Source organism: Planctomycetota bacterium, assembly GCA_039182125.1.
Lineage (GTDB): Bacteria > Planctomycetota > Phycisphaerae > Tepidisphaerales > Tepidisphaeraceae > JBCDCH01.
Genome location: JBCDCH010000017.1, coordinates 1 through 57,671, shown reverse-complemented (window position 1 = coordinate 57,671; position 57,671 = coordinate 1). Strand labels below are relative to the sequence as shown.

Below are 57,671 nucleotides of genomic sequence, written 5' to 3'. Positions count from 1 at the left end.
GGTATAGCCGCCGGCGTCGGTCGTGACGTTGGCCTGAATCTCAATGCGGACCCGGCCCGGCGGAAGGTTGTCGACGGTCACGGCTTGGTCCACACCACCGCGGATCGTCGCCAGCATCTGGGCCGGCCCGTCGTCGATGCGGTAGAGCACATTGAGCCGGTCGACATCGGTCAATGTCCCGAAACTCGCCAGGTCGATGCTCAGCCGCGTCAGGTCGTTGGTCCGCGTCAACGGCGAGGTGTACCAAGTGCGGAAACCGTCGGTGTCCGTGGCACGGAACACGCCGTCCTGCACACTGAAGTTCGGCCCGCCACGGAAGGTGTTCCACGTCCCGCCGATGAACAATCCGTTGTCGTTGTTCGTGCCGCTGATCTGCCCCTGCGTGCTTCCGTCGGGCTCGTCGAAGGTCTCGGTCAGGCTTCCCTGGGCGACGTCCTTGCTCGACTTGGTGACGCGCACATCGGTGAGCGTGATCGTGCCGACCTTGGCTTGGAGCTGCACCTCAAGGCGCAGCGTCTGTCCGACCAGGCCCTCGGCAACCGCGGTAAACGAGCCGTCACTGCTTCGGATAAACGCGAACTGCGTGGACGCCCCGCCGTCGACGCGATAGAGGAACCGCGCCAAATCGTCGGGACCGAGCCCGGTCGCGGTGAAGTCGATCTCAACCCGGGTCGCCGCGCTGAGCGTATCGGTCTCGGCGATCGAGATGTTGCCGCCCGTGTACCAGCTGACGAAGCCGGCGGTGTTGGAAGCGCGGAGCTTGCCGTTGTCGACGGCGAAGAAGCCGTCGCCGACACCGCCGCGGAAGGTCTGCCACGGGATGACCGGATCGCCGTTGATGTTGTTGAGCGAGCCGGCGGTGCTGCCGTCGGATTCGTTAAAGCTCTCGGAAGCGATGGTGACTTGCTCATCCCCGTCGGTGCTGGCGTTGAGGACGGTTTCAACGTCCGAGCCGATGTTGTCCCGCTCGCCGGTGACGCCGTCGTTGGCAAGGCCGTCGAAGGTCACCCGCGCGCCGGTCCGATCGCCGTAGTCGACGGTGTCGCTTCCCGCACCACCGGCAAACACGTCGGCACCCGGACCACTCAGTAGCGTGTCATTCCCGTCGCCGCCGTCGATCGTCGACTGACCGCTGGAGGTCGCGATCCGATCGTCGCCAGCGCCGAGGTCGACGACGAACTCACCGGCGCTCAGTTCGACCACATCATCGCCCCCGCCAGCGTTGATCGTGGCCCGGGTGAAAGGCACGTCCGGGTCGATCACGAAACGGTCATCACCACCGCCAAGATCGACGCTGAACCGCGTTCCACCCTCGAACCGGCCCACCTCGACCGAGTCAACCAGGACGCTGACCCGCTCGAACCCGTCGCCGGGCGCTTCGATGATGCGAATATCGTCGGCCTGATCGGTGCCCACGATCTGCACCACGCCATCGGAGTCGCGGAAGACCTGCACCCCGTCGCCGGCACCGGGGATGAACAAGCGGAGGTTGTCGAACGTGACTTCGCCGGCAGTGAGATTGAAGCTGAACTCGAACTTCGGATCCGACGTCCGGCCATCGAGGCGTAGCGTCCGCTGGCCAGGCAGGTCGCCAATGTTCCGCTCACGCAGCAACTCGCCCGCGCCACGCAGCCACACGAACCCTTCCGCATCGTCGGACACGTTGATGTCGACGCGCACGCTGTAGGGCTGGTCGTTATCAAGATCGATCGTCGGGGTGAACCAGGAGACGAAACCGTCCGAAGCGCGCACGCGGAACACGCCATCGGCAACGCTCGCATTCGGGCCGCCGTTGGACGTCCGCCACGTCACCATTGCGCCGTTCGCCTCGTTGACGAAGCTGCCGGTCGTCGCCCCGGTCGGCTCGTCGAACGTCTCCTCGGCAAGCACCACATCCCCGCTCGGCTCACCAACGACCGTCGCACCCAACGCAACCTCGACGTCATCGCGGATGTTGTCGCCCTCGCCCTCGGCACCGTCGTTGGCGACGTTGTCGAAGCTGACGGCGAACGGCCCGCCGGAACGGCCGCGGTAGTCGACGGTGTCGGTGCCTGACCCACCGGTGAAGTCCTGTGCACCGAAGCCCGAGACGAGTGTGTCAGCCCCATCGCCGCCGAGCACAAACGCCGGCCCTTGGATGTCGAGAAGGTCGTTGCCGCCCTCGCCGTCAACCGTGACACTGGTGGGCTCATCGAAACTACTGGCATTTGAGATGCGAATCTCGTCGTCATCGGAACCGCCGAACACGATCAGTCGATTGTCGGTACCCCCCGCAACGATCGTGTCTTGACCCGGGCCGCCGCGCACCACACCCACTCGCGGCCCCTCGATCGGGCTGAACGACATGCGGATGTTGTCGTTACCGGCTCCGCCGTCCGCCGTGGCGCCTCGAGCCACGAGTTCGTCGTCGCCGTCTCCGCCGAACAGGTTGGCACCGAACGTCCCGGCTCGGAGCGTGTCGTTGCCGTCACCTCCGAAAAAGCTCCCGGTGAACAAGGTCCCGCCGATCAACTCGTCGTCACCCGCATCCCCGTAGGCGTCGACGCCAGAAACGTTCAAGGTGTCGTTGCCTTCACCCCCGAAGACGCCGGGTTGACCTTCGTCTCCAAACAGGGCGAGTGCCGCGTTAACGGACAGGCGGTCGTCGCCGGCTCCGCCGAAGACGGTGATCGCGCTGGTGCCACCCGAGAGCGTGTCGGTGTTGAGACCGACACCGGCGGTCACGACATCGTCCCCGTCGAGCGCGTCGATGCGCACACCGTCGACGTCCGCCACCGGGAACTCGGCGATGACGTTGGTGCCCGAAGACACGCGGTAGACGCCCAGAAAGTTCTCGGTCGCGGCGACACTCAAGTTGTCGTCGCCGGAGGTGCCGGTCACGACGAGGGTCCGGTCGATGACTTGTGCCGTGGGACCGCCAGTTGATGGGGCGGACGTGATGACGATGTCGTCGAGGAAGTACGTCGCGTCACCCTCGGCACGGAACTGCACCTCCAGGCGGAGCGTGCCGCCACTCAGACCGTCGATGCTGGGCGTGAACACGCCGTCGGTGCCACGGGTGAAGAAGAACTCCTGGTTAGGTCCGTCGTCGATCCGGTAAAGAAACCGCACCAGGTCGCGGTCGGTCAGATCACGACCGCTCAGGAACATCTCTACTGCCACGTTCTCAGCACCGGCGATGTCCAACGGCGTGGTGTACCAACTGACGAAACCGCTGGGATTGTCCTCTGTACCGCTCACGCGCAGGATGCTGGTGTCGCGCCCGTCAGCCAAACGGATGCCGCCCGCCGGTCCGTAGGTGCGCCACTCGCCGCTGGGCGTCAGATTGCCGCTTGTAGCGAATGGGGCTTCGTCGAAGAACTCGGTGTAGAGCGTGACGGATCCCGGCTCACCGACGACGCTCGCGCCCAGCGCAACCTCGACATCGTCACGAATGTTGTCGCCCTCACCCTCTGCCCCGTCGTTGGCGACGTCGTCAAAGGACACCGTGAACGGGCCGTCGGTGCGTGGGCGGTAGTCGACGGTGTCGTTGCCGGGACCGCCGGTGAAGTCGTCGCCGCCGACACCCGTGACGAGCGTGTCGTCGCCGTTGCCGCCTTCGACGATGTAGCCGGTGCCGTTGGTAACGAGGGTATCGTTGCCGTCGCCGCCGTGGAGGGTGGCGGGGTCGCCGAAGTTGCTGACGGAGATGAAGTCGTCGCCGCCCTGGCCGTCGAGTACGCCACGCAATGCGCTGACCGTGCGGAACTCGAAGCGGTCCGCCCCGTCGCTGCCGAGTGCTTCGCTCAGCGGAAACTCGCCGTAAACGTCTTCGACGAACAGTCGATCGTCTCCGCCGGCGAGGTCGATGACGATGTCGTCGACGTCGCGCAGCTGGAAGAAGTCCGGCTCACCGGTGGGGCCGGTGATCTGCAGTTCATTGTCGCGGAAGCCGCCGGGGCCTTCAGAGGGATTCACGATCGTCCACGTCTCGGCCCCGTCGGTGACGACGATCCGAAGCGTCTGCCCGTCGAGAAATGCGCCGGTCGGCGGCGCGTCGGCCGCGGTAACGGTGACGTTGTCAAGCGTGTACGTCCCGACGACCGCTTTGAACTGCACCTCGAGCTTGAGCGCGTTGCCGACAATGCCGTTGGCCGTGGCGGTGAGGCTCCCGTCGGTGGCACGCGTGAACGCGAACTGTTGCAACGCCCCGCCGTCAACGCGATAGAGAAAGTTGGCTAGATCGTCGGGCCCGAGACCGGTCCCGGTCAGGTCGATGCTGACGTCGACCGGGCCTTGCCCGCCGATGTCCAGGTCGCTTGTGAACCAACTGACGAAATCGGTCGTGTCCTCGATGACGAGCACACCGTCCCGCACTGCGATGCCGCCGTTGGGCTGGAAGGTACGCCAGATGCCGGTCGGTGTGAGGTTGCCGGTGGTGGCACCGTCGGGTTCGTCGAACGGCTCGGCGAAAAGCTGCTGCCCGTCAGTTGGCGGCTGGTTAACGATCGTTGCGCCAACGACTTCTTCGACATCGGTGCCGATGTTGTCGCCTTCACCGGATGCACCGTCGTTGGGCAGGCCGTCGAAGCTAACGAAGAACTCGCCGCCGTCGGAATCGTTGTAGCCGACGGTGTCCTGTCCAGGCCCGCCGGTGAACACTTCGGGTGTGCCGGGTCCATTGAAGAGGTAATCGTCGCCGGGACCGCCATTGACGTTCAATGTCCGGCCACCGGCGACGCGCTGATTGAACTCGAAGCGATCGTTACCCGCCCCGTCCTCGACATCCGTTTCGGATTCGTCTCGTACGCGAATCTGGTCATCGCCGTCGCCGCCGAAGATAAGTCCGTCGGCGTCGAAACGGTGGACGATAAAATCATCGCCGTCACCGCCGTGGATTTCGTTGACACCTGCCGAGCCGACCATGCGATCGGGTCCGAGGCCACCAAATGCTGTCACATCCAGGCCGTCGCCAATGCCGGTGTTTTGCTGAAACTCGTCCGACCCACCCAACAAGTCGACCCACACGCGGGTCGTGTCGTAGATGTCGTCGCCTCCGGCGAAGTTGTTGATGAATACCTGTGTGCCCAAACTCCCATCAGTCAGTTGGATGCTGCGAACCGCGATGTCATCGGCGCCCTGTGTGCCAGTGATCCGTAGCACACCATCGACCAGTTCGACCTGACTGGCCTCCGGGCCGGGTATTTGCTGGATACTGAGGTTGTCGATGGCAAACTGCCCTTGTGTCGCCAGAAGTTGAACTTCGAGACGCACGCTCCCGGGCGTAATGGCACTTGCGGTCGCCGTGAATCGACCATCCTGGCCGCGGACCAGAGCGATCTCTTCTGCCGGGGCAAATCTCGGAAAGAGGACGACCCGTGCGTAGTCATTGGGGCCGACGCCGTTGGCGGCCAGGTCAAGACTGAAATCGACGGTCCTATTCAAAGAGAGCTCGGTGTACCAACTGACGATGCCCGAGGTTTCTTTGGCAACCAAGGCACCGTCTCGCACCTCAAACGTGCCGTCCCCGACGTTGTCTCGGAACGTTTGCCAACCCGGCCCGCCGGATGAACCGAAAACATCTAACCTGCCAGAGGTGCTGCCTTCCGGCTCGTCGAAGGTCTCGCTGTATATCTCCGGTGCGAAGTCGCCGTTAAGCAACCGCCTCGTTTCCAACTGTTCAACAACGGCGGCGGCGGAGTTCTTGATGTGGGTGTGGGCGGTGGTGGTCATGGGTCTTTCGGTGGGTACAACTCATGGTCCGGCACGGCGGTGCCGTGCGAGGCATGGTGGCCCGGCGGCGGGGTCCGGTCGGCTGGGTGGGTGCAATTTCGTGCGATGTCCCCGCGTCGGCCGGCGCATAGCCGGTAGCCCTGATCGAAACTAATCCCCGCCCCAGGGGCGTCAATCAGCCATCTTGCCGCATTCTCGGACATTCCGACGCGACAAATCCGACGCGTTCGGTTCGCAACGGCGGTGCGGGTCGTACATACTGACGCCATGACGTGAGGCTGGTTACGCGGGATGACCGGCTTTTCCTTCTTTTCTTCTTCCCGCCCCAACACCGAGGACATCGCCCATGTGCGGCATCATCGCTTACGTCGGACGCAAGATCGCTCAGCCCGTTTTGATCGAAGGCCTCAAACGTCTGGAGTACCGCGGCTACGACTCGGCCGGCGTGGCCGTGCTCGATGCCGAGGGCAAGCTGCACCTGCGTAAAGCCGTCGGTCGAATCAGCGTTCTCGAGGATTCGGTCCGCAAGGGCGAGCCGTTGCCGCACTCGACCATCGGCATCGCCCACACCCGCTGGGCCACCCACGGCGGCGTCACCCATGAAAATGCCCACCCCCACCCCTCCGACGACGCCGGGCTCACGCTGGTCCACAACGGCATCATCGAGAACTACTCGGCCCTGAAGAAGTATCTCATCGGCAAGGGCCACACCTTCTCCAGCGAGACCGACTCGGAAGTTCTCGCGGTGCTGATCCGGGACGTGTACCTCGAACTCGTCGAGCGCGGTGAGGACGGCGGGCCGAGTGATTCGCTACTGCAGAAGGCCGTGCGGATCGCACTGCGTGAAGTGACCGGCACCTATGGCATCGCGGTCCTCTGCGCCGAGGAACCCGACACGCTGGTCGTGGCACGCAAGGGCTCGCCGATGATCATCGGCATCGGCGACGACGAGTACATCTGCGCGTCCGACGCCAGCGCCATCGTCGAGCACACGTCCTCGGTCATCTACCTCAATGACAACGAGATGGCTGTTCTGCGGCCAGACGGGCTGCGCACCACCACGCTCGACGATGAAGTAACCTCGCCGGTGATGAGCGAGCTGGAGAACACGCTCGAGGAGTACGAGCTAGGCGGGTTTTCGCATTTCATGGAGAAGGAGATTTTCGAGCAGCCGCTGGCGGTGAGCAACTGCCTGCGCGGCCGGGCCGATCCGCGGGAGGGTCGCATCGTCCTCGGCGGCGTGTCGGGCATGTCGCGCGAGCTGACCACCGCCCGCCGCATCATCCTCACCGGCCAGGGCACCGCGTTCCACGCCGGGCTCGTCGGCGATTACCTGCTGGAAGACCTCGCCAAGATCCCCGCCGAATGCACCTTCGCCAGCGAGTTCCGCTATCGAAACCCGATCGTCGAAGAAGGAAGCGTCTGCCTCGCGATCAGCCAGTCCGGCGAAACCGCCGACACGTTGGCAGCACTACGCGAAGCGCAGACCAAAGGCGCTCACGCGATGGGCATCGTCAACGCGGTCGGCAGCACGATCGCCCGCGAGACCGACTGCGGCGTCTACCTCCACGCCGGCCCGGAGATCGGCGTCGCCTCGACCAAGGCGTTCACCTGTCAGTGCGTCGTGCTCACGATGCTCAGCATCTACCTCGGCCGTCGCCGCAACATGAGCCAGCAGCAGTGCGAACAGCTCATCGCCGGGCTCTGCCGCATCCCGGAGCAGATGGAGTCGGTGCTGCAGCAGTCCGACCACGTCCGCCAGATCACCGAGCAGTTCGTCGAGCGTGACAACTGGCTTTTCCTCGGCCGCGGCTATCACTACCCCGTCGCCCTCGAAGGCGCGCTCAAACTCAAGGAAATCAGCTACATCCACGCCGAGGGCATGCCCGCTGCCGAGATGAAGCACGGACCGATCGCGCTGATCAACGACGGCATGCCCGTTGTCTTCATCGCCAACCGGGGCAGCCAATACGAGAAGGTCATCAGCAACATCGAAGAGGTCAAGGCACGCGGCGGGCGGATCATCGCCGTCGCCACCGAGGGCGACGAACAGATCAAGGACTACTCCGACCACGTCATCTTCATCCCGCACACCGCCGAGCCGCTGCAGCCGTTGTTGAGCGTCGTGCCATTGCAGTTGCTGGCGTATCACGCGGCGGTTCTGCGTGGGTGCAACGTCGACAAGCCGCGCAACCTCGCGAAGAGCGTGACGGTGGAGTGACATGCCGATCGACCCGAAGACGCTCACGTTCCTGCGCAAGCTCAAGCGGAACAACGATCGTGCGTGGTTCAAGTCTCACGCCAGTGATTGGGAAGCGGCGCGGTCCGACTTCCTCGCGCTAATCGCGGACCTCAAACCCGGCATCGAGAAGATCAGCGACATGATGTTCGTCGACGAGGCGAAGTCGGGCGGGTCGATGCTGCGCATCCACCGCGACGTGCGCTTCTCGAAGGACAAGTCGCCGTACAAGACGAACCTTGCGGCAGTGTTCGCCCACCTCGGCGTCGAGGGGAAAATGGACGCGCCGTGCATGTACCTGCAGGTGATGCCCGGTGGCAAGAGCTTCGTCGCGGCCGGGCTGTATGGGCCTGACTCGGCCCAGCTCAAGCGCATCCGCGCCGCCATCGCCGACGACCCGGCCGCGTGGCGGAAAGCCACGTCTGGCAAGGCGTTTCGCGAGCGCCTGACCCTCGTCGACGGCTCGCTCAAACGCCCGCCCAAGGGATTCGACCCCGACCACCCGGCCATCGAAGAACTCAAACGCAAGCGCTTCGCCGCCGCGTCCGTTGAGTTCACCGACGCCGACGTCTGCGACCCGGCGTTCACCCGGACCGTCCTCGCCCACTACCGCGCCGCCGCCCCGCTGCTGCGGTTCATCTGCGACGCGCTCAAGCTTCCGTTCTGACGGGCATCACGCACTCATCGTCGGCTGATCGGTGTAGCCCTTAGCTCCGGCGGACGGGTCGTAGAACAGTGACGGGGCGGGCGGATCGTTGAGCGGCGCGTTCTCCGCGAAGCGTCGCGGCAGATCGGGGTTGCCGAGGAACGGTCGGCCGAAGGTCACCAGATCGCACTTGCCATCACCGATCACCGAGCGTGCCGACTCGGCATCGTAATCGCCGTTGAAGATCAACGTCCGCCCGAACTTCTCACGTGCGGCGGCATTGATCGCATCCTGGTCCGGGTGCGCCTCAGGCTGGTCGAAGAGCTGGCCGACAACTTCGAGGTGACCCACGCCGGTCTCGTTGATGGCTCCGAAGATACGCGTGTAGTGGTCGAGCGGGTCGGAGTCGGACATCTCGTTGAACGCCCCGGTGGGCGAGACGCGAATGCCGATGCGTTCGGGAGCGAAGACTTCGAGCAGGGCATGGAGGATTTGGAGCGGGAACCGGAGCCGGTTGTCGATAGAGCCGCCGAAGTCGTCGGTACGGTGGTTGGTGCCGTCACGCAGAAAGGAGTCGGGCAGGTAGCCGTTGGCCGCGTGGAGTTGCACGCCATCGAACCCCGCAGCCTTGGCGACGGTGGCCGCCCCGCGAAACTCGGACACGATCGCCGCGATCTCCGACTCGGTCAGCACGTGCGGCGTGGGTATGGCCTGCTTGCCGTTGGGCGTGTGGGCCTGGGTGTCTTTGAGGGCAACGGCCGAGGGTGCGACCGGACCCAGACCGTCGGGCAGCATGTCCGAATGCGTCACCCGGCCGGCGTGGTACAACTGCGCGAAGATCAGCCCGTCGGCTTCATGCACCGCATCGGTCACGAGCTTCCAACCGGCCTGTTGCTGCTCGGAGTAAATGCCCGGCATCGCGACGTAACCGAGACCGCCGGGGGCGACGTGCGTCGCTTCGGTGAAGATCAGCCCCGCCCCGGATCGCTGGCGGTAGTACTCGGCGTTCAATTCATGCGGCACCTCGCCGGGTAGCTTCGCCCGGCAACGCGTCATCGGACTCATCAGCACGCGATTCTTCAACGTCATCGGGCCGAGGTCGTGAGGCTTGAACAGCGGATCGTGGCTCATGCGGCGAAAGCTACATGCCTGCCGGCTTTCGACCAACGTCGAATCTCTACCCTTTCGTGAGGTTCCCCTGCTCACCCCAAACCAGACGGAGCAGAACCGTCCCAAGTGCGCAGCCGATCGGATACGACGGTACGTCCCACCAGCTGAAGGTCGTGCCGAGCATCATCCGCCCGACCCAGGTTGCGCGGATCGCCTGCAGCCAGCCTGGTTGCCAGAGTTGGCCGAACTCCAGCACGACCGTCATCGTGGCCACGCCGACCGCAACCGGGATGATCGTCGAGCGTCGCGGCACCAGCGCGAGTACGAGAGCCATCCACATCCACTCATACAAAATGCTCGTGCCCCAATTCTGAATCCACCACTCCGCGACCGGCATCGGCATATGCCGGACCAACGCCCCGACTCCGCCGGACACTGCAGCCAGCATGAGAAACGTCAGTCGCTTCGCGATTGCAAATTCGGTAGTCGGCCTATTCATCCCGCAGCGCCATTTACAATCATTGAACGAGTCGCACGATTGCAGCGCTCACGACCAACCGGTCGACCGATAGACTCGCTCGCCGTGCCAAACGAGATTCATAACACACGCATTCGCACGCTCAACGACAAGGATATCAACGCCGACGGGAAGTACGTCCTCTACTGGATGCATGCGTCGATGCGGACGCGGTACAACCATGCGTTGGAGTATGCGATTCGACAGGCCAATGAGATCGGCGTCGGTGTGGTCGTGTGCTTCGGGCTGATGGACGGGTACCCGGAGGCGAACCTTCGGCACTATCGCTTTCTGCTCGAAGGCTTGCGTGACGTCGAGGCGAACCTCAAGGAGCGCGACATCAAGTTCGTTTGCAAGCACGGCCAACCGCCGACGGTCGCGCTGCACTACGCCGAGGACGCGGCGTTGCTCGTCGGCGACATGGGGTACGTCCGCCCGGTCCGCACCTGGTACGACCACGTCGCGGATAAGGCGCAGGTGAAGTATGTGCAAGTCGAGAGCGAGATCGTCGTGCCGGTCGAGACGACCAGCGACAAGCAGGAGTACGCCGCCCGCACCATCCGCACGAAGATTCACAAGAAGTGGGGCGACTACATCGTCGAGCTCGAGCCGACAAAAGTGGACACGTCGTCAATCAGCTACGCGGTCACGGGCGACATCGACGTGAGCGACGTCGACCAGGCGCTCGAGCCCCTCGACATCAACCGGAACGTGACACCGGTCAAGCGTTTCGAGGGTGGAGAAAACGCGGCCCAGAAGCTGTTCGGCAACTTCGTCGAGACGCACCTGAAGGACTACGACGACGGGCGCAACGAGCCGAGTAAGCAGCACCATTCGACGATGAGCCCGTACCTGCACTTCGGGCACATCTCGCCGGTGCAGCTTGCGTACGAGGTGAAGCACAGCCGCTACGGCAAGCCCGACGACCGCGACGCCTACCTGGAGGAATTGATCGTTCGCCGAGAGCTTTCCAAGAACTTCGTCTGGTACTGCGGCGACTACGACTCGTTCGAGTGTTTGCCCGACTGGGCCAAGAAAACGCTCGACGAGCACAAGGACGACGAGCGAGAGAACGTCTACACCCGCGACCAGCTAGAGAACGGCGAGACCCATGACGAGTGGTGGAACGCCGCAATGAAGGAGATGCGCGAGACAGGCTTCATGGCCAACTACATGCGGATGTACTGGGGCAAGAAGATCCTGGAGTGGACCAACACGCCGCAGTACGCCTATGAGACGACGCTGTACCTGAACAACAAGTACTTCCTCGACGGCCGCGACCCCAACAGCTACGGCAACGTCGCTTGGATCTTCGGCCTGCACGACCGCCCATGGACCGAACGCGAGATCTTCGGCAAGACCCGCTACATGAACGCCAACGGCCTTAAGCGCAAGTTCGATATGGAGGCTTACGTCGCCATGGTCGACCGGCTTGCCGAGGAAGAGAGCGACTAGTCGTTTCGCCGCGCCTCGATCAATCGCTCGGCCGTCCACGGTCGCGGCGGGATCGAGCCGCGTAGTGCCGCGACCTCCTCGGCACCGATCGGCTCGGCATCGTTGCCCCAGCTCTTCCGGGTGTACGTCAACACCGCCGCGATCCGTTCGTCGCCGAGGTGGCTCCACCGCGCCATGATCCCGCCCTCGTAGAGCTGCCCCTTCACGGTGATCGGCCCGACCAGTCCGCCGAGCATGATACGGATCGGCGTCTCCTTATCCTCGATGAGCCACTCGCTACCGACCAGCGGCGGGACGTTGTTCGGACCACCCTGTCCTTCGGCCATGTGACAGGCCAGACAGTTTTTCATGTACACGTTCTTCCCCAACGCCATCTGGTCGATCGAGCCGTCCGGCAGGCGAAACTCATCCAACGGCCCCGGCGCGTTCAGCGCCAAGAGCAGCAGATACCCGATGCCCAGCACAAGAATGCCCGCGATCACCAGCGTCGCGGCCAGCAGGGATTTGTTCGCGGCGGCCATGTCGCATTGTTGAACAGATGTCGCAGCGCTCCCTGCGACAAACCGCCCGATCAGAAGATGCCAATCGTCGGCCAGGCGAGCTCAACGCCGCGTTTGCGCAGCACGTCCTGCACCGTCGCGACATCCGTTCCCACCGCCGCCATCACGCCCGCCGCCTCACCGATGTTCCACTCGATCGGGTGCAGGCGATAACAGCCGTTGGTCAAGTGCGTCGTGCCGATGTTCTTCGCGGCGGCGATCAGGTTGCTTGGCCCGTCGGCGGGGAGCAGCGCGTGCATCGGAATCTGGAACGGACAGACCTCCGCGTACATGCTCGATCGACCCGACGCCGAGGGATGCAAGTCCATGCGGTACGCCCCGACGCCGACGCTGTCCGCGAAGACCTCCGCCTTGCCGTCGGGGCGACATTTGGCGGCAACGTGCTGCTGGGTGATCGTGAACCGGGCGCGGATGCGACGCCCCTCGCGGTGATACGGGGCGAGCGCGAAGCCGTCGTTCGTACCGAGCATGTCCGGCCGCAGACGGATGCCGGGCTCCTGTTGTTGCAGCCAGTAAACGACACAGCGGGTCAACTCTTTCGCCTCGGCCAGCCGCTGCTTCGCGAGCTCGGCCGGGACATCGACCACTCGACCACCGGCGTAATCGTTCTGCGGCCAGTTCAACAAGGACACGTCCGTCACGCCGATCTGCCACTGCAAATCATCAACGACTTGCCGGTAGCGGAACAACGAGTACGCACCCTCTTCCTCGAACAAGGAACCGCGACCGCTGAACGCGTCGGTCGGTCGGGTGTACTGCCAATCAATCAGCCTCCCGTCGGGCACGTCAGGCTGCGGTTCGGCGAGCCATCGGTCGTAACTCGCCGGCTTCTTGATCGGCCGCGGGTGGTCCGGGTCGTGGTCGATCGCCGCGACCCATGTGAAGCTCTGCACATCTTCAACGTCGCCGACACTCGGCGCGTCCGGTTCGCCGAACTCGGACTGCGCTTCGCTGCCGATCGTGTACGCCGCTTTCGCCAACGGCAGTAGGTCGCCGAGTTCCGTCGCATCGAGCAACATGTCGGCCGAGACGTGCGAGCCGTCGGAGAAACCGACGTGTCGCACCTTGCCCTTGACCGTGTCGACATCGACCGGCTCGATCCCGTGCAGCACCATGAGCCGGCCGCTGGCCCGATGCGCCGCCAACATCGCGTCGATCACCGCCACGCCCACGCGTGGCTCGAAGCACAGTCGGCTCACATCGCCGCCGCCGGGATTGAGGTGCGGATCACGCCGGGCGGCGTCGGTCAACGGGTAATGATCGCGGTAGTACTGCCGCACGCCTTCGCGGAAGCGTCGGTAGCTCGCGGTACAGCCGAACTGCTCGATCCAGCGGTGCTCGTCCGGCGGGACGGCTTGGCTGGTGAGTTGCCCGCCGAGCCAAGGCGTCGGCTCGGTCATGACCACGCGCTTGTCTAGATCACACGCCGCCAGCGCCGCAGCGACCCCACCGGTCCCGCCGCCGACGATTAACACGTCCGTTCGAATCTCGCTCACGACCGCAGCGTATCACCGCAATGATTTGCCGCGACAGGTGGTCCGTTGCAGAATACTGGGACGTGGCTGCCACCTCGATCCAATGCCCACACTGCGGGCACGTGATGAAGCTCCAATCGGTCCGCGCCGGCAAGTTCCGCCCACGCTGCGCCGGCTGCAACCGGAAGTTCGACTTGTCCATCAGCCAGTCGGGCCGGATCAAAACCGCCGTCGGTATCGACGACGGTGACGACGATCTCGCGGCAGCCTTGGGCATGGAAGTGACCGCGATCCGCAAGCCGCCCAGGCGCCGCAAGCCCACCGGCAACCCGAGTCTGCGCACCGACAAGCCGACCGCGAGACAACCGCGCACCGCCGAGGCTGCGGCCGATTCCGGCGCGACCGTGGCCCCGACCCGACGTGCCGTCGAGGCCGACGCGACGGTCGCACCCGCCCCTTCGTCAGCTGCGGCCGACGGCACGATGCCGCCGAGCCAGGTCGCCGACGCTCCGCCGGCCAACGATCCGAACGCGCTGCGGTTGACCGGCGTGGAGAAACCGGTCGCCCCCGCCAACGACCCCGACGCCTTGCGCGTCACCAACGTCCCCCGCGATCCCGGCGTGCCCAAACGACTCGGCAATTACGAACTGCAAAAGAAGATCGGCCAAGGCGGCATGGGCAGCGTTTATCTCGCCCGCCAGATTTCACTCGACCGCGACGTGGCTCTGAAGATGCTCGCATCGGACCTGGCCGGCGACGAAGAATTCGTCGCCCGCTTCACCCGCGAGGCCTATGCCGCCGCCCAGCTTTCGCACCACAACGTCGTGCAGGTCTACGACATCGGCGCGGAGAAGCCGCACCACTACTTCTCGATGGAGTTCGTACCGGGCACCAACCTGGGCAAGACGTCGCGGGACATGGGCCAACTCGCGCCCGGCGAGGCGGTCGGTCTCATCCTGCAAGCGGCGCGAGGGCTGCGATATGCCCACGAGATGGGGCTCGTCCATCGCGATGTGAAGCCGGAGAACCTGCTGCTCAACGACGAGGGCATCGTCAAGGTCGCGGACCTGGGTCTGGCCAAACGTGTCGGTGAGGTGGAACCGGGCCGACTCGGCGGGTCCAGCGAATCCACGCGGACGATGATCCGCAACCGCCGTGAAGCCCACACCACCAAGCTCGACAGCGCGTCCGCAGCCAGCGCGACACAGATGTCGGTCGCCATGGGGACGCCGGCGTACATGGCCCCCGAGCAGGCGCTGGACGCCGCCAACGTGGACCAACGTGCCGACATCTACGCGCTGGGCTGTTCGCTGTACCACCTGCTCACCGGTCGGCCGCCCTTCGAAGGCAGCGATGCGGAAGAGGTCATGGAGATGCACACGGTCCGCGACCCGGTCCCGCCGGACAAGGTCGCCGACGCCGTGCCCGGCTCGCTGGGGCAGATCGTGCTGCAGATGATGGCCAAGGACCCGGCCGACCGCCCGCAAACGATGCGCGAAACGATTCGCGTTCTCGAAGAATGGCTCGAAGAGTTCGAGGGCGTGGGCGTCACGCCCACCGGCGACGCGGAGAAGACCATGGCCGCCGCCGCCGGGCGTTACGTCTCGGCATCCATGAAGTCGGTCCGCACCTGGAGCATTGCCGGCTTCTATGTGCTGTGCGTCATCGGCGCGATCCTGTTCGCGGTGTTCGTCGAGAGCACCGTCAACAAGGTCGGCCTCGCCGGTGCCTGTGCCGGGCTTGCGGTCACCACCACGCTCGCCTACCTGATCTACGGCGGGATCAAGCAGCGCACGCATGTCTGGTCCCGGCTCCGCCAACTCCTCACCGACGGCGGGCTCGTCGACGCTCTCGGTTTACTCGCGGGGGGCGTGCTGATGATCGTCGTGCTGGTCTCCCTGAACCTGCACTGGTGGTGGCTCGGGGCGGCCGTCCTGGGCGTCGGGCTCGCGATCGGTTTCCATCACGCGATCGACGTGCCGCTGATCAAGCAACGCGAAGCACCGCTCAACTCGGTCAAGCTCCTGTTGCGTCGCTTGAGAAAGGAAGGCTACGACGAGAACGCCCTCCAGCACTTCGTCGCGACCAAGTCCGGCGACCACTGGGAAGAGCTTTACGAGGAAATCTTCGGCTACGACGAGAAGATAGAAGCCCGCCCCGTCTTCGGACGGGACGGCGGCAAGGAACGCCCCCGCCACGGCACCTGGCGCGAGCCGCTGCTCAACTGGATCGACCGTCGGCTCGAGTACAAACGCAAACGCCGCGACGAGAAGATGCTCATCGCCGTCGAGAAGCAACGCCTGCGGAGCAAGGGCATCGGCGAAGCGGTTGCCGAGAAGCAAGCGCGGGCCAACGCGCTGCGGTTCGCCGACCTGGCCGAGAACTTCCGCCAGGAAGCCGAGGAGAAAGCCAAACCGACCATCCCCGCCCCGCGCGAGGAAGAACCGGTCGAGGAGGAGCAGCCCGACGAACCGCAAGCGACCGGCACCGGTTCCGACGCCATCGAGAAACGCAAGATCGTCTACGACGACGGCAAGACCAATCGCGTCCACGAAAGCTGGTTCCGCCGGCGGTTCGGCTCACCGGTCGACATCGTGCTCGGACCGCAGTTGCGACTGTTGCTGGGTTTCGTGCTGATGGGCGTGTTCGCGTTGTGGCTCAACACCGGCTCGTGGTCGGCGAAGTTCGATACCGGGCTCAACCTCAACGACAACCTGGCCGACGTGTCGCAGGTCGCCGAGGACGGGTCCACCACCGCCGGCGGCTCCCGCCGTGTCCGCGGCGAAGACGAAATCGACGCGGGCGTCGACCTCCGGGCGACCGGCATGACCGAGAACATCGCCGACCGGAACAACGCACTCACCCGGTATCTTCATCCAACCCTCGGCGCGAAGCTCAGCGGCTTCCACGTCGCCATCGCGGCGATGATCCTGATCTCCAGCATCGTCTTTGCCCCGCGACTCTTCAGCGTCCTGACCTACGGCTCGGTCGTCGCGACGATCGGCCTCATGGGCGTCACGATCCCGGGCACGCAAATCATGATCACGTGGTGGATCGCCGCCGCGATCGGTGGCGGAATCTACCTGTTCGCGCTCACGTTCTTCCGCACCGACGAGGGTTACTGATCCGCGACGACGTCGAGCCCGATATCCAGGGCCGGCGCACTGTGGGTCAACGCACCGATCGCGATGCGTTCGACGCCGGTCTCGGCAATGGCGCGGACGGTGTCGAGGTTGACGCCGCCGCTGGCTTCGAGCACCGCTCCGTGCCCCGCCGCGTCCCGCAGCGCGACCGCCTTGGCCATCGTCGGGCAGTCCATATTGTCCAAAAGGATCACGTCCACCCCCGGCACGCCCAGCACGACTTCGAACTGTTCGAGCGTGTCGACCTCGATCTCGATCGGTCGATCGGCATCCTCGGCCCGGCTCCGTCTCACCACCTCGGCGACCGCCTGACCCAAGGGCATCGCCAGCCCCGCGATGTGGTTGTCCTTCACCAGCACCATGTCGTACAGACCCATGCGGTGGTTCTCGCCCCAGCCGACGCGGACGGCGTACTTCTCCAAGTCACGCAGACCCGGCGTGGTTTTGCGGGTGTCGTAGATCTTTGCACCGGTGCCCTCGACGGCGGTGACGAACTGCCGGGTGAGCGTGGCGATGCCCGAGAGGTGCGTGAGCAAGTTCAGACAGGTCCGCTCGGCGGCCAGCAGTGACCTCAGCGGCCCGCGCATCCGCAGCACCGGCTCGGTCCGGCTCGTGGCGTAGCTCCCTTCGACGTTGTTCATGTGAAACCCCGGCAGCGTCTCGACGACGAGCCGCTCGTCGAACATCCGGGCGACGTGGCCGACCAGCGGCAGGCCGCACACCACCCCGGCCGCTTTTTGCACGAACGCCCCGGTGCCGACCGCGTCCTCGGCGATCGTCAGACGACTCGTGACATCGCCGCCATCGGCAAGGTCCTCGTCCAGCGTCATCCGCATGACGGCCTCAAACCGTTGCAGCGGCGGCAGTTGCACGGGCATCCGGTGCGGCTCGGTGACGCCCGGGCGGGAGGGTTCGGTGTGGGCCATTGCCCGGATGCTAGCGCCGTGTGAAACCGCCCGGATCGGGCGGTTTTGCCCTTGCATGACATACGCGACCGTGTACCTTTAGGCCTAGGAGATTCGAGGATGAGTGAAATGCACCCCGATACGCTTACAAAAACGCACCGTAAGGCGGCCTGGCTCGGCGTTCTCGCAATGGGAGCGGCCCTCACGGCTAGCCTGTTGCTGTTGCTGACCGCGTGATCGGCTGCATGTCGGATTCTGGCTGGCGGATACCCTCGGAGGGGCATCCTCGGAGTCACCATGAAATATGTCGTGTCCGCCGCCTGCGCTGTCGTCGCGTCGTCGGCTTTTGTTAGTGCCCAACAGATCGGTACCGAAGTCACCGCCAGCGGCCTGAACGCTCCCATCTTTGCCGGCTCCCCCGCCGGGGATGATCGCCTGTTCGTCCTCGAACGCGGCGGCGCGATCCGTGTGATCGACAACGGTACGCTGCAAGGCTCCGCATTCGCCAGCGGCACCGGTCAGACGCTCAACACTGGCGGCGAAGGTGGCGTACTCGGCCTTGCCTTCCACCCCGGTTTCCTCGATGCGTCCAGCCCCGGCTTCGGGCAGTACTTCATCAACTACACGGCCTCCAACGGCCCCGGCGGCACGCCCTTCGACACCGTCATTGAGCAGGTCACGGTCGACAATCCACTTTCGAACACCCCGACCATCGTCGGGCGCGAGACGGTGCTGCAGTTCGAGCAGCCGTTCAACAACCACAACGGCGGCTGGATCGGCTTCAGCCCCAACGACGGGTCAAACCTCTACATCGCCACCGGCGACGGCGGCAGCTCCAACGACCCACAGAACAACGCCCAGAACACCACCAACCTGCTGGGCAACATCCTCCGCATCGACATCGACGGCACCGACGTGAACGGTGCGTACAGCATCCCCGAGAGCAACCCGTTCCAGCCGCTCGACGGGCCCGATGCGGATGAGATTTTCGCATGGGGACTGCGTAATCCGTTCCGTAGCAGCTTCGACAGCCTGACCGGCGACCTCTACATCGGCGACGTCGGGCAAAACGCCCGGGAAGAGATCAGCTTCATCGCCGACGGCACCAGCGGACAGAACTTTGGCTGGCGTTTGCGTGAAGGGGACATCGAGACCCCGACCGGCAACGTCGGCGGACCGGCACCCTCTGGCGCGGTCGATCCGCTCTTCGACTACGCCCACGGCACGCTCTCGGCCGGCCGCGGCTCGGTCACCGGCGGCTACGTCTACCGCGGCTCGGAACTACCCAGCCAATACGCCGGGCTGTACTTCTTTGCCGACTTCGTCAACTCGACCGTCTACACGATCGACCCGGCCAATCCTGACGCCACCTTCACCGACATCACCGACCTGGTCTTCCCCAACGGCGGCATCACCGGCGGCATCGTGAGCTTCGGCGAAGACGCCAACGGCGAACTCTACATCGTCGACATCGGCGGCACCGTCTTCGAGATCATCGCCATCCCCGAACCCGCCACGATCGGCCTGTTCGGGCTGGGTGCACTCGGCTTGATTCGCCGCCGATGCAATGTTCACAGCACCTAATCCGCTAATCTCACCGTCTTTTTGGCAAACCACGAGCAGTGCTCAAAAGTGATGCATTGAGACTGCTGTAGCACAATGGTACGACTGAGTTGTCACGCCGCTGGCAGTGGATCGAACTCTATAGCAACTCGTACCCGTGGCCCTTTAGCAAGCAGCGTACCACGCGTCCGTAGGCGTCCCAGCCGACTTGATTACCTTGGGGCGGGAAGAAGACCACGACATGCTCGCCGGGCTCGACCATCTCATGACTTTGGGCACGCATGCCACCGACGGAGATGTCGTCGAGGCTAAAGCTGAGATTAGGCATCTCACCAGTATCTGAAGGGTTGGTGCGTCGGCCGGAGACACGACCGCTGACCGCTCGGCGCGAGAAGATACGGCGCTCGGTGCCTCGGACGCGCAACCTCATGTCCTGGAAAAGGCGACGTTCGGAACTGCCGCGAGTGCGTAAGCGCGGGTCCACCGGATGCGTCTCGGGCTGACCAATCGCGAGTTGCGACCACGCCGGGTGCCCGGGATTGAGTAGGTAGTTCCACTCGTGATCCATCAAGGCAGTCGGCACACGCAGCGCCAGTGATCGGCACTCTGCGACCCAGCGATCCCCAAAACGCTGGGCCGCCGCGTCCGGGACGTCGGCGGCCCAGTTCGGCGGAAGATCCGAGACTGCCGGCATCTCAATAAGGTCGACCGGCAGCTCGATCGAGAGACGACGCAGGTCTGTCAGGTCGAACTCGCTGCGCACATGGACCAGAACTTCCAGAAATGCCAAGGCTAAAGAGCCCGCGCAGTAGACCATCGGTGTTCCGACACTGTTCCAGCGTCCGCCATATTCCCTTGCACCGAACCCAGTGAAAGCGGTTGGCAGGTGAACTTCTCGGCAGATCCGCCAAACCTGCCGGGGCTCGTCACTCACGTGAAGACCCCGTGGCCAATGCGGCCGATTAGCTGCTCGACCTCCCGAGCACCCACGTCCGACCGGGCCATGTCCAGGGGTCGCACATTACCCAACGCTCGAGCCGGCTCTTTGAGCCAAGCAGAGGCGAGCTTTTCGTCGCCTCCGAACAGCTCGGTCGCTGCCTCGAACACGCGCGCCAGACGTAACAAGCGGTCCGACTCGAGCTCGTTGAGGCGTCCGGCTTTTTGCCGGCGATCCAACGTTCGCACCGGGATAGAAAGCAAACGGGCCATTTCGTCCTGCGAGACATCAAGCTTCTTACGCAGGCGGTGCACCTTGTCGAACCCGATACCCTGCTCGACCTTCTCGATCAGTCGAGCAGTTGTCGTCGCGCGCAACCCCAACGAGCTGCCTAGGTGGGACGCGCCTGAAGCGGACTTAGTTTTGGCCGTCGCCATTTGACACCATGTTAAACGCCACTTGGCAGTCACTCAAGCCGCTTTTTTCTCTGCTGGCGTCAGCTCTTCAAACATTGTCGGGGCGTCCCAGCGGCGGACGCGGTTGAGGCCGTCCAGGGCCGCGACCTTGTAGCACTCGGCAAGGGTCGGGTAGTTGAACACCGTCTCCACGAAGTAGTCGATCGGCATGCCGGCGGCCATCACGGTCTGGCCGATATGCACGATCTCGGTCGCGCCGGTGCCGATGGCGTGGATGCCGAGCAATCGACGACTGTCCGGGTGGAACAGGAGCTTGAGCATGCCGTTGGTGTCGGACATGAGCTGGGCCCGGGCGATCTCGCGGAAGCGGGCGATGCCGACTTCGTAGGGCACCTGCTCCTCGGAGAGTTGCTGCTCGGACTTACCGACCATGCTGATCTCGGGGATGGTGTAAATTCCGTAGGGCATGAGATCGCTGCGGCCCTCGTAGTCGCCGGAGTCGGGCAGGTGCTTGAACATGTGACACGCGGCACGTCGGCCCTGCTCCATGCTCGTCGCGGCGAGTGCGGGGAAGCCGATGACGTCGCCGGCGGCGTAGATGTGGCCGGCGTCGGTCTGGTAGAACTCGTTGACCGTGACGCGTCCGCGCTTGTCGACTTGGAGCCCGGCCTTGGCGAGATCGAGCACGTCGGTCGCGCCCTGCCGGCCGATGCAGTAAAGCAGGCAATCCGCCCGCAGCACCTTGCCCGATGCGAGCGTCGCCTTGACGTGCGGCGGCACGTTTGGCCCGTCGGACTTGCGGCGACCCTTCTTGCCGAGCACCTCGATCTTGTCGACCTTCTCGTTGAGCTTGAGCCGGATACCCATGTCGCGCAGGCGGAACTGCAGTACCTCGGCAAGCTCAGCGTCGACGAACTCGAGCAACCGACCGCGCCCCTCGATGAGCGTGACCCGCACTCCCGCCGCCGCGAGCATCGCGGCGTACTCGGTGCCGATGACCCCACCGCCGACGACGATCAGCTCCCTTGGCAGCTTGGTGAGGGTGAGCAGTTCGTTGGAGTCGACCACGACGCCGGGCGTGAACGGCACGCCCGACGGCCGGGCGGGGTTGGTCCCGACCGCGACGAGGATGTTGTCGCCGCGGACGATGGTTTCGTCGTCGCCTTGGCGGATCGCGATGGTGTGCGGGTCGACGAAGCTGGCTTCGCCGAAGAGCAGCTCGATGTTGTTGCGACGCATCTGGTCGTGGATGACCTGCGTCTCACACCGCACGACGTGATGCGCGCGGTGCAGCAGATCGGCCATCGTGATCTCGTGCTTGACGGCGTAGTCGGCCCCGTACATCTCGCGCTCACGAATGCCCGAGAGATGGAGCACCGCTTCGCGGATGGCCTTGGACGGGATGGTGCCGGTGTGGATGCAGACGCCGCCGATCATGGCACGTTTGTCGATGAGTGCGACGCGCTTGCCGAGCTTGGAGGCCTGCAGCGCCGCCTTCTGCCCAGCGGGCCCGCTACCGATGACGATAAGATCGAAGTTGCTTTGTGCCATGAGGTTCCTTCCGAAAGGCTACTGAAGCATCGGACAGTTCGTCCCGCAGCTTGTGCTCGCGCGACTTACCTATGGCAGTGGGCGTCCAGCGTCCACCGCGAAACAGCACAGCCGACTTGAGTGTCCCGTTCACACCCGGAACGAGCGACACAAGACAATCGGAGGCAACTTCGGTGAGGCGATTTACTTCTTCACGTTGATCTTCGGCCAAACTTGCGGCCCTGCGACGCGTAGATCGGACTTAGGGAGCGGGTTGTTGTCCCACACCGATGCTCCGGATGGGGCGATCAGCACATAGAGTCTTGGGTTGCCGTCGTGCATCTGCTGAGCCACTTGGTCGCCTCGACGTGTAATCGGCGCATTCGAAAGGTCATGCAGTGCGTCGGCATCAATCTCACCGGCGTTGCAGAGATTTACCAACCCTTCCAGAGCCTGCTTTTTCTCAATGTAACTTTCGGCCGAAAGGAATTGCTGTTGGGCGGCTTGGATATTGAGCATTGGGCGTATCAGACTATGAAAGAGGAAGGCAACTGCTAAGCCCACCGCAACAACTACGGCCAAACACCATCTCCGGCGGATGAAGGACGGCTTTGGTAGGTAGTTGATCGGAGTCGCAGTCATGATGGTTCGGGCGTTATCAAACGCACATCATTCAATAATGTCCCACCTAAACCAATCCCTTACGCCCCAGATGTCCAAGATATCTTCAACATCGGGCATCGGAAAATCGGGTGGGAGTTGCCCGTCGTCAATGAGTTCCTGTAAATCCTGCCGCTTAATCCTCACATAGTAGTCAGCAAAATCCGCATATAACTTCTGGATGGCCTGCTCAACCAGACCTTCCACCTGCTCCTTCGTCTCTCTGGTAATCGCTTCAAGATCGATTTCGAAGAAGATGTACATGCCGTTCCAACCGTTCGCGAGCAAGGTATCCCACTGGCGTTCTTTGGCAATCACGGCATTGTAATACGCCTCTACATCGGCGTCGGGGACATCGGCCGGATCAATACCTTGGCATCAGCTATGCCTTCGCGGATCGCGTCACGGTCGAAGATTTGCGTGAGAACGTCGAATCCACCCGTATTACCGGTTACACCCCACGTACCATCGGGATCTTGCCCGATGGTAACGTTTACTGTACCGCCCGTAATGAAGGTTTCACCCGGCTTACCCGTCTCGCTCGTGCCGATTGTCGCCGGCGTCAAGACATTCACGTTGATATTGACGTCGCCGATCGTGGTCCCTTCATCGTCGGCCACCTCACCTGCACCTGGGCCTGGATTCACGAGCGACCCCATGCCCGGATCGTCATCGTCAGGATCGTGGACCAGATCCTCGATCTCAACTTTCGCTTCGCCCTTCTGTACCAACGTTTCCGCGGTCACACGCTCGGAGACACGGGCAATAATTTCTTCCCCTTCTCCGTCACCTTCGATGACATCATCGGCCAAAGAGGCAAGGCTATAGATAGTGGTACTCTCGCCCGGTTCGAAGCTCACGGTGCCGTCGGGAATCATGGTGTCTTGACCTGGCGTGGCTGTGCCTCCGAACTCGATTTCGAGCGTAAGCGCTTCGCTCAAGTCCCCGGTACGGGTGATCTCAAGTTCGATCACTTCGCCCTCGGTGATTACCGCATCCGCTGCAGCGACGATGATCGGGTCTGCGTTGAGGAAACGACGATTCTCAAGTTTTTCAACGGTTTTCATTTCGTCCGTTGGTGGGTAAACAAGCCTTATCCTTGACCTCAATCGGCTAGTCAACACCCCGATATCGGTAATGTCGAAGTTCAGCAGTCGTCGGCTTGTTCCATAGGACGCGGCGCATGCGCCAAAAACTCTCCGCATTCTCCGTCCGAGAACAGCAGCAATGGAACCGCTCTACACCCGCTCCACCACGCCCAACGTCTTCGCCGACTTCAACGAGGACGGCAGCTACAACGGCAACGATCGCCTGGCCAAAAACGGTATCGACGGCGAGCAGAGCATCTCGTACCTGCCGCCCGGCGAGTACCGCTTCGACGTCAACACCCCCACCACCACCGGCGGCGTCCGCGTGAACCTCAAGGCCGGCCAGTCGCTCATCCGCGAGATCGGCATCGGCGGCGGCACCGGCAATCCCGTCACCGTCAGCGGCCGACTCTTCGCCGACGTCAACGGCAACGACAAGCGCGACCGCGGCGAGCCGTTTCTCCAGGGCTTCAAGCTCTTCCCCGACTACCTCAAGGGCAACAACACCGTCCGCTCCTCACCGTCGGGGCGGTTCAGCGTCAACGTGCTCGAGGGCATGAACCTCGACCTCACGCCGGCACTCGGCATGGACCTCACGCCCGGCTCGAAGAACTACACCATCCCTGCCAGCCCGAGCGGGAGCTTCGACCTCGGCGAGATCCCGCTACGCACCTCCGGCACGTCGTTCACCCCGCCGGGCACCGGAGCCAGCAGCATCTCCGGCTTCGCCTTCGCCGACCTCAACGGCGACCGCAAACGCACCACCAACGAAGACCTGCTCACCGGCTACCGCGTCTACCTCGACCTCAACGGCAACGGCAAGTACGACCCCGGCGAGACCCAAACCCGCGTCGACGACAACGGCGGATACCGCTTCGACAACCTCGCTTCGGGCCTGTACCGGCTCCGCATGACCACGTTCGACGGCGATGGCGAGGTCGACCTCTGGGACGGCCGAGACGCGGACCCGCTGGGCCGAGGCACCTGGGTCTACGTCAACGGTGACACCTACCGCACGTTGGCCCTGCAGCGCTGATCGGTCGAGCCTGTTGCACCAAACGAAAAGCCGCACCGTCCTGCGACGGTGCGGCTTTTTCTTTGCATCTCCAACCCCCGACGAAGACGCGGAGAAGCACCTAGCGTGCCACGAGTTCGGCCGGCTCGGAGTAGAGCTCGATCGTGTCGCGGATGAACGTGTCCGCCGAGCCCGGCTCGTAGCTGCCGCCGGCGTCCACGATGCTCTCGACCCCCTTGGCGTAGGCGAAGAACCGCTGGTACATCCGCTTGTCGTCGACGCTCTTTTGCAAACGGATCGACCCCTTCGCGAGTCGCGCGTCCCAGGCCTCGCGGACGTCGGCCCAGAACGGGGCGGTCTTGGCCCAGTACTCACGCCCGGGCGTGGTGTCGAAGCCGGCCTCACCGACGCGCTTGTACGTGTTCACGCCGATCTCACGCGCCAGCACCTGGGCCACCTCACCGTCATCGCCGAGGACGATCTTGGTGTTGTCCTGCTCATGAACCCATCCATCGGGCGTGAGGGTGTGGCGATTGGTGCAGCCCATGACGTCGTAGTCGTCACGCTTGGTGTGCTCACGCCGGGGCAAGGGTCGCCACTCGGGGCCGGAGGTCCAGCTGCTGACGCCGCCACTGTGATCCCAGCGTCCGACGCCGCCGTAGCGCGGGCTGTCGTCGACCTGCCAAACGGTCTGCGACCAGGCACCCCCGCGATCCTGCTCGGTGACCTCGCGCAACTGCCAGGTGTTCTCACCCACATACTGCAACACCTGCGTCGGCTCGTACTTCCACGTCTGCCGCCAGTGCTTGATCACGACGGCATCGGAGAGTTCGCCGTCGTCCTGCTTGTAGCGCATCACGAGGATGTGCTGCAGCTCGATCAGCTCCGGCTCATCGACGACAACCTCGACGAACTCGGTCGCGCCTGACTCGTACGGATCACGCAGCTCATAGCCATCAACCAGCGGGACCGACTCGAAGAACCGGAAATCGACTTCGTAGACGCCGGCCTGCTTCAGGATCGCGGCGCGATCCTGTTCGAACGCGATCGCCGAGACTGGCTCGACTTCGTCGGCCGCGACCGCCGCGTTGATCAGGCCAGCGCCTTCAGCCTTGTCGGCACTGGGATGCTCGTGCGTGTGGGGCGTGGCGCCCGACTCACAGCCACATCCGGGGCAGGCATGAGCAACGGCCGGGAACGCCAGGGCCGAACCACCGCAAACCGCGGCAAAGAGAATCGATTGAAGGGTCTTGGATTTCATCAGGTGCTGTTTGGGAAAAGGGATTTAGGGAACGAAGTCGTACTCGAAGCCATCGGCCTTGGGTGCCCAGAGACGCATGTCCTCGAGTTCGGCGGGAAGAAGTGCCTCGGCATGTCCGTCGAAGAAACTGACCGCCGCGCGGTCACCGTTTCGCCCCTCCGGAAGACCGGTGATCACGCCACTGGTGATCTCGAAGTCGCCGTTGTCATCGACGGTCCAGCGTTGGCCGTTGGCGCGGGGCGGCGTCGCGTAGAAAAGGCCGGGGCGTTCGCCGTCGCGGCTGGTACTGCCGAGGCCGCCCGCGTTGTATTGGATGGTCTCGGCGAACACGAGTTGTTGGGAAGAGCGGCGAATCTCGCTGGCCTGGAAAGCAATGTGCTTGCCGACGTTGGGCCGATTGTCCGCGCCGGTAAAGCCGCGAAAGAGCGAGCCTTGGTGTCCGCCGAGGTAAACGCTGTTGAGTCCGAACGCCGGGTCGAGGCTGAGGATGTACGCCTTAGAAAACGCGGTCCCGAAAGGATCGGACGCAAATGGCCGGTCCGGCGTGGTTTTGTGAATGTGGATGATCTCCCACACGTCACTGACGTACGGGGCCAGCCGCCACGGATACCGGTCGGCCACCGGCAGACCAAAGGTCAGGCCCGTCACCGGGTCCTCCACCGTCACCGCGGTCCCGTTGACCGTCGGCGGCGTGTAGCCCCACATCAGCGAGCCGCCGTGCTCTTGGTGGTAGGCGGTGTAGCCCGTGACCATTTCCCGCACGCCGGCGAGTGACTTCACCCGCCCCGCCGTCTCGCGGGCCGCGGAAAGCGTTGGCAGCAGTATCGCGACCAGCAAGGCGATGATGCCGATCACGACAAGCAGTTCGACCAACGTAAAGCCAAAACGTATGATGGGGTTTCGAGATGGCATGAGGCTTTCGGAGAGTGGACTGTCAAGCTTGGCGACACGGGCGCGATCCGAACCGTCGACACGGGGCTTAACGACGGCGACGAAGAAGCAGGCCGCCGAGGCTGGCCACACCCAGCGCCATCGACGGCTCGGGCACGGCGACCAGCGAATCGACCACGAGGATGTCCAGGCTCAGGCTCGTTGCCGCGGCGGTAAACCCGAGGGTGTAATCGCCGGTCACACCGGGGGCCGTGAACTCGACCAGGTGATCGACCTGCTCACCGCCGAAACCGCCGAGCGGGACTCGCGCCAGTTCGGTGTAGGTAAAGCCGGGCAGTGCCGTGGCGTCCGTCCCGTTGATCTCGAACGAGGCGAGATCCAGCGGACTGCCCAGCGTGCGGATCTGTATGAACACCGAAGTGCTTCCCCCGGCGAGCGTCGGGCTGGCCACTTCGACGACGAAGTCGTTGACCGTGCCCGGGGAGTAGATGTTGCCACCGCTGGTCACGAACGCGCCAGGGTTGATCTGGTTGACATCCGTGAAGGAGGAGGCCGATTCAAACGGGTTGGTCAGCGCCTCGGGGACGTTGGCCACGGTGGTCGGATCGACGAAGGCGGAGAACGCCGTCGAGAATCCTTCATCCTCGCCCCACTTCTGGTAGCTCGTCAGATCGGCCAGCGCGTCGGCGTCCGAAACCGGGCGGGTCCAGTCGGTCGGGGCGGTCGTCACGCCGAAGGCCGTGGCGGCGGCGAGGAATGCGAGTCCGGCAGCCGTGAACAGTCGTTTGGTCGTCGTTGAAGCCATCGTTTTCTCCTTACGGATCGTTGAGATTGCGTCGCACTTGCGAACGCAGGCCGAGCATACCCATGTCCGCACCTTGATCAAATTAAATGCGACTCAATCGCAATAAATTCAGGAAAACGGATTTTCCGCCCGATAAACGCGGCTTCAGCACCAACAACCCGCCCGAAGTACTGAAGTGCCCGGCCAGGCCGACCGATGCCCGGGTCATGGTCGAGGTTCGTGACGACACTTCCCATAAGCCGGGATGGGCTCGGATCGCGATCGCCACCGTGGCGGTCGTGGGCGTGGTGCTTCTTGCGTCGATCGCGCTCCTCCGACAGGACCTGGGTTTGGCCGTTACCACGTTCGCCTGCCTCGGCATCACCGCCGTCATCCTCTTCGACCGGTACTGGGCCCGACCGACGCGTGCGGTGCGCCGCCTCCTGCCGACCATCCGAGCGGGCGAGGCGGCGGTGACCGAACTCGACGCCGTGGCCGGGCCGATCGGCACGTCGGCACTCGTGCCCCTGCTCCAAGCCGCCCTCCGCGATCACAAAACCCTCGCCGCCCACGTCGACCAACGGATCGACCGCCAGGTCGCGGACAAGACCGAGGCGCTCTCCCGCAAACTGGGCGACCTGCGTGCCGCGACCGATCGCGACGAACTCACCGGTCTGCAAAGCCGACCGGCGTTCGATCGGACCTTCGCCGACGCGGTCGAGGCGCTCGACACTGCCGGCCGACCGATCGCGTTGGTGATGCTCAGCATCGACCGGCTCAAGCCGCTCAACGACGCACTCGGCTTCGAGGCCGGCGACGAGCTGCTCGGCGAAATCGGCAAACTGCTCAACGGCCACCTCGGCCCCGGCGATCAAGCCTACCGCTACGGCGGCGACGAGTTCGCCCTGCTCGTGGCCGACCGGAAACGCAGCGACGTCGAAGCCCTGGCCGCACAACTCACGACGCTCGCCGGCTTCCTCGCCAAGCCTCTGCGTTTGTCGACGCCACCGAGCCTGAGTTTTGGCGTCGCCGACTGGCACGCCGACTTCGCCAACTCACCCAACCATTTGCTCCAACTTGCCCGCAACCAGTTGCGCGACGCCAAACAGGAAAGCAAATCCCGCCGGGTTGCATGAACTTCCACGCGATCGGGCGTGTAAGCTTCGGACGATGTCCGTCGCCGATGATGTGTTCATTCCGCGTGAAGCGCTCGAACGTGCCCCGACGTTTTCCGACGGGACCAACCCTGAGTTCTTCCCGACGTTGACCGACCGCCAAGTGGAAACGATCGCGGCGATGGCCGAATGTCGCGAGTATCAGCCGGGTGATCGACTTTTTAATCAGGGGCTGCGCGACGCGCCGTTCTTCTTCCTCGAAAGCGGCAGTGCGGACATCATCGACCAAGGACCGGACGGACCGCGGTACATCGCCATGGTTCGGCCCGGGACGTTCATCGGGGACATCAGCATGTTCACCGGCGAGCCGACCGTCGCGGCGTGTATCGCCGCCGAGCCGATGCGCGTGATGGTCATGGACCGCCAGCGTCTGGGCCAACTCGTCGCCCGCCACTCCGACGTCGGCGACATCATCCTGCGCACGTTCATGAACCGCCGGGAGTGGCTCCGGCGTCATGGCTTCGGTGCGAAGACGCTCATCGGTCCGCGGTGGGACAAGGCCACCTTTGAGCTGCGGGACTTTCTCGAACGCAACCAGATCCCCGTGGAATGGATCGACCCCGAAGCCGACGAAGGCAGCCGGGCACTGGCGCGGAAGTACGGCCTCGCCGAAGCCGACATGCCCGCGATCTTCTGTGGCGAAGAGATTTGCAAACGCCCGGCCATCGTCGAACTGGCCGAGCGCGTCGGCCTGCGGCCGGAGCTGCGGCGCGAGACGCCCTACGACCTGATGGTCATCGGCGGCGGACCCGCCGGACTTGCCGCGAGTGTCTACGCCGCGAGCGAAGGGCTCGACACGCTACTCATCGACGCCAACTCCCCCGGCGGCCAGGCCGGTACGTCATCGAAGATCGAGAACTACCTCGGTTTCGCGACGGGCATCTCCGGTACCGAGCTCGCCAAACAGGCCGTGCTCCAGGCGCGCAAGTTTGGCGTCACCCTCTCCAACCCCAGTGCCGCCAAGCGAATCGACTGCGACGGCGAACTCAAACACGTCACGCTCGATGACGACACACAGGTCACCGCCAAAGCTGTCGTTCTCGCCACCGGCGCTCGTTACCGCCGACTCCAACGCTGCCTGAACTGCGGGGACTTCGAGACCAGAGGCATTTACTACGCCGCGGGTCATCCCGAGGCGTTGCTCTGCTCCAAGGAACGGGTCGGTATCGTCGGCGCGGGCAACAGCGCCGGGCAGGCCGCGGTGTTCATGGCCCAACACGCCGAGCACGTCACGCTCATCGTCCGCGGGGCGAACCTGAAGCGCTCCATGAGCCAGTACCTGGTCGATCGCATCGAGCGCACCAACAACATCGAAGTCCGGCTGAAGTGCGAGGTGCTCGGCGTCGACGGCAGCGACGGCCCACAGGGCCACCTCCAGAGCGTCACCCTCTGCAGCGGCGAAACGCTCCGTATGACAGGGCTGTTTGTCATGATCGGTGCGACGCCCAACACCGAATGGCTGCGTGATACGGACTGTGTCGCGCTCGACGAACACGGTTTCGTCTGTACCGGGGAGGCCGCCGCCCATCACCTCGACCGCCAACGCCACTGGACCGTCGATCGCGCACCGTTCTTCCTGGAAACCACCCGCCCGGGGATCTTCGCCGTCGGCGACGTTCGATCCGGAAGCATCAAACGCGTGGCCAGCGGTGTCGGTGAGGGTTCGATGGCCGTGAAGTACGTCCACGAAGTACTCGCGGCCGTGTGAGCAACCACCGGCAGGCGTGAAATCTGTTATGCTGGTCGCACCCGGCCGTCGTCTTCGCCGGGTAGTCACGAAGGCAGATCCGAAAATGCAAACTCAGTCCACCCTCGCTGCGATCGCGGCTTTGTCGTTGATTCCCGCGGCCTACGCCGGCGTCCCGACCGGAAGCGTGTTCACCGACTTGGCCGCGTTCGATGCGGCGACCGGTCCGCTCGCGGTCGAGACTTTCGACGACGAAGCGAACATTCCCTTCGAGCTCGTGTCAGGATCGACCCTCACGCTCGAAGGCTCGGACATCGACCTCTCACTTGTCGGCGGATTCGATGGCGACATCACCGTCCAAGCCGGCACCGACCTGGACAACATCGACGAGACGCCGTTCCTCGACATCTTTATCACCTCGCCCAGCGACACCTTCGCCACGACGATCACCGTGACGTTTCCAGAACCGGTCGTGGCCTTAGGTTTCGATGTCGGCAACGCATTGAACTCGGACATCGACCTGCTGCTACTTGATGTCGGCGACAACGTGTTGGCCAACGTCAGCGCCAACCTGCCGGCGACCGAGGAAGGCTTCTTCGGCATCACGTTCGACGCCCCGCTGAGTGCGGTCCGTTTCGGCGGCTCCGAGGGCGGCGCGGTGAGCTTCGAGGCGATCGGGCTCGATAACTTCCAGTACGCCGACACGCTCGTGGTGCCCGAGCCGGCAAGCCTCGCTTTACTTGGTTTGTGCGGGCTCGGATTGGTCCGTCGCCGATAGACCGATTCTGAAACATTTTCGCAGCTGTAGCGGTGCCCCGGGATGATGCGCGAGATCTCCCGGCGCACCGTTGTCGCGCACGGACTCACCCAACCCCGCCACATCTGTCGCGATTTCACACGTTGACAAACGTCGCGGATTCGGCGAACGTTCATCGGTAAACATTGGTTCCCAATTTGTGCTTTCCCTGCGGGGTAATTGGCTGTCGAGGAGGCAGTCCCCCGCCACCGGCCGAGGACATGGCCGGGTTTGAAACACACCGCCGTCGGGTTCATCGATGGCGTAACCAAGTAGGAGGCCGACATGTCGGTTCGTCTTGATTCAAGTCGCAAGCCCACTGGCTTTACGCTCGTGGAGCTACTCGTGGTCATCGGGATCATCGCCCTGCTGATCAGCATTCTCCTGCCAAGCTTGCAACAGGCACGCGAGCAGGCACTCACGGTCAACTGCGGAGCGAACATGCGCAGCTTTGGCCAAACCACCATGATGTTCGTTAACGACAACGACCTGCGAGTGCCCAGCACATGGCAGAACTTCTGGAACACCGGCTTCACGCCGGGTTACATGGCAGCGCCGGACTTCGACCGACTCGTCGACGAGTACGGAATGATCCCGGACATCATGGCATGTCCCAGTGCCGCGGGTCGCGAACTCGACTACTCCGGCACGGACCCGGGCTTCGACAACTACACCCCGCTGGGCATCCTCGATGGTGCTGCGGGGACGCCGTACGACCTGATGGAAACGGACCAACTCGAAGATTACCGCGACGAGATCGAGAGCGCCGGTGGCATGCGAGCCCTCTCCGAGAACTCCGCCGAGTACACCGGCGGCAACACGTTCATCGATCTGGGTTCGTACTGGTACATGGGCGCGAACAGCCTCACACCTAAAACTAAGCTGCCCTATCAGGTCTTCAAAATCACCGACAGGACCAACCTCGGATTCGGTCAGGACGACAACCCGGTACTGATGACCGATCGCGTCGCGGTGTTCGGTGATTTTGCCAATCAAGGCGTCTTCAACCACGGTGAGACGTTCGACACCGGCACGGTCACGCCACTGGATGACCCGAACGGCACCGGTGCCCAGTACTTCTTCAGCAACAACGAGGCCGACGGATCGTTCGGCCCGTGGCAGGTGCCCGTACCCGAGGTCACGCGACCCGGAGACGCGCGTGTGAACTCCCTCTCCACCGACGGATCGGTCCAGTTCCGACCGCTGCTCGGGTTTGACGAGGAAACCAACACGCAACGCGGATTCATGAGCATCTTCGGCACGGTCCACGCCTGGATGTAAATCGTGATACACATGGGGCGGGGCTGCGACTGTCGCGGTCCCGCCCCTGTGCATTGCAAGGATGCCAATGTCACGTCGATGGCAAACCTGCAAACTCGAAACGCTTCCGGCATTCATGGGTCGTGCGATCGCCGGAGCGACCACACAGGCATGACCCTGTTGATCCGTGGCCGGTGTTACATTTTCGGAGTCCGCAACCATGTCAGAGTCATCCTCCGGTGGGTCCATTCGGGACTTTTTCAACCAGAATCCGCAGATAACGATCGGCATCGCCGCGTTGTTGGTCGTCGTGGCCCTTTACTTCGCTTTCAGTTCGCTGTTCGGCGGCGGCATCGAACAGCCGCCGGCGTTCTTCTCGAACGACGACGGGGCGACGTTCTACACCGACGACGTCACGAAAATTCCGCCCTTCAGCAGTGGCGGCGGTACCGCGTACCGCGCCATGGTCGTCAGACCACGCGAAGGAACCGAGGCGGATCGCTATGTGAAGTACCTCATCAGCGTCAAAGAAGAGTTCCGTGAACGCACGGCCGACGCTTTAGCCAACGACCAACGCCCGCCGGCCGGTGGGCTGCTGTACAAGGCGCCCGGCGAGAGCGAATGGCTCGACCCGGAGAATCCCGAACACGCCGCCGCCGTCGCGAAGCTCAGAGCCTTGCGCGACGAGGAAGGCAACGTGCTGGTCGCGATCAGGCCAAAAATCGGCGACTGAGTAGTACCGCTTTCACCGACAGTTGCCGAAGAGCAACGGCCGCACGGTTCACGAAATTGATTTTTCTATAGTTTCTTCTTGACCTGTCGGGTCGGCGTGATATGTTCCCCGTCCCGCAAGGAGATTACTAATGACCCAACGCATACACGATCAAAGAGACCATGCCTCAATGCCGGCGCCGAGCGTGTTGGCCTTTGAGAACACGGCGTCTTCGTGGCGTTCGGGATCATGTGGGATGTGGCTGGATCGTTGACGCGATCTGTTTACCGCACTTCCGACGCCCCGAAGGCCAACGCCTTCGGGGCGTTTTTCGTTGGCATTCGCGACGTTTCGCGTTCGCCGACACGACAGCGCTCCGCGTCGTTGTACGCCGATCGACGTCGCCGGCTCTGCCGGGTGGACGTTTCGACTCGGGTTCAACCGCACGACACGGCTGGCACCACTAGCTCAAATGGGTAGAGCAGCAGACTCATAATCTGTAGGTTGCGGGTTCGAATCCCGTGTGGGTCACCACCACTCCAAACGTAAATACGAGAGGAACACGTTTACATCTTGAACGGCCGCGGCAAACGCCCCGGTCTATGGGGATGTTCTATGCCCGCGAAGCCACAGGCTTGCGCTCATAGTTCATCTTTCATAGTTCCGGGCGTCGGCGACGGCCTGCGGATCGGGCCACGCGTCGGTGCTGGCGGGGTCGGCTCGGCGACAAAGGTGACGCCCCCGGGGGAGGGCATGTCACCGGCGTCGCCGGCCGGCCTCCGACGCACCGGGGCCGGCCCGCTCCCCGCCCCGCCGGCGTTTTGACACTTGTGTCGACGTTCGCGGCGGCCGTTCGCTTTTCATCACCAACCCACGCCACGTTGGCGTGGACGTAACACCAAGGAGGTCATCATGACCGCACAACTCATCAAGGCCACTGCCGATCGAAACTTCGGTCGCAAGTTCATCCGTGCCCATGTCGCACTCAACGAGCGGGCGGTCCGCTTCAGCCGGGGTAACCCGGTCGCGTTGCTGGGCCCGGGCACCTACACGAGCCTCGCGTTCCTCACCCTCGCCAACGGCGAGCGGATCGCGACGTTCGACACCACGACCGTGAAGTTCACGCACCCGCTGCTCGAGCAGATCGTCAAGCTCCCCGGCGCGGCCGATGAGCTGGAGGTACTCAACCTCGCCGACGACGAGCGGGCGCTGGTGTTCGTGGACGGCCGACTGATCGACATCGCGGGCCCCGGCCTGCATGCGTACTGGAAGGCCGACCGTTGGGTGCGGGTCGAGCGGTTCAACGTTGACGACAACGACGGCCGGCTGACCCACCCCAAGCTCGCGGCGATCATCGCCCAGCGTGGTGCCGGTGAGCACATCACCGCGCTGCGTGTCGACGACGAGGAGGCCGCCCTGGTCTTCCGTGACGGTCGGCTCGTCGAGCAGGTCGGCCCCGGTCTGCACGCCTACTGGACCGGTGGCGGGAAGATCACCTGGAAGGACTTCGACCTTCGTGAGAAGACGCAAGACGTTTCCGGCCAGGAGATCATGACCGCGGACAAGGTCTCGCTGCGGGTGAACCTCGTGGTGACCTACCGGATCGCCGACGTACTGGCGGCCGCGCGTAGCAGCAACGACGCCGATGGCGCGCTGTACCGCGAGGCGCAGCTGGTGCTGCGGAAGGCAATCGGTGCCAAGTCGCTCGATGAGCTGCTGGCCGACAAGCGTGCGACCAGCGACGAGGTCCGCGACGCCCTGGCCGAGCGGGCCGACGGGCTTGGCCTGGCGGTGAAGTCGGTCGGTTTGCGGGACGTGATTCTCCCGGGGGACATGCGTGAGCTGTTCAACGCGGTGATCGCGGCCCACAAGGAGTCGGAGGCGAACCTGATCCGCCGGCGGGAGGAGACTGCCGCCGCTCGGAGCCAGGCGAACACCGCTCGACTGCTCGCCGACAACCCGCAGCTGGCCAAGCTCCGCGAGCTGGAACTGCTGCGGGACGTGCTGGCCGGGACCGATCTGCGGATCGTCCTCGGTGGTACCGGCGCCGACGACAACGTCGCCGAGAAGCTGCGCAAGCAGTTGGTCGGCGCATGACAAGTGCAACGCCCGCGGCATTCGTTTGCCGCGGGCGTTGTGCTACTTGCACCAGTCGAAGCGTCGGCCGAGCAGATCGAACAGCGCTTCGTTCGGCTCGGCGAAGCGCTGTCGCAAATGGTCATACACCGCTTCGTCAACACCACGCTTGCCGGGCGTCACGTTGCGCGGCTGCACGTTGGGCACATCAAACTCGGGATCCACGCCAAGAAACTCGAAGGTACTCCGCAACGCCGTCGCGGTATCGGTGGCGAGTTCGTCGCTCTCGATGACGTGCAACCGATCCCGGCCGAACGCGTCGATCCAACGCCGTAAATGAACCGCGTAGTCGCCTTGGTGCTGGTAGGCGTAATGCGTGTAGTCCCACGGGAAGTACAGCGCGTCGCCCTTCATCCGAACGAGGTGCGGCGCGAGTCGCTTCGGCTCGGCTTGCAACGCTTCGAGCAAACCGAGCGGCTCGTTTTTCCAGCGCGCTTGCTGATGAAAGTAGTGCGAGATCGCCCGCTCGGCCGGATCACGCAGCACCACGATCAGCTTCGCGTCGCGAAGCAACGCCTTGGCCAGAGCGGGCGCGTGTGGTGCAACGAGGTAGGTCGGCGTTGCGTCGCCGGTGAGCTTGCCGCCGTCGAGTTCGCTGCGCCTGGGGAACTGGGACCGGTACCAGAGCCGGCCGCGTCGAAGCCGACGGTCGAAGAAGTGCATCTCCTTCCGCTTGCCCGAAACGATCCGCGGATGCTGGGCAAGGTATTCGTGCAGCGCCGTCGAGCCGGACTTCATCGCGCCGATGACGAGGAAGCCGGGCAACGCACGTTGCCCGGCGGTGGCCATGCGGCCGATGTCGCGGAGGGCACTGATGAGTTGGCGTCGCACGGGGCCGAGTGTAGCCCGCGGACCGTCCCGGCCTATCGCCGCCGAGGCAACAAGAAACCGGCGACCGCTAGTCCGATCAGCCCGCTCGGCTCCGGGATTTCCGTCACGACCAGATCCAACCGGAGCGTGTCGATGCCCAGCGGAGCGATGTCGGCGGGATTACCCGCCGTGTCACCGTTGACGAGGGCGAACTCCGCGAAGAAATCCGGGCCTGTCGCGGCGTTGAGGAATCCATCGCCGGGCGTGAACGGACCGAAGCTCACGCCTCCGGCCAATGCGTCGGCCGACGACGACACCAGCGTCGCACCGGGCACAAGATCAAGCCCGTTTTGCAGCGGGAAGCTGGCGAGCGAGAGGAAGATCGTGTCGACGACGAAGCCGTCGATCTGCGTGCCGATCGGCGGCATGCCGTCAGGATTGAAGACTTGCACGAACGCGCTGGTGGTTCCGTCGCCGTTGGACGATTGGCCGCTGCTGACCGTGAACGTGCCGAAGTCGGCGGTCACGACGTCGGTCGACTCCCCGAGCACGAACGTGTCATCGACCGGGATCGCGGACGCGTTGACGTCTTCAGTGATGTAGAAGAGTTCGAGACGATACTCGTCGTTGGCAACGAGTTGGCCGTGCGATACGGCCGTGAGTGCGAAGACGGTTGCGAGCGCAGCGGCGGTGATGAAGCGCATGGAATCTCCGAGGTCGAAAGCTGGGGAAAACGAACGGAATCGCGGCGGCTATGCCGAGCGCCGACGACGCAGCAGCGGCGCGGCGGCGAGCAGACCGAGCATCGCTGGCTCGGGGATCACCACGCCCGGCAACGCGAAGCCGAGCTTGCCGTTGGGCTCATCGAACGTGATGAAGTCGAACGGCGAATCGACCGCCAACCCTGGCAACGGAAAGCCGAGCCCGCTATCGATCAGTTCCACCGACTGCGTGAGGAAGTTCATTCCGAAGATGCCGTCGAGGATAACGATCTCGCCGGTCTCGGGATCGCGCAGTTCGATGTCGAGCACGAGCACCGGCGCGCCGCCGGTCTCGCCGAAGACAAGCGGCATGCCTTCGTCGGTCGGCAAGGCAAGTGAGTCCGCGAAGAAGCCGGCGATCTCCACCGGGTTGCCGTCGATGCCTTGGATGGCGAGGGTGAACTGCTGACTGAGCGGAACGCCGTCGAGCCGGGGGTTCTCGGTACCGATCCCGGCGTCCTCGGCGTAGCTCACGCCGAGTTGGGATGCCAGTTGCTCAGAGACGAAACTCGCGGCCGCGCCGGTGTCGAGCAGCCACGAACCTTCGACCGAGGCACCGCCGTAACTGAGGACCAGCGGCGGCGCGTCGTCGTTGCCGCCGTTGCCGGCGTTCACACCCAGAGGGTTGGGGCCGATGAACGGGTTGCTGATGCTCGTCGGCGGCTCGGCTCCGTCGGGCGTGATCGTGGTGAACTTGCCGAAGTCGGCGTAACTCAGCGAGACGTGCAGGTTGGTGTCCGGAATCCCGGGGTCCAACTCGTTGCCGCTGAACGGCGTGCCGGGTGCATAGGAAAACGTCCGCATGAACACGTCGAGGTCGGCCAGATCGTCGGGCAACTGTCCGCCACCGAGGACGCCGTTGAAGAAGTCGTCGAATTCGTTAGTCGGCTTGGTGTCCATCACGATCACCCGGCCGTCCATCGCGGGCATGCCCACGACGTTGATGTCGCTCCCGGTCAAGCCCAAGTCCCCCAGCGGCGGCTGAATGTCGGGCAGCACGGACGAATCCACCGGGCCGACCTGCGCACGGATCGGGCCGATGGAACGGGTGTAGGTGCCGTTGACGTTGAACGGGTCCGGCTGGATGAGATCGTTGAGCCGGTCGGCGTCGAGGCCGTCGAAGATGCCGAGCGAGTCGGCGAGGAACATCTCAAGCGGTTCGCTCACGGCGAAGTCGACACTGCCGTTGGCACCGACGTCGGAAAAGATCACGGGCTGGCCGCCGACTTCCTGAAAGTTGAAGCCGAGTTCGTTCGCAACGCCGAGGCTGATGACCGCGGCACCGGAGGCACCGGTGTCGAAGAACGCTTCGACGAGCACGGAGTCAGCTTCGATGACGCCGCCGCCGAACGGGTCGGGGTCATTCGGATCGAGGAAAATGCCCGTGCCGAAGAGCGGCGCGTCAAGGCTGTCGGGCCGGGCGAAGGCGATGTTCACGCGAGGCTGATCGACGGCCGCCGGCTGAACGCCCGGTAGCTGGATCACGCTCTGGGCTAGCGATGTCTGGGTCGGGATGGCGCAAAACGCACCAAAGGCAACAGCCGCCGCAGCGGCCGAGAGGGGTTGGCGTTGCATCGAAAGGCTCTCCTCGGGGATTGGGGTGGACAGTCCAGTCAATGCAGCATACCAGATGTCCGGCACGGTGCATCGGCACCGCCGCAAAGCCCGCAGAAAAGCAAAAATCCCTTTAGAACCGTCCCACCGCTAGGCACTGGTCAACCACGGCAGCCGCAACAGCACGGATGTCCCCCGACCCGGCTCGGAGTGGAGTTCCAGCCTTCCGCCAAACTCCTCGGCCCGCTGGCGCATGTAGATCAGCCCGCACGGCAGCGGATTTTCTCCGTCGGGCGTCCACACCACCTCATCAACGCTGAAACCGGCCCCGTCATCGATCACGGACACGGCCAACCAGTCAGGGCGTGCCGAATCGCCGGACGGTTCAAGGTCGATCTTGATGCGGATGGTCTCGGACCGCGCGTGACCGATGGCGTTGGCCACGGCCTCGGCGACGACCCTGCAGGCCGGCAGCCCGACGATTGAGGCCGACGGATTGCCGGGCTGGACCGCGGCAGGCTCCATGAAAATCTGATGATCGGGATAACGACCCGCGAGATCACCGATCGCCGCGTTCACTTCATCGAGCGTCATCGCGGCCGGCGGATTGGCACTGATGAACATCCGCCGCAACTGCTCGATCGACTCCTCGGTCAACAGGATGGCTCGTTCACGCTCCGAGCCCGCGAGACTGGCGTTGTCACGGAGCAACGCATGGATCTCGGCAAGGCTGTGACCAAGCAACGCATACAACTCATTGACGGTCCAACGACGCCCGTCGGTGATCGGTTCCGAGTCGGAATTTGGATCGTTCCGCCGGTGCATAGGCGCATTATTACGCTGATCAAGCGTAAGTCCTTCAATATTTTTGCCTTGCTCCAAAAGCACGCTTGTGGTGCGAAATCGGCCGCCTTTGACGCCAATTTCGCCGCCGCAATAGCAGACTCACGCCGGCCAGCAGACCGAATGAAGCCGGCTCGGGAATCGGCGCTAGGTAGCCGATGTCCTGGAAACTGCCCAGCGTCAGATCGCTGATGAACGTGTCCGTGGTGCCCGGCAGTGGCGCGAGGAAGCCGGTCATCAGTTCGAACTCCAATGGCCGACCTTCGTCGTCAATGATACTGGAGTCGAAATCGTTCCAGTGGTCGTCTGCAATAGTGCCAGGGCCGTCGAGCTCAACATCAGGGGTGCCCGGCTGGCCAAACGTGGTATTCCATACTGCGGTAGCGTTGGCACCGAGGAACTCCCCTGAGTCGATAACATACACTTCATTGACAATCCATATCGCGCCACCGAAGCCGAGAGCGTGTGCGAGCACATGTCGCACCGCATCATCGAACAGATCAGAATCGACCAGACCTGGAAGATCGGCTTGGTCGAAGATCACGATTACATCGCTGGCCAGAAGATAGCCTGACGCATCGACCACCACTCCGCTCAGAATCGAAGTCCCTGAATCTCCGCCGGGACCATCAATCTCACCAAACCCGACACTCACGTTAACAGTCGAGAGTTCGGTCCCCGCAACAGCGGAACTGTTAAGAAGAGTATCAGTGACAAACCCGTCCTGGTGGTCGACCAACAATGTCTCCCATGTAGCCGCCGCGTCTTCGAAGAACGGCAACAGAGCGGGATCAGGATCGGCGAAAAACTCGATCTGGATGTCCAGTGCAGCCTGGACGCTTTGGACGGTGAAGGCGGAAACAACAAAGGCCGCGGCGATAGATGTAGGTGACTTCATGGGCAATCTCTTCTCTTGGAGGAACGTGAGTGCCGCTGTTGGACGATTGGCCCAACAGGTTGTTCCACGCTCACCGCGGATTTGCCCAAAAGTGGGTGAACTCGCTTAGGACTTGCCCAACGGCTCTGGTAGCCGCAACACGATCTGGGTGCCGCGATCGGGCTCGGAGTTGATCTCGATGTCGAGGTTCACGTCTTCGGACCTTGAACGCATCAATCGGAGACCGGCGGAGGTGCCGTTGACGTTGGTGTTGTTGCGTTGGCGCTGTCGGACGGTTTCTTGGTCGAAGCCGATGCCGTCATCCTCAACGATGACGGATAATCGATTGGCGTGATGGTCGGGCTTGGCCGACACGCGGATCTTGTTGGCCCGAGCGTGTCTCGAGGCATTCGCAACGGCCTCGGCGACGATGCGTGTCACCTTCTCATCAACGACCTCGCTGATTCGCGGCAACCCCGACTCGATGTCGAGTTCGAGAACTGTTGCACTGGCCGCGGTGTTGGGGTCCGACAGCTGTTCCGCCGACTTGACGCCGTAGAGGTGGGCCACGGAAATCGCGGTTTCGCGTACCGCTTCATCAAGTCTTCGCCGCTGATCAATGACCGCCTGCTTCGACGAAGAGGCACGCGGTACCAAAGAACGCCTTGAAACGCCGCTCCTGTCGGTCGACAAGAGCGCGGCTTTTCGTTCGGCCTTGTGGCTGTCGCGCTTACGGATAATCGGCGATGCGGAGATACGTTGCCGCGCTTCGGAGATCGCGGCCGACGTTTGGTCGAGCACCTCGTCAAACATGGTGCGGGCCTTGTCCATGTCAGTGTCCATGCGACGACGGGCGACCTGTGCCTTGAGTTGCATGCCGTAGAGATTCTGCAGCAGCGTGTCGTGGAGTTCGGTGGCGATACGTTGGCGTTCGCCCAACACGGCCGCGAACTGGGCCGCAGTTCTTCGGCGTCGAAACTCGAAGATCACCCCAACGACCAAGGCCGCCAAGGCCATCATCAGCGCCACGAACCACCACGTCTCGTAGAACTGCGGTGGCACGACAATCCGTAACTTCGCGGGCATGCCCCACGGACGGTCCTCTTGCAAACCCGGGGCACGTGCTTGGACGAGCAACGTGTAGTCGCCCGGCGGCACATTGGTGTACGACGCACGCCGGGTCACGTTGTCGGCTTCGTGCCAGATGTCCTCGTAGCCTTCGAGCTGATAGCGATAGCTCAGGTCATCCGCACCGAACAGTTCGATACCCGCGAACGTGATGTTGAAGAAGCGGCCACCGAACGGCAAATGCAGTTCACCGGGGACAGCCTCGTTGCCGTTGCCGGGCAGTTCGACCTGTTGCCCCGATTGCATGGCCGAGGTGAAGACGACACGACGACCGCTGTCGGTGGCCGCCGGTAGTTTGTCGGGGTCGATCACCACCACGCCGCCGAACCCGCCGAAGAGCAGCCGGCCGTCGTCGAGCTTCTGGCGAATCTTCGCGTACATGTCCGGCACGCCCTGTTCGGTGCCGAACGCCCGCATCGAGCCACCGTCGAGATCGTATCGAATGAGCCCGGCTTCGGTGCCGAACCAGAGCATGTCCCCGGACACGAGTGCGCCGCCGATGCTGTCGTTGGGCAATCCGTCGTCGAGGCCGATGGTTTCGAAGTCCGAAGTCTCCGGCCGCCAACGCGCCAAACCACGCCAGGTGGAAATCCACAACCGGCCTTCGGCGTCCTCGTGGAATGCGTACACCTGATTGTCGGGCAGACTGTTTGCGTCGGTCGGATCGTGGACGAAATTTTCCCACTGCGTTTGTCCGGCCGGTAGTCGACCGGCACCGTCCTCGGTGCCGACCCAGATGGTGCCGTCAGACGTTTCGATGATGGCGTGAACCGTTGGTCCGACGATCGTGCCCGGTACGGCCGGCGCGTGGAAGTGAGTCACTACGGTGCCGTCGGGCTTGTGACCAATCAGGCCGAGTATCGTGCCGAACCAACGGGTGCCGTCGCTGCCGGCGTAGAACTCGATGCCGAAGTTCAACCGTCGATCCGGGTTGTCGATCGGGCGCTGGTAAGTGACCGAAAGTTCCTCGGCACTCGGATCGATGTACCCGAAGCCAGAGTAAAGCTGCCCGAACCAGATGAAGCCGTCGGGCCCTTCGTCGATGCAGTAGAGCGGACCGTGGCCAAGTTGCCCCTCGGGAATGTCTTCGCCCTCATCGCCGACGAACATGTGCTCGAATCTCGTCGCGCCCGGCCGGCGTCTGCTGAGCCCTTGATCAAACGCAACCCAAAGCGTGCCGTCGGATGCAAGCACCGCGTCGCGGACCGTCGGCGAGAGCAAGCCGGTCCCATCAAGGCGTGGCCCGTAAAACTCAGCGAATCGCCCGCCCGTCTGAATCGTCGCGATTTCTCCGAGAAAGTGACCGGTCCACACACGACCCTTGCCGTCGAGCGAAATTGACCGAACGTCGTTGCTCGGCAGTGTGTAGGGATCGCCAGCAAACTGACGGTGCAGACGCGAGGTATCTTCGCGCAGGTCCAACTCGATCAGCCCCGACCGGGTGGCCACCCACAAAGTCCCCTCGGACCCGAACATGATGTCGTGAACGATCCAGTTCGCACTAGGACCTGCGTCGTGCCCCAACTCGATTTCGACGACTTCATCACCAAAATAGCGGTGTAGGCCGTTGGTCTGGGCAACCCACATGGAGCCGTCGTCGTCGGCCAATATTTCCGTAACCTGTGCATTAACGATGCCCAATTCGACCGGGGTGGCAAGGTCCTCCACCCGGTAGATCGCGGTCTGTTTATCGTCGGTGCTCTCTTCGACCACCACAACGGCCGAGATGTAGTGGGATCCGTCGGCCGCGATGCCCATGCGTCGCAACAGGCGCCCCTCGAAACGCTCCGAAGGAATCACCGTCGTGAACACATCGCCTTCGAGCCGAGCAAATCCAAACGCACCGACGGCCCACACTTCGCCATCCGCACCGATGCGAACATCCATGGCCGGTGCGTCGTCGGGCGTGGCGACCTTCTCGATGCGGTCGCTGTTGAGTAGCAGCCGAAAGACGTCGCCCTGGGCGGTCACGATCCAGACGGTCCGGCCATCGCCGGTGAGCCGTAGCACGTTTTGGATGACCTCGGGGACGGCCACGGATTCCGGTGAAGCGGATGTCGGATCAACGTCACCTGGCGGCGATTGCGCGCCCCCGAGTAGTTCGAATTCGTTGCCATCGAATCGGTACAGGCCGCTATCGGTTCCGACCATGAGTCGGCCGAGCGGGTCGAAGTGGAGCACGTACAAGCCGGCCCACTTGGCCATCCCGTCGCTCACCTCTCGGACGCCACCGAACAGCGGCTTGGTGACGGGCGTGAACTCGGTCCGGCGTACATCCTCTTGTCCGAAGACTGCGCAAGGCAGCAGGAACAAGACCAACAACGCCGACACGAACCGTGCACAGCCCCGAAACCGCCGGAGCCGACGCGTCAAGCGCTCAGTCGTCGCCACGGATCCACCCCCGCGTGCGCGCGATACTCACCGCTTCGGTGCGGCTTTCGGCGCGGAGCTTCGCGAAGATGTTGGCCAGATGGACTTTGACTGTCCCTGCCGCACAACGCAGATCAGCGGCGATCTCCTTGTTGGCCAGCCCGCGGGCGGCCAAGACGAGTACTTCAACTTCGCGATCGGTCAGTGACTCGTGGGTCATCCGCTCGGCAAGCCGATCGGCCGCCTCCGGGCATAACCACCGCCGCCCTTCCGCGACCGACGACATGGCTTCGATCATCTGATCGGCCGACGATTCCTTCAGGGCATAACCGAGCGCTCCGGAGGAAACGCACTCGGCCACGTCTTCCTCCGCGTCGAAGCTGGTCAACACCAACAGCTTGGCATCGGGGTGGTTGACGCGAATGCGCCGAACGACCGCTTGGCCGGGCATGTCGGGCAAGCGCAAATCGACGATCGCCAAGTCGGGTCGCAGCTCGCTGTACAACTGAACGCCTTCCTGGCCACCCGACGCTTCACCAACGACTTCGAATATGCGACCGTCTCGAGCAGACTCGCCGTCGATGACAGCGCGAACACCCGCACGAACCACGGCATGATCATCGATCAACAGCGTGCGAATGGTCGCATTACTCGTCTTGTCAGGCATATCAACGGACCTGCTCATAATAACTCCTTTGAGGGACATACATCGCGAGCATCGCGGAGCGATGCCGTCGCTGGTCGTGCCGGACCGCCGGTAATGTAACAGACCACAATGAGCTAGTTCAATGTGGGTTTTTGGAAAATCGGGTCAGTTGCACTGGTTCTAGAAGTATAGCCGGAACCTCTGCCATTAGGCCTATGGCTTCGCGGCCTTACGCGCCGTGAACTAATGGTCGGTCGGGCGATGCTGCAAGGACTTGTGTTCGACAGAATCTCTGCTGCGGCCACATCGCCTTTACACGCCCATTTTGGGGCCAGAGCCGGAACCAGTCCTTCAACCCGAGGCCACTTGTCCATTCTCTGCATCAATGCAACCAAGCCTGAGGACAGCAGTGATACCGCAAGGGTGGGCTCCACCATCAACCGGACGCTCACGGACCTGATGATTCCGCGCGTCCGCGTCCACTGGTTCGGGCCGGCCTCGGCCTCGATGCCCCTGGAAGTTCGCTGGTTGCAAGGCGATCCGTGCGATACGACCGCCCTGAAGGCCGCTTTTCTGGTCAGCAGGCCCCGCATGATCGTGTTCGTCGTGGCGGGCGACACTCAAAATATCGCCCCTGAGAACGCGACACGCATCCGCGACTGCCTGAAAGACGTCACGGACATCGCCGTCCAACAACAGGCGTATCACATCTTGACGGTCGGCGTGCCCTCGGCCGACTGCCACGAGGCGTTTCGCGATCACGCGGTCAGCTGGATCGCGGCCGACATGACCGAAAACCGTTATCGCCTGCTCGACAACAACCTCGACTTGGGCAACAAGGGCGAGGAAGGGACATCGACCTGGACCATGAAGGAAGTTCTGGCACTCATGCCCGGCGGAAGTTGAAACGGTCTACCGGGCAATCTCTTGGCAAACCGTAGCCCAATCGGCGTATTTCGCTCGTGCCTAATGGTACGGAGCATGTGGGCGCATAGCAGAGGCGGGCAGCGCGTCCGTGGTTCATGATTAGCGGACAACAGGAGTTGAGTATGAACCAACCGCATCAAGGATCTCACCAAGCGCTCGTGGAGCTAAGCCAGCACGTTCTTGATCATCGCCGTGGCCGCCGCAACACCGGGGTCTTCCCCGCCGAGCCGATCCCGCAGGAACGCCAGGCCAAGCGCCGTTCGGACATCGATCAGAATCTTCACGACCGGGTTCGCCCGCAGATGTTCGTCGCTCTGATGCGACTTGCCGAGTTACGCACCCATGTGCATCCCCACCGCGAGGATCGCGAGGGCTATTGCTCATGCCCTGTTTGCAGTGGCCTACGTCTCGTCGAGGAGAACCTCCGCGAAGCAGGTCGCGGTCTCGATCACTGCATGCATCGTGACCACGCACCGACGTCTTTGGTCGACGTCACACCGGAAATCGTCGCGGTGGTCGCCCGCATGAACACGCCACAGCGGCCCGTGGTCTTGAAGATGGCCGGCTCGTGCCGACCGATTGACGCCGCCGAAGCCCGACATCTGATCGACTCGGCAAACGAACTGATCTGCAACAGCCTCCGACACGGCAAGGCGAAAAGCGTTCAGGTCCACTTGATCTGGCCGAAAGCGAGCAACGGGAAACTGCGACTATTGGTCCACGACGACGGCAACGGGCTGTCGACGGACGATGTGTGCTTCGGACTGGGCCTGACCGGCGTGGCCCGGCGTGCGGATCTGCACGGCGGCGGTTTTCGGTTCCGCTCCCGTCCCGGCCGGGGCATGACGTGTTCGCTTTCGCTGCCATTGGACGACGCAGCCGCCTGACCCGCTCTCTCCTTCCCAAGGACTCGTCACGTTGATCGCGTGGCGACTCCTTTCGCCCAACCACCGCTTAGTGAAAGACGTTTATGGCCAGTTCACCCCCCAATGTCTTTTCGGACGCCACCGATCCGCTGGTTGAGCCGAAGCCTGACACGTTGACCGAGCCGCGTTTCGACCGACTCGCCCGACTCGCGCAGCTCTCGCTGGACATGCCGATCGCGTATGTCGCTCTCGACGGACCCAAGCAGAACCTGCTCGGGCACTGCGGACCGAACCGCGCCGCACTCGATGGGATTGAGCGCAGCCAGACGTTCTGCCAATACACGATCGCCGCCGATGAACCGGTGGTAGTCGCGGACACGCTCGAGGACGAGCGGTTCGCCCAACTGCCGCTGGTCACGCAGGGGCCGCGCATTCGGTTCTACGCCGGCTATCCGGTGCGAAACCCCGACGGCAAACCGATCGGCACCGTCTGCACGGCCGATACCAAACCACGCGATTCCCGGGCGGTTCGGCTCGACCTGATGTCCGAAGTCGCCGCCCTCGCCGAGCGTGAAGTCATGCTCACCGACCTGGTCGATGCGCAGGAGCAGGCGCTACGCACCCGCCAACTCATGGCCGAACAGGTCAGCGAGGCCCGCCGATACGTCACCGGCTTGCTCCCGCGCCCGGCCAAACTCGACGGCATCGAGGTCGATTGGTACTTCGAGCCCCATGACGAACTCGGCGGCGACATCTTCAACTACGGCGTCGGCAAAATCGACGGCCGCGAAAGCTGGTTCGGGTACGTCATCGACGTCATGGGCCACGGCGTCGGCTCCTCGCTCCACGCCGCGGCGCTGCGTCATGCACTTGACGAGCAGCTCCGCACCCATCAGCCGGGCCAGGCCTTGTCCAACTTGAGTCGGATGTTCCCCATGACTTCCGCTGGTGGACGATTTTTCACCGCGTTCTGCTGCACGTTCGACCCGCTCACCCGACAACTGTTCTACGCCGGTGCCGGCCATCCCCCGGCGGTACTCGTCGAGACCAACGGCCAGCCCACGGGGCTTCGCTCTCAATCCGCGCCCGGCGGCCTTGACCCGCGTGGCATCCCGACCAGTTGCATCCACGTCAACCCGGGTGCCCGCCTTTGGATGTACAGCGATGCCGCTTTGGAGTTACGGGTTGGTGATGCCGACGATCCCGACCCCGACGCACGTCACAACATCCTCGGTGCCGACGCACTGCTGGAACTGATGATCACCGCCAGTGCGGAGTCGGAGTTCCCGAACGTGGCCGATCAACTCCACGGCATGCTCCGACAACTCGAAGCCCGCCCAACGGACGACGACCTCACGCTGCTGACCGCGCGGTTCGGGTAGCGCCGGGGACTCAGAACCCCACGTCGCCGAGTTCGGCCAGCGCCGGATACTTCGTGTCCTTTTCGCTCAGGACCGGGTCGCCGGACAGTTGCCAGTCGATGCCAATGGCGGGGTCGTTCCACATGACACCGGCCTCGTGGTCAGGGGCGTAGGGGGCGCTGACCTTGTAGCAGACTTCGGTGTCAGGGCTGAGAGTGGCGAAGCCGTGGGCGAAGCCGACAGGGATGAAGATCTGGTTCCACTGCTCGGCGCAGATCACCTCGGCGATGTGATCGCCGAAGGTCGGGCTACCGGTGCGGATATCAACGGCAACGTCGAGGATCTTGCCGCGGAGCACCCGAACAAGTTTCGCCTGGGCGAAGGGCGGCTTCTGAAAGTGCAGACCCCGCACGGTGTTGGGCGTGGCCGAGAGGCTCTGATTGTCCTGCACGAACGTCTCGGTAATGCCGAACTCCTCGGCGAACTTCCGGGCGTTGTACGTTTCGCTGAAGAAACCGCGGTGGTCCCCGTACTTGGGGATGTCGAACACGCGGACACCTTCGATGTGATCGAGTCGGGCCATGGCTATCGGGGCGTATCGGCAGGGCGGGACGGCAACCTTCGCGGGGAATCAATCGTTATCGGCAGACGATTATGGGCATGGGCCGCAGAATCGGGCGCGGCCTTGCCCTAAAGTAAGGACTAACGTTTCCAGCCGACTCCTGTTGGAAACTATCGGCCCGAGGAACCGAGACCTGCCCGAGGACACCCATCATGACGCTCGCAGTTGACCCGTCGTCGAACCCGACCGATCCGTTTCTGCCGACCGAGCCCGAGGCTCCAGGCCACAACGAACCGGCCCCAGGCGAGAATCAGTTGGCCGATACCTCCGGCACAACGCCGTCCATCGGCCTCATCGTCACCCTGCTCGGCGGTGTCTTGCTCATTGCCGCTGCGGTGGCCTGGTTCGCTTTCCCCACCCTCGACGACGGCAGCAACTTCTACGCCGACACGCTCTCGTTCATCGCGGCCATCCTCCTCGGTGCCCCGCTGGTGATCCGGGCGTTCAAGGACATCTGGGCCGGCAAGACGCGCATGAACGAACTGGCCGCCCTGTCGGTCGTTGCGGCGTTCGTTTCCAACGCGTATTTCACCGCCGGGGCGATCGCGTTCTTCATGATCCTCTCGGAGTTGATCGAGTCCCGCACTGCCCTCGGTGCCCGAAAAACGATCGAATCGCTGCTCCGCCTGACCCCGACCAAAGCCGTCCGCATCGCCGAGGACGGGTCCGAGTCATTCGTCGAGGCCAAGGACCTGAATGCCGGCGACGTCGTCCGTGTCCGCCCCGGTGACAACCTCCCCGGCGACGGCGTGGTCCGCACCGGCATCTCCAGCGTCAACCAGGCCAACATCACCGGCGAATCGCTCCCCGTTGACAAAAACGAAGGCGACGAAGTCTTCGGCGGCACGACCAACCTCACCGGCGTCCTCGACGTCCAGATCACCAAGGCCGGCAAGGACACCACCCTCGGACGGGTGCAGGATCTGGTGCTCCACGCCGAGCAAACCAAGACGCCGACGCAGCGGCTGGCCGACCTGTATGCGTCCTGGCACACGCCGGTGATCCTGATGCTTGCGGTGTTGTTGTTCTTCTTCACCAAGGACATCACCCGCGTGATCGCCTTGTTGGTCATCGCGGCCCCGTCGTCGATTTTGCTCGCAACCCCCACTGCTTTGGTCGCGGCCCTCTCTGCGGCGGCTCGGCTCGGGTTGCTCGTCAAGAACGTCGCCGACCTGGAACGTGCCCGCAAGATCACCGCCGTCGTCTTCGACAAGACCGGTACGCTCACCGACGGCAAGCTCTCGGTCACCCGCCTCGGACCGGTCGAAGGCGTCGAACCCGGCGCACTGCTGTCGTCGGCTGTGTCCGTCGAACAGAACTCCAACCACCCCGCCGCCAAGGCCGTCATGGCCATTGCCGCCAAGGCGCGCGTCCAACCCCTCGACGTCGATGGCTTCGAGGAAGTCGGCGGCAAAGGCGTCTTCGGCAATGTCGAAGGCGAGCAAGTCCTCGTCGGCCGCAAGACTTGGCTCAACGAGAACGGGATCAACACCGACAACGCCGAGGAAGAACCCGAGGGCATGTCGCTGCTCTACGTCGCCCGGGGTGGCCGGGTGCTCGGCTGGATCGCGCTCTCCGACGAAGCCCGTCCCGATGCGCCGCAAGCCGTCGATGATCTGAAGTCGCAAGCCGTCCGTCAGGTCGTCATGGTTTCGGGCGACCGTTGGTCGGTGGCGAATCGTGTTGCCGCCGAAACGCACTGCACCGACGTCCAGGCCGAAGTACTGCCAGCGGAAAAGCTGCAGGTCGTCGACGGGCTCAAGGCCAAGGGCCACACCGTCGCGGTCGTCGGTGATGGTGTGAACGACGCCCCGGCCTTGGCCGCCGGTGACCTGTCGATCGCGATGGGCGCGGCCGGCTCCGACGTCGCGATCAACTCCGCTTCGGTCGCGTTGATGAACAACCGCCTCGACCGCATCCCGTTCCTGCTGCAACTGTCCCGCGCGACCGGCCGGGTCATCATGCAGGGCATCGGCTTCTCGATCGTCTACATCGCGATCTTCGGCGGGCTCGCCGCAGCCGGCTATCTCCCGCCGATCGCCGCCGCTCTGCTCCACACGCTCAGCAGCATCTTCGTGGTGTTCAACTCCGCCCGTCTGATCCGCGAAGGCGAAGACATCGACACGGTCGAACCCGAGCGTGCCGTTCGGGAGACGATTACGCCGCAGCCGGTGATGGCGTAGAGAAAAGTCCGAATGACGAGTTCCCGAATGGCGAATGAAATCCAAAATCCGAATCACGAAACGGAGTACCCGTGGGGTGCTTCGGCGTTCGTCATTCGGGCTTGGTCATTGCTTCGTCATTCGCCATTTTCAACTGACCTGCCGCGTCTCGAACAAGGCTGTCGCCAAGCCGAGCAGCACGACAACCATCAGGGCCGTGTAAGCCGTGGCGTTGAGAAGGTACGCGCTGGTGATGGTCTTGTCGGCGGTGTAAGGATCGACCATCCAGAGCACCTGGAAGTTGGGCACCAAGGCGTAGAACAACGAAGCCAGCGTCGAAACATCCGCATGTCGGCCGATGAAGTAATCGCTGGTCAGGCCGGCGATGACGAACAGGAACACCAGCACGATGGTCGGCACGATGCCCAGCCGTGTGCCGAACATGACCGACGCCGCACAGACCAACAAGACCGCCTGTGCCACGAGCAGCAGCACTATCAACGCCTGCGGATCGAGGTCGGTCAGCGGCGACTGCAAGACGAACTGCTTGGCAAAGAGCATGACGCAGGCCAGTGCGATCGTGCCGAACACCGCGAACATCTTGGCAAACGTCGCGGCAAACGACTTATTAAAGTAGTAGTTGCCGAGGCCCGCAACGACCGCCGCACCAATGGCCGCTACTCCGCCGAAGACGATCACCGGCCAGTCGAACCTGTCACGCGCCGTGCTCATCACCCCGTGACGTTGCATCAACAGGAACACGATCGACCAGCACCAGACCGCGAGCAGCAGTGCGGCCGAGATGCCCACCCACTTACCGAAGATGAACAACGGCCGTGCCAAGGGTTTGGTCAACACGGTCAAAGCGGTGCCGTTGTCGATCTCACGACGGATCACGACCGACGCGATGAACGCAGCAAGCGTGAGCGCGCCGACAAGAATCATCGAGAGCGCGGTGCTGGCAAACATCGCGTTGTCGTCATCGAAGGTGTATCCGCTGACAAATGGCGCGAGAACGATCAGCGCGCTCACGAGCATGAGCCAGACCACGTACAGCGGCTGACGCGTCGCCTCGGTGAACGCATTACGCGTGACGGCGAAGATTTGGCGAATAAGTTGCGGCATGGTTGGATAGAAGCGTATGCCCCCACTGTGGTTCGACGAAACGACGGCTCACGAAACATGGTTACTAGCTGCCCGGTTCGACATCACTCCGTCAGCGCTAGTGCCCACTTGCTCGACTTGGTCTTTCCTGACGGCTTGTTCGGAGATGTAGCTGCATGACCCAATTCAACCCCAAGACATCCAACGAAAACACCGAGCCGACCGCGGCGCTGCCCGACGCGGTTGTCACTGACGTGGCCGCACAAACGCGGGGCTTACAAGCCGCCGGGCTCGGCCTGTTGGTACAGATCCTTTGCACGCTTGGCGTGTCGATCTCGATGGGCTTCCGGGCTCCGTTGGACGGCCTGCTCTATTTCACGATCGCCGGCGTGGTGCTCTGGATCGTGATCGCGTTGACCTACGCGTTTCGCCGCCAGGCCGCTGTCGAGAACGTCGAAGTCGAGGAAGCGCTGCGGTTGGGCCAGACCGAGCAGAGCATCTTCGCCGACGCGGCCGACGCCCGCCCCGCCGCACGCCGTGTCCGCCGTGTGTACAGCTATCTCCTACCGAGCGTGGCCGGCATTCTCGGGGGTGCGTTGATCACCTTCGGGTCGATCTCGCTGGCGTTTCAGATCAACACCAACCCGACGCTGGAGGTTTCCGACGCGATCTCGCCGGCCGGCATCGCGGCCATCCTCGCGGTGCTCGCGTTTCTCGGGTTCATCGTCGGCCGTTACGCGATCGGTCTTTCAGGCACGGCCAACCACAAACTCCTGCGAGCCGGCGGCGTGTTTCTCGTCGGCACCTGCGTGCTGCTGTTCCTCGGTGCCATCGCTTACGGCATCCTCCACCTCGGCACCACCGGCGATCGGATCACCCTGCCGGTTCAGATCCTCACCTTCCTGCTGCCCAGCATCGCCGTCCTGATCGGCGTTGAGTTTCTGCTGAACCTGCTGCTCGACCAGTACCGCCCACGCCGACGCGGCGAAGAACCCCGCGCGTCCTTCGAAAGCCGCTTGCTGGGTCTCTTCGGCGCGCCCGGCGGGTTCGTCGCATCGCTCAACGAAGCGATCAACTACCAGTTCGGCTTTGAAATCACCCAGTCCTGGTTCTGGCGACTCATCGCCAAGAACTTCGTTTGGCTGCTGCTCTTCGGCGCCGGCTCGTTGCTGTTGATGAGCAGCGTCTACATCATCGAGCCACAGCAACAGGCGATCGTCACCTTCGCCGGTCGGCCCACGCATGACGAACCGGTCGAACCGGGCATCGGCGTCAAGTGGCCATGGCCCTTGGGCACGGTCGAGACCTATGACGTCAAGCGTGTCCGCACCGTGACGCTGGACAGTCTTCAGCCCGTAACCATAGTCGCGGCACGTGAAGACAACGTTCGCGAAATCAGCCGAACACCCGCGCTCTTCGACAACCGCTCGACCGACACAGACAACCTGCTGCTGCTCAGTGCCGACGATCGCCGCATGGAAACCGATGGCGACAACGAAGCCCCGGCCGTCGCGCTCGCCGGTGCGGAAGTGCTCGTGAACTACGAGATTTCCGATCTGATGACCTATGCCCGGAACAACCCGACGGGCCTGACCGAAAACGACGAACCGTTCGATCCGCTGTTCCGCACGATCGTCGAAGAAGTGACCTACCAGGAGATGATGCGGGTCACCGTCGACGAACTCGTCGGCCAGGGTCGGCAAGAAGTCGCCGCTCGCATCGAAACCCAAATCGCCCAACGAGTGGCCGAAGCAGATCTGGGTCTTTCCGTCACCTGGGTCGGCATCTCCGGCGTGCATCCGGCACAACAGGTCGCCGACGCGTTCGTCCAAGCCAACATTGCCGAAGCCCGCGCCGCCGCGACGATCGAATCGGCCCGCGGCGAAGCGATCCAGTTCTTCAGCGAAGTGGCCGGCAGCCGCGAGAAGGCCGAAGAGATCATCGCCGCCATCGACGCCTTACAAGACATCGACGACCCGGACGAGTTGGCCACGCAACGTGCCACCATTGAGGACCTGATCGAAAACGCCGACGGTGCCGCGGCCCAACTGCTGATCGCCGCCACGGCTGAACGCTTGAGCAAGGAGTTGAACGAACGCGGCCGGGTGGCCGAGTTCGACGGGCAACTCGCCGCTTATCGCGCTGCCCCGGAGTACTTCAAAACCACGCAGTGGCTCGAAGCTCTCGGAGAAAATCTCCCTGAAGCTCGACAGTTTCTTTCCACCCTCGACTCGGCCGAGATTCAACCGGTCATCGACTACTCGTCGCTGGGCCGCGGCGGTATCAACCTCGATTTCTAATAGTCCCCAGCGATCCGTGCACACCATCCGCACCTGAAATACCATGAACCGCATCCGCAACCTGATCATCGCGACCGCCATCCTGCTCGTGCTGCTCGCCACGATGGTGACCTTCCGAGTGCCTTACAACGAGGCCGTCATCGTCACGACTTTCGGCAGCGCCGAGGGTGAGGCGGGCGTTCGCAACGGCGGAACCGACGCCGGGCTCCACTTCAAGGCGCCCTGGCCGATCCAGAACATCGCCCGACGCTACGACACACGCCTGCAAGTTCTCGAGACACGCTTCGACCAGCTCACCACGGCCGACCGCCAAGCCGTCGGCGTCGGGGCCAACGTGTACTGGAAGATCAGCGATCCGCTCGCGTTCTACAACACGCTGAGCAACATCCCTAGCGCCGACCGACAGATTCGCGCACGGCTCCGTGCCGCACTGGCGATCGTCGGAAGTTATCGGTTCAACCAGCTGGTCAATGACAATCCCGACCTGCTACGCCGCGAAGAGATCGAGCAGGAAATGCTCGCGCAGATGAACGCCGAGTTGAGCGACGAAGGCATTGAGCTCGTGTCGGTCGGCATCGGCCGGGTGGTACTCGGAACGACCGTGACCGAAGCGGTGTTCGAGCGGATGCGTGAAGAGCGTGAGGCCGACGCCGTCGCGGCCCGTAGTGAAGGCGACGCCCAGGCCGGCAACATTCGCGCCAAGGCCCAAAGCCAGGCCGACCTCATCCGCGACCTGGCCAACACCCGTGCCGCCGAGATCAAGGCCGAGGGTGACGCCGCCGCCGGAGCGTTGTTCCCCCGCTTCGCCGCGAACGAAGAGTTCGCCATCTTCCTCCAGCAGGTCGACATGCTCCCGGAGATGATCACGGAAAACTCGACGCTGATCCTGGGGCCGAACAACTTCAGCCTGCTCAAGATGCTCGCCGAGGACTTCGACGCGACCCAGCCGCTCAGCGAACAGACCGGCATCGAGCAGGCCAACGCCGAAGGTGAGGGCGAGTAATGACCCAACCCACCGACCCCAACCAGCCGGCCACACTCACCCCGCGCCCGATGGGCACCAGCGAGGAAATCGCTGCCGCCGCCAAGCAGGCCGAGCAGCTCGGCGACGACGCCGGCAAGAGCTTGGCCGATGCACTGCGGATCAGCTTCGGCGTGCTGCGCTGGCTGATCGTGTTACTCGTGATCGCGTTCCTGTTCAGCGGCTTCTTCACCGTCCGCTCCGACGAGGTCGCCGTCCGCACCCGTTTCGGCAAGATCACCCAGGACGGCGAAGGCCGCGGATACCTCACCGCCGACGGCGGGCCGTACTTCCAGTTCCCCGCGCCCGTCGACGAGATCATCCGCATTCCCACCACGACGCAGACCATCGAGGTCCGCAACGCGTTCTGGTACGAGGAGCAAGTCTCGGGTACCGATGTGCGGCCGAACCCGGCGACCAACCGACAGCTCCGCATCGGTATCGATGGCTCGCTCATCACCGGCGACGGGAACCTGGTGCACGGTCGATTCACCGTCAACTACCGCGTCCGCCCCGAGGACGCGGTCGCCTTCGTGAAAGCCGTCGGCGAGACCGAAACCGGCGAGCCGATCATGGTCCGCGCCCAGCAGATCGTGACGATCGCCGCCGAGCGTGCGATCAGCGCGGCGGTCGCCGAAGTCACGGCGATCGAGTTTCTTCAATCCTCCCCCAACACCGCGCTCATCCGGGCCAAGCTCTCGGAGATACTCAACGAACAGATGAACACCGGCATTACGGTCGAGTCGGTGATCGCCGACAACCGTGTCGCCCCGCCGGGCGTGCAGGAGTCGTTCGACGCGGTGCAGACCGCGGTGGCCCAGCGACAGTCCGAAATCCTCAAGGCTCAGCAAGACCGTGAAGCGCGCCTCTCCGAGGCGGCCGGCAAAGGCTACGACGTGCTGCTCGCGGTGATGGACATTTACGGCGACGCCGGGCGAGACGATGAAACCGAGCTCCGTGCCGCCGCCACCGAAGCGCTCAATGCCCTATTGGATGGCATCCCGGCCAACCAGGCAACCGCGCCGTTGTTGCCGATGCTTGACGATGAAGACCGGGCCGTCCTCGAAGCGGTGGCGACCAACGTCACCGTCGGCGGCGAAGCCAGCGAGGTGATCAACGCCGCCGAGCAATACCGACTCGGCCGTGTCGAACAGGTCCGCGCCAAGCTGGAACGATTTGAAGGCCTACTCGCAACGTATGAATCCCAGCCAGATTTCACGCGACGACGCTTGCTCCAGCAAATGCGGCAATCCATCTTCGCGAAGAACCCCGAGCTGATGTACTTCGATGGGAAGATGCTCCGCATGGACATCCCGCGTGACACCGGCATCGACAAACGCCGCGCCGAGGAAGAAGCCGAGGCATCGCGCTTGGCCGCCGAAGCCGCTCGCCGAAACGACCCCTCCGCCCGCGTGGATCCCAACCTCCCACCCGGCGCGCCCGGACGCTGAGATTCCCCGCTGATCACTCAACACCGATTCGCGTACCATTCTTCCCATGACGCAGACCGCCGAGCAAGCCACGGCCGCAACGGACACCACGCCGACTCCGCCAGAGTCGCCGGTCGAATCCCTCGTGGAGATTCGTGGCGTGAGTAAAACGTTCCGGGACTTTTGGTACCGGCCCAAGGTGAAAGCCGTCGCCGATCTCACGCTCAGCGTTCACCGCGGCGAAGTGCTCGGTCTGCTCGGTCCCAACGGATCGGGAAAGTCGACGACGATCAAGATGATCCTCGGTCTGCTCTACCCGACCAAGGGCAAGATTGCCGTCCTCGGCAAACCGCCCACCGACGTCTCGCTCAAGAAGCGCGTCGGCTACCTGCCCGAGGAGTCCAACCTCTACCGCTTCCTCGACGCCGGCGAGACGCTCGACTTCTACGGCTCGCTCTTCAAGATCGACGGCGAGGAACGCAAGAACCGCATCGAGTCACTCCTCGACATGGTCGGCCTGCAAGCATCGCGCTACCGACAGGTCGGCGAGATGTCCAAGGGCATGCGCCGCCGCGTCGCGCTGGCCCAAGCGCTGATCAACGACCCGGATCTGCTCATCCTCGACGAGCCGACCAGCGGCATGGACCCCATCGCCACCCGCGAGGTCAAGGACCTGATCCTCACCCTGAAGAAGCGCGGCAAGACCATCATCCTCTGCACCCACCTGCTCGGGGATGTCGAGGACGTGTGCGATCGGCTCGCGATCATGTACGGCGGCAAGCTCCGCGCCGAGGGGCCCGCAGATGAGCTGCTCAACGTCGAGAACCGCCAAACTGTCGAGACCGAATCACTGCCCGCCGAAGCAATCGACGAGATCAAGGCGGTTCTGGCCAAATATGAGAAGTCGGCCGAAGTGAAGCCGAGCAAGCAACGACTCGAGTCGTTGTTCCTCGACGTCATCCGCGAAGCCGAGGGCAAGGGCGAACAAACCACCGGTGCCGCGGTCGGCGGCGAGGTGGCCGAGTTCCTCGCCGAGGGTGCGACCGACGACGCCGTGCTCGAGCAACTCGCGACCAAGCCGGTCGAGCCCCGCAAGGTCGAACCGGCCACCGCGCCCGAGCCGGTCAAGCCCGATGAAGACGTGCTCAGCCAAGTCGCTGCCAAAACACCCGAGCCGACGCCCGAAACACCGGCCAAGCCCATTGCCCCGCCGGCG

The 57,671-nt window shown here is 63.6% G+C and carries 44 protein-coding genes and 1 tRNA gene (1 of these 45 running past the window's edge); 21 read left to right on the top strand and 24 right to left on the bottom strand.

The genetic code is table 11. The features are described 5' to 3' along the window. Positions 1-5,712: the 5' portion of a hypothetical protein gene (locus AAGD32_06465; protein MEM8873887.1), read on the bottom strand. The gene continues 33 nt to the left of window position 1, outside the view; 5,712 of the gene's 5,745 nt are visible here — the first part of the coding sequence; its start codon is at positions 5,710-5,712; its stop codon lies off the left edge, out of view. A 346-nt stretch (positions 5,713-6,058) separates the two neighbouring features. Between AAGD32_06465 and glmS the strand changes: the two genes are divergently transcribed. Together glmS and AAGD32_06455 are read left to right on the top strand one after the other, a co-directional pair. Continuing rightward, the gene (gene glmS, locus AAGD32_06460; protein ID MEM8873886.1) at positions 6,059-7,933 is read left to right on the top strand and encodes a glutamine--fructose-6-phosphate transaminase (isomerizing); all 1,875 of its coding nucleotides are present in this window, start codon (positions 6,059-6,061) and stop codon (positions 7,931-7,933) included. A 1-nt stretch (position 7,934) separates the two neighbouring features. After that, positions 7,935-8,618: a DUF2461 domain-containing protein gene (locus tag AAGD32_06455; protein MEM8873885.1), complete on the top strand. Its 684-nt coding sequence runs from the start codon at positions 7,935-7,937 to the stop codon at positions 8,616-8,618. Positions 8,619-8,624: 6 nt separating this feature from the next. Here the strand turns inward: AAGD32_06455 and AAGD32_06450 are convergent, their stop codons facing one another. Continuing rightward, positions 8,625-9,728 (bottom strand): alkene reductase, encoded by a 1,104-nt coding sequence (locus AAGD32_06450; GenBank protein MEM8873884.1) that lies wholly within the window; start codon positions 9,726-9,728, stop codon positions 8,625-8,627. 46 nt (positions 9,729-9,774) lie between these two features. Next, positions 9,775-10,155, bottom strand: a complete 381-nt coding sequence (locus AAGD32_06445; protein MEM8873883.1) for a DUF2809 domain-containing protein — start codon at positions 10,153-10,155, stop codon at positions 9,775-9,777. Between the two features lie 135 nt (positions 10,156-10,290). On the opposite strand from AAGD32_06445, the gene AAGD32_06440 reads away from it, so the two are divergent. Next, positions 10,291-11,679, top strand: a complete 1,389-nt coding sequence (locus tag AAGD32_06440) for a deoxyribodipyrimidine photo-lyase (protein ID MEM8873882.1) — start codon at positions 10,291-10,293, stop codon at positions 11,677-11,679. On the opposite strand, the gene AAGD32_06435 is transcribed toward AAGD32_06440, so the two are convergent. Both AAGD32_06435 and AAGD32_06430 read right to left on the bottom strand, forming a co-directional pair. Then, positions 11,676-12,200, bottom strand: coding sequence for a c-type cytochrome (locus AAGD32_06435; GenBank protein MEM8873881.1), 525 nt, complete (start codon positions 12,198-12,200; stop codon positions 11,676-11,678). The two genes, AAGD32_06440 and AAGD32_06435, sit on opposite strands and share 4 nt — an antisense overlap. Before the next feature lie 50 nt (positions 12,201-12,250). Then, entirely contained in the window at positions 12,251-13,735 is a 1,485-nt protein-coding gene (locus AAGD32_06430; protein MEM8873880.1) for an FAD-dependent oxidoreductase, read from the bottom strand. A 104-nt stretch (positions 13,736-13,839) separates the two neighbouring features. Between AAGD32_06430 and AAGD32_06425 the strand changes: the two genes are divergently transcribed. Beyond that, positions 13,840-16,839 (top strand): serine/threonine-protein kinase, encoded by a 3,000-nt coding sequence (locus AAGD32_06425; protein ID MEM8873879.1) that lies wholly within the window; start codon positions 13,840-13,842, stop codon positions 16,837-16,839. Here AAGD32_06425 and nadC read toward each other — a convergent pair. After that, the gene (nadC, locus tag AAGD32_06420) at positions 16,833-17,735 is read right to left on the bottom strand and encodes a carboxylating nicotinate-nucleotide diphosphorylase (protein MEM8873878.1); all 903 of its coding nucleotides are present in this window, start codon (positions 17,733-17,735) and stop codon (positions 16,833-16,835) included. The two genes, AAGD32_06425 and nadC, sit on opposite strands and share 7 nt — an antisense overlap. 336 nt (positions 17,736-18,071) lie before the next feature. Here nadC and AAGD32_06415 point away from each other — a divergent pair, with 336 nt between their 5' ends. Further along, positions 18,072-19,346, top strand: a complete 1,275-nt coding sequence (locus tag AAGD32_06415; GenBank protein MEM8873877.1) for a PQQ-dependent sugar dehydrogenase — start codon at positions 18,072-18,074, stop codon at positions 19,344-19,346. A 118-nt stretch (positions 19,347-19,464) separates the two neighbouring features. Here AAGD32_06415 and AAGD32_06410 read toward each other — a convergent pair whose 3' ends face one another. The 6 genes from AAGD32_06410 to AAGD32_06385 form a co-directional block, all read right to left on the bottom strand. Then, complete coding sequence (locus AAGD32_06410; GenBank protein ID MEM8873876.1) at positions 19,465-20,259, bottom strand: RES domain-containing protein; 795 nt, start codon at positions 20,257-20,259, stop codon at positions 19,465-19,467. Further along, complete coding sequence (locus tag AAGD32_06405; protein ID MEM8873875.1) at positions 20,256-20,699, bottom strand: antitoxin Xre/MbcA/ParS toxin-binding domain-containing protein; 444 nt, start codon at positions 20,697-20,699, stop codon at positions 20,256-20,258. The genes AAGD32_06410 and AAGD32_06405 overlap by 4 nt, the downstream gene beginning before the upstream one ends. 33 nt (positions 20,700-20,732) lie before the next feature. Further along, positions 20,733-22,229: a Si-specific NAD(P)(+) transhydrogenase gene (gene sthA / locus AAGD32_06400; GenBank protein ID MEM8873874.1), complete on the bottom strand. Its 1,497-nt coding sequence runs from the start codon at positions 22,227-22,229 to the stop codon at positions 20,733-20,735. A 183-nt stretch (positions 22,230-22,412) separates the two neighbouring features. Beyond that, the gene (locus AAGD32_06395; protein ID MEM8873873.1) at positions 22,413-22,727 is read right to left on the bottom strand and encodes a hypothetical protein; all 315 of its coding nucleotides are present in this window, start codon (positions 22,725-22,727) and stop codon (positions 22,413-22,415) included. 150 nt (positions 22,728-22,877) lie between these two features. After that, complete coding sequence (locus AAGD32_06390) at positions 22,878-23,186, bottom strand: hypothetical protein (protein MEM8873872.1); 309 nt, start codon at positions 23,184-23,186, stop codon at positions 22,878-22,880. 17 nt (positions 23,187-23,203) lie between these two features. Continuing rightward, positions 23,204-23,935 (bottom strand): hypothetical protein, encoded by a 732-nt coding sequence (locus AAGD32_06385; GenBank protein MEM8873871.1) that lies wholly within the window; start codon positions 23,933-23,935, stop codon positions 23,204-23,206. Between the two features lie 160 nt (positions 23,936-24,095). Here AAGD32_06385 and AAGD32_06380 point away from each other — a divergent pair, with 160 nt between their 5' ends. Beyond that, positions 24,096-24,992 (top strand): hypothetical protein, encoded by an 897-nt coding sequence (locus tag AAGD32_06380; GenBank protein MEM8873870.1) that lies wholly within the window; start codon positions 24,096-24,098, stop codon positions 24,990-24,992. Between the two features lie 100 nt (positions 24,993-25,092). Here AAGD32_06380 and AAGD32_06375 read toward each other — a convergent pair whose 3' ends face one another. From AAGD32_06375 to AAGD32_06365, 3 genes are all read right to left on the bottom strand, one after another. After that, positions 25,093-26,232, bottom strand: coding sequence for a DUF6607 family protein (locus AAGD32_06375; GenBank protein ID MEM8873869.1), 1,140 nt, complete (start codon positions 26,230-26,232; stop codon positions 25,093-25,095). Positions 26,233-26,256: 24 nt separating this feature from the next. Beyond that, complete coding sequence (locus tag AAGD32_06370; GenBank protein MEM8873868.1) at positions 26,257-27,144, bottom strand: type II secretion system protein; 888 nt, start codon at positions 27,142-27,144, stop codon at positions 26,257-26,259. A gap of 67 nt (positions 27,145-27,211) precedes the next feature. Further along, the gene (locus AAGD32_06365; GenBank protein MEM8873867.1) at positions 27,212-27,928 is read right to left on the bottom strand and encodes a PEP-CTERM sorting domain-containing protein; all 717 of its coding nucleotides are present in this window, start codon (positions 27,926-27,928) and stop codon (positions 27,212-27,214) included. Positions 27,929-28,014: 86 nt separating this feature from the next. Between AAGD32_06365 and AAGD32_06360 the strand changes: the two genes are divergently transcribed. The 7 genes from AAGD32_06360 (at position 28,015) to AAGD32_06330 (ending at position 35,634) form a co-directional block, all read left to right on the top strand. After that, positions 28,015-29,043: a GGDEF domain-containing protein gene (locus AAGD32_06360; GenBank protein MEM8873866.1), complete on the top strand. Its 1,029-nt coding sequence runs from the start codon at positions 28,015-28,017 to the stop codon at positions 29,041-29,043. A gap of 34 nt (positions 29,044-29,077) precedes the next feature. After that, positions 29,078-30,790 carry an FAD-dependent oxidoreductase gene (locus tag AAGD32_06355; GenBank protein MEM8873865.1) on the top strand — a complete coding sequence of 571 codons (1,713 nt, stop codon included), beginning with the start codon at positions 29,078-29,080 and terminating at the stop codon, positions 30,788-30,790. Between the two features lie 85 nt (positions 30,791-30,875). Then, a complete protein-coding gene (locus tag AAGD32_06350) occupies positions 30,876-31,547 on the top strand; it encodes a PEP-CTERM sorting domain-containing protein (GenBank protein ID MEM8873864.1) in 672 nt (223 codons plus the stop codon). Positions 31,548-31,850: 303 nt separating this feature from the next. Continuing rightward, entirely contained in the window at positions 31,851-32,846 is a 996-nt protein-coding gene (locus AAGD32_06345) for a prepilin-type N-terminal cleavage/methylation domain-containing protein (protein ID MEM8873863.1), read from the top strand. Between the two features lie 199 nt (positions 32,847-33,045). Further along, positions 33,046-33,558, top strand: a complete 513-nt coding sequence (locus tag AAGD32_06340; GenBank protein ID MEM8873862.1) for a hypothetical protein — start codon at positions 33,046-33,048, stop codon at positions 33,556-33,558. Positions 33,559-33,993: 435 nt separating this feature from the next. Then, positions 33,994-34,071, top strand: a tRNA-Met gene (locus AAGD32_06335). 378 nt (positions 34,072-34,449) lie between these two features. Continuing rightward, positions 34,450-35,634, top strand: a complete 1,185-nt coding sequence (locus tag AAGD32_06330) for a slipin family protein (protein ID MEM8873861.1) — start codon at positions 34,450-34,452, stop codon at positions 35,632-35,634. A gap of 42 nt (positions 35,635-35,676) precedes the next feature. Here AAGD32_06330 and AAGD32_06325 read toward each other — a convergent pair whose 3' ends face one another. The 7 genes from AAGD32_06325 to AAGD32_06295 form a co-directional block, all read right to left on the bottom strand. Next, the gene (locus AAGD32_06325) at positions 35,677-36,504 is read right to left on the bottom strand and encodes a sulfotransferase domain-containing protein (protein MEM8873860.1); all 828 of its coding nucleotides are present in this window, start codon (positions 36,502-36,504) and stop codon (positions 35,677-35,679) included. 32 nt (positions 36,505-36,536) lie between these two features. Continuing rightward, the gene (locus AAGD32_06320; GenBank protein MEM8873859.1) at positions 36,537-37,187 is read right to left on the bottom strand and encodes a hypothetical protein; all 651 of its coding nucleotides are present in this window, start codon (positions 37,185-37,187) and stop codon (positions 36,537-36,539) included. A 48-nt stretch (positions 37,188-37,235) separates the two neighbouring features. Further along, a complete protein-coding gene (locus AAGD32_06315; protein ID MEM8873858.1) occupies positions 37,236-38,819 on the bottom strand; it encodes a hypothetical protein in 1,584 nt (527 codons plus the stop codon). Positions 38,820-38,948: 129 nt separating this feature from the next. Then, the gene (locus AAGD32_06310; GenBank protein MEM8873857.1) at positions 38,949-39,623 is read right to left on the bottom strand and encodes an ATP-binding protein; all 675 of its coding nucleotides are present in this window, start codon (positions 39,621-39,623) and stop codon (positions 38,949-38,951) included. Positions 39,624-39,657: 34 nt separating this feature from the next. Next, positions 39,658-40,539 carry a peptidase gene (locus tag AAGD32_06305; GenBank protein MEM8873856.1) on the bottom strand — a complete coding sequence of 294 codons (882 nt, stop codon included), beginning with the start codon at positions 40,537-40,539 and terminating at the stop codon, positions 39,658-39,660. Positions 40,540-40,644: 105 nt separating this feature from the next. After that, complete coding sequence (locus AAGD32_06300) at positions 40,645-43,977, bottom strand: two-component regulator propeller domain-containing protein (protein MEM8873855.1); 3,333 nt, start codon at positions 43,975-43,977, stop codon at positions 40,645-40,647. A gap of 46 nt (positions 43,978-44,023) precedes the next feature. Continuing rightward, positions 44,024-44,701 carry a response regulator transcription factor gene (locus AAGD32_06295; protein MEM8873854.1) on the bottom strand — a complete coding sequence of 226 codons (678 nt, stop codon included), beginning with the start codon at positions 44,699-44,701 and terminating at the stop codon, positions 44,024-44,026. A gap of 222 nt (positions 44,702-44,923) precedes the next feature. Here AAGD32_06295 and AAGD32_06290 point away from each other — a divergent pair, with 222 nt between their 5' ends. The 3 genes from AAGD32_06290 to AAGD32_06280 all read left to right on the top strand — a co-directional run bounded on the left by AAGD32_06290 (position 44,924) and on the right by AAGD32_06280 (position 47,837). Then, positions 44,924-45,568: a hypothetical protein gene (locus AAGD32_06290; GenBank protein MEM8873853.1), complete on the top strand. Its 645-nt coding sequence runs from the start codon at positions 44,924-44,926 to the stop codon at positions 45,566-45,568. Positions 45,569-45,711: 143 nt separating this feature from the next. After that, entirely contained in the window at positions 45,712-46,476 is a 765-nt protein-coding gene (locus AAGD32_06285; protein MEM8873852.1) for an ATP-binding protein, read from the top strand. An 83-nt stretch (positions 46,477-46,559) separates the two neighbouring features. Beyond that, entirely contained in the window at positions 46,560-47,837 is a 1,278-nt protein-coding gene (locus tag AAGD32_06280; protein MEM8873851.1) for a GAF domain-containing SpoIIE family protein phosphatase, read from the top strand. A 10-nt stretch (positions 47,838-47,847) separates the two neighbouring features. On the opposite strand, the gene rfbC is transcribed toward AAGD32_06280, so the two are convergent. After that, positions 47,848-48,399, bottom strand: coding sequence for a dTDP-4-dehydrorhamnose 3,5-epimerase (gene rfbC / locus AAGD32_06275; protein ID MEM8873850.1), 552 nt, complete (start codon positions 48,397-48,399; stop codon positions 47,848-47,850). 191 nt (positions 48,400-48,590) lie between these two features. Here rfbC and AAGD32_06270 point away from each other — a divergent pair, with 191 nt between their 5' ends. After that, positions 48,591-50,621, top strand: coding sequence for a cation-translocating P-type ATPase (locus AAGD32_06270; GenBank protein ID MEM8873849.1), 2,031 nt, complete (start codon positions 48,591-48,593; stop codon positions 50,619-50,621). A gap of 129 nt (positions 50,622-50,750) precedes the next feature. Here the strand turns inward: AAGD32_06270 and AAGD32_06265 are convergent, their stop codons facing one another. Beyond that, on the bottom strand, positions 50,751-51,725 hold the full coding sequence (locus AAGD32_06265) for a hypothetical protein (protein MEM8873848.1): 975 nt from the start codon (positions 51,723-51,725) through the stop codon (positions 50,751-50,753). A gap of 155 nt (positions 51,726-51,880) precedes the next feature. Here AAGD32_06265 and AAGD32_06260 point away from each other — a divergent pair, with 155 nt between their 5' ends. From AAGD32_06260 to AAGD32_06245, 4 genes are all read left to right on the top strand, one after another. Beyond that, positions 51,881-54,004, top strand: a complete 2,124-nt coding sequence (locus AAGD32_06260) for an SPFH domain-containing protein (protein MEM8873847.1) — start codon at positions 51,881-51,883, stop codon at positions 54,002-54,004. 43 nt (positions 54,005-54,047) lie between these two features. Then, positions 54,048-55,007 carry a protease modulator HflC gene (locus AAGD32_06255; protein ID MEM8873846.1) on the top strand — a complete coding sequence of 320 codons (960 nt, stop codon included), beginning with the start codon at positions 54,048-54,050 and terminating at the stop codon, positions 55,005-55,007. After that, entirely contained in the window at positions 55,007-56,476 is a 1,470-nt protein-coding gene (locus AAGD32_06250; GenBank protein MEM8873845.1) for an SPFH domain-containing protein, read from the top strand. Before AAGD32_06255 ends, AAGD32_06250 begins: the two co-directional genes overlap by 1 nt. A 46-nt stretch (positions 56,477-56,522) precedes the next feature. Next, a partial coding sequence (locus AAGD32_06245) for an ABC transporter ATP-binding protein (GenBank protein MEM8873844.1) occupies positions 56,523-57,671 on the top strand: 1,149 nt, incomplete at its 3' end.

Excerpts from the sequence above, each read along its gene's own strand:
- AAGD32_06330 (MEM8873861.1), top strand. The coding sequence starts at position 34,450 with ATGACCGCACAACTCATCAAGGCCACTGCCGATCGAAACTTCGGTCGC.
- AAGD32_06375 (MEM8873869.1), bottom strand. The coding sequence starts at position 26,232 with ATGAAATCCAAGACCCTTCAATCGATTCTCTTTGCCGCGGTTTGCGGT.
- AAGD32_06280 (MEM8873851.1), top strand. The coding sequence starts at position 46,560 with ATGGCCAGTTCACCCCCCAATGTCTTTTCGGACGCCACCGATCCGCTG.
- sthA (MEM8873874.1), bottom strand. The coding sequence starts at position 22,229 with ATGGCACAAAGCAACTTCGATCTTATCGTCATCGGTAGCGGGCCCGCT.
- AAGD32_06255 (MEM8873846.1), top strand. The coding sequence starts at position 54,048 with ATGAACCGCATCCGCAACCTGATCATCGCGACCGCCATCCTGCTCGTG.
- AAGD32_06455 (MEM8873885.1), top strand. The coding sequence starts at position 7,935 with ATGCCGATCGACCCGAAGACGCTCACGTTCCTGCGCAAGCTCAAGCGG.
- AAGD32_06405 (MEM8873875.1), bottom strand. The coding sequence starts at position 20,699 with ATGGCGACGGCCAAAACTAAGTCCGCTTCAGGCGCGTCCCACCTAGGC.
- AAGD32_06425 (MEM8873879.1), top strand. The coding sequence starts at position 13,840 with ATGAAGCTCCAATCGGTCCGCGCCGGCAAGTTCCGCCCACGCTGCGCC.
- AAGD32_06350 (MEM8873864.1), top strand. The coding sequence starts at position 30,876 with ATGCAAACTCAGTCCACCCTCGCTGCGATCGCGGCTTTGTCGTTGATT.
- AAGD32_06380 (MEM8873870.1), top strand. The coding sequence starts at position 24,096 with ATGGAACCGCTCTACACCCGCTCCACCACGCCCAACGTCTTCGCCGAC.
- AAGD32_06310 (MEM8873857.1), bottom strand. The coding sequence starts at position 39,623 with ATGCACCGGCGGAACGATCCAAATTCCGACTCGGAACCGATCACCGAC.
- AAGD32_06250 (MEM8873845.1), top strand. The coding sequence starts at position 55,007 with ATGACCCAACCCACCGACCCCAACCAGCCGGCCACACTCACCCCGCGC.
- AAGD32_06290 (MEM8873853.1), top strand. The coding sequence starts at position 44,924 with ATGCTGCAAGGACTTGTGTTCGACAGAATCTCTGCTGCGGCCACATCG.
- AAGD32_06315 (MEM8873858.1), bottom strand. The coding sequence starts at position 38,819 with ATGCAACGCCAACCCCTCTCGGCCGCTGCGGCGGCTGTTGCCTTTGGT.
- AAGD32_06340 (MEM8873862.1), top strand. The coding sequence starts at position 33,046 with ATGTCAGAGTCATCCTCCGGTGGGTCCATTCGGGACTTTTTCAACCAG.
- glmS (MEM8873886.1), top strand. The coding sequence starts at position 6,059 with ATGTGCGGCATCATCGCTTACGTCGGACGCAAGATCGCTCAGCCCGTT.
- AAGD32_06365 (MEM8873867.1), bottom strand. The coding sequence starts at position 27,928 with ATGGCTTCAACGACGACCAAACGACTGTTCACGGCTGCCGGACTCGCA.
- rfbC (MEM8873850.1), bottom strand. The coding sequence starts at position 48,399 with ATGGCCCGACTCGATCACATCGAAGGTGTCCGCGTGTTCGACATCCCC.
- AAGD32_06360 (MEM8873866.1), top strand. The coding sequence starts at position 28,015 with ATGCGACTCAATCGCAATAAATTCAGGAAAACGGATTTTCCGCCCGAT.
- AAGD32_06445 (MEM8873883.1), bottom strand. The coding sequence starts at position 10,155 with ATGCTGGCTGCAGTGTCCGGCGGAGTCGGGGCGTTGGTCCGGCATATG.
- AAGD32_06385 (MEM8873871.1), bottom strand. The coding sequence starts at position 23,935 with ATGAAAACCGTTGAAAAACTTGAGAATCGTCGTTTCCTCAACGCAGAC.
- AAGD32_06320 (MEM8873859.1), bottom strand. The coding sequence starts at position 37,187 with ATGCGCTTCATCACCGCCGCTGCGCTCGCAACCGTCTTCGCACTCACG.
- AAGD32_06435 (MEM8873881.1), bottom strand. The coding sequence starts at position 12,200 with ATGGCCGCCGCGAACAAATCCCTGCTGGCCGCGACGCTGGTGATCGCG.
- AAGD32_06270 (MEM8873849.1), top strand. The coding sequence starts at position 48,591 with ATGACGCTCGCAGTTGACCCGTCGTCGAACCCGACCGATCCGTTTCTG.
- AAGD32_06395 (MEM8873873.1), bottom strand. The coding sequence starts at position 22,727 with ATGCTCAATATCCAAGCCGCCCAACAGCAATTCCTTTCGGCCGAAAGT.
- AAGD32_06345 (MEM8873863.1), top strand. The coding sequence starts at position 31,851 with ATGTCGGTTCGTCTTGATTCAAGTCGCAAGCCCACTGGCTTTACGCTC.
- AAGD32_06450 (MEM8873884.1), bottom strand. The coding sequence starts at position 9,728 with ATGAGCCACGATCCGCTGTTCAAGCCTCACGACCTCGGCCCGATGACG.
- AAGD32_06295 (MEM8873854.1), bottom strand. The coding sequence starts at position 44,701 with ATGAGCAGGTCCGTTGATATGCCTGACAAGACGAGTAATGCGACCATT.
- AAGD32_06285 (MEM8873852.1), top strand. The coding sequence starts at position 45,712 with ATGAACCAACCGCATCAAGGATCTCACCAAGCGCTCGTGGAGCTAAGC.
- AAGD32_06305 (MEM8873856.1), bottom strand. The coding sequence starts at position 40,539 with ATGAAGTCACCTACATCTATCGCCGCGGCCTTTGTTGTTTCCGCCTTC.
- AAGD32_06370 (MEM8873868.1), bottom strand. The coding sequence starts at position 27,144 with ATGCCATCTCGAAACCCCATCATACGTTTTGGCTTTACGTTGGTCGAA.
- AAGD32_06265 (MEM8873848.1), bottom strand. The coding sequence starts at position 51,725 with ATGCCGCAACTTATTCGCCAAATCTTCGCCGTCACGCGTAATGCGTTC.
- AAGD32_06355 (MEM8873865.1), top strand. The coding sequence starts at position 29,078 with ATGTCCGTCGCCGATGATGTGTTCATTCCGCGTGAAGCGCTCGAACGT.
- nadC (MEM8873878.1), bottom strand. The coding sequence starts at position 17,735 with ATGCCCGTGCAACTGCCGCCGCTGCAACGGTTTGAGGCCGTCATGCGG.
- AAGD32_06260 (MEM8873847.1), top strand. The coding sequence starts at position 51,881 with ATGACCCAATTCAACCCCAAGACATCCAACGAAAACACCGAGCCGACC.